62 protein-coding genes, 1 tRNA gene and 1 riboswitch (2 of these 64 only partly in view) are annotated in these 54621 nt (G+C 58.6%); of the genes, 51 read left to right on the top strand and 12 right to left on the bottom strand.

The window, feature by feature from the left end; translation table 11 throughout:
• From tuf (BTN45_RS08470) to rpoC, 11 genes are all read left to right on the top strand, one after another.
• Nucleotides 1–928: the 3' portion of an elongation factor Tu gene (gene tuf, locus BTN45_RS08470; protein WP_004442617.1), read on the top strand. Its footprint begins 248 nt before the window's first position; the window shows 928 of its 1176 coding nt (coding positions 249–1176); its start codon lies beyond the left edge, outside the window; it ends in the stop codon at nucleotides 926–928.
• A 141-nt stretch (nucleotides 929–1069) separates the two neighbouring features.
• On the top strand, nucleotides 1070–1963 hold the full coding sequence (locus BTN45_RS08465) for an NAD(P)-dependent oxidoreductase (RefSeq protein WP_112557247.1): 894 nt from the start codon (nucleotides 1070–1072) through the stop codon (nucleotides 1961–1963).
• 125 nt (nucleotides 1964–2088) lie between these two features.
• Nucleotides 2089–2164 (top strand) — tRNA-Trp (locus BTN45_RS08460).
• 183 nt (nucleotides 2165–2347) lie between these two features.
• A complete protein-coding gene (secE, locus tag BTN45_RS08455) occupies nucleotides 2348–2548 on the top strand; it encodes a preprotein translocase subunit SecE (RefSeq protein WP_004442643.1) in 201 nt (66 codons plus the stop codon).
• Between the two features lie 21 nt (nucleotides 2549–2569).
• A complete protein-coding gene (gene nusG, locus BTN45_RS08450; protein ID WP_003523721.1) occupies nucleotides 2570–3100 on the top strand; it encodes a transcription termination/antitermination protein NusG in 531 nt (176 codons plus the stop codon).
• 144 nt (nucleotides 3101–3244) lie between these two features.
• Nucleotides 3245–3676: a 50S ribosomal protein L11 gene (gene rplK, locus BTN45_RS08445; RefSeq protein ID WP_004442641.1), complete on the top strand. Its 432-nt coding sequence runs from the start codon at nucleotides 3245–3247 to the stop codon at nucleotides 3674–3676.
• Nucleotides 3677–3678: 2 nt separating this feature from the next.
• Nucleotides 3679–4374 carry a 50S ribosomal protein L1 gene (rplA, locus tag BTN45_RS08440; protein ID WP_003507704.1) on the top strand — a complete coding sequence of 232 codons (696 nt, stop codon included), beginning with the start codon at nucleotides 3679–3681 and terminating at the stop codon, nucleotides 4372–4374.
• Nucleotides 4375–4729: 355 nt separating this feature from the next.
• Nucleotides 4730–5248: a 50S ribosomal protein L10 gene (gene rplJ, locus BTN45_RS08435; protein WP_004442637.1), complete on the top strand. Its 519-nt coding sequence runs from the start codon at nucleotides 4730–4732 to the stop codon at nucleotides 5246–5248.
• A gap of 59 nt (nucleotides 5249–5307) precedes the next feature.
• Entirely contained in the window at nucleotides 5308–5685 is a 378-nt protein-coding gene (rplL, locus tag BTN45_RS08430; RefSeq protein WP_004442635.1) for a 50S ribosomal protein L7/L12, read from the top strand.
• 263 nt (nucleotides 5686–5948) lie between these two features.
• The gene (rpoB, locus tag BTN45_RS08425; RefSeq protein WP_022556539.1) at nucleotides 5949–10085 is read left to right on the top strand and encodes a DNA-directed RNA polymerase subunit beta; all 4137 of its coding nucleotides are present in this window, start codon (nucleotides 5949–5951) and stop codon (nucleotides 10083–10085) included.
• A gap of 180 nt (nucleotides 10086–10265) precedes the next feature.
• A complete protein-coding gene (gene rpoC / locus BTN45_RS08420) occupies nucleotides 10266–14474 on the top strand; it encodes a DNA-directed RNA polymerase subunit beta' (RefSeq protein ID WP_004442633.1) in 4209 nt (1402 codons plus the stop codon).
• Between the two features lie 138 nt (nucleotides 14475–14612).
• On the opposite strand, the gene BTN45_RS08415 is transcribed toward rpoC, so the two are convergent.
• The 3 genes from BTN45_RS08415 to BTN45_RS08405 all read right to left on the bottom strand — a co-directional run bounded on the left by BTN45_RS08415 (nucleotide 14613) and on the right by BTN45_RS08405 (nucleotide 16451).
• Nucleotides 14613–15698 carry a helix-turn-helix transcriptional regulator gene (locus tag BTN45_RS08415; protein ID WP_207587172.1) on the bottom strand — a complete coding sequence of 362 codons (1086 nt, stop codon included), beginning with the start codon at nucleotides 15696–15698 and terminating at the stop codon, nucleotides 14613–14615.
• 96 nt (nucleotides 15699–15794) lie between these two features.
• On the bottom strand, nucleotides 15795–16145 hold the full coding sequence (locus BTN45_RS08410; RefSeq protein WP_077987216.1) for a VOC family protein: 351 nt from the start codon (nucleotides 16143–16145) through the stop codon (nucleotides 15795–15797).
• A 12-nt stretch (nucleotides 16146–16157) separates the two neighbouring features.
• Nucleotides 16158–16451 (bottom strand): hypothetical protein, encoded by a 294-nt coding sequence (locus BTN45_RS08405; RefSeq protein ID WP_003523731.1) that lies wholly within the window; start codon nucleotides 16449–16451, stop codon nucleotides 16158–16160.
• 527 nt (nucleotides 16452–16978) lie between these two features.
• Between BTN45_RS08405 and rpsL the strand changes: the two genes are divergently transcribed.
• The 31 genes from rpsL (at nucleotide 16979) to rplQ (ending at nucleotide 36615) form a co-directional block, all read left to right on the top strand.
• Entirely contained in the window at nucleotides 16979–17350 is a 372-nt protein-coding gene (gene rpsL, locus BTN45_RS08400) for a 30S ribosomal protein S12 (RefSeq protein ID WP_003507760.1), read from the top strand.
• Nucleotides 17351–17426: 76 nt separating this feature from the next.
• Entirely contained in the window at nucleotides 17427–17897 is a 471-nt protein-coding gene (gene rpsG / locus BTN45_RS08395) for a 30S ribosomal protein S7 (RefSeq protein WP_004442621.1), read from the top strand.
• Nucleotides 17898–17931: 34 nt separating this feature from the next.
• Nucleotides 17932–20031 (top strand): elongation factor G, encoded by a 2100-nt coding sequence (gene fusA, locus BTN45_RS08390; protein ID WP_004442619.1) that lies wholly within the window; start codon nucleotides 17932–17934, stop codon nucleotides 20029–20031.
• A 65-nt stretch (nucleotides 20032–20096) separates the two neighbouring features.
• Entirely contained in the window at nucleotides 20097–21272 is a 1176-nt protein-coding gene (gene tuf / locus BTN45_RS08385; RefSeq protein ID WP_004442617.1) for an elongation factor Tu, read from the top strand.
• A 311-nt stretch (nucleotides 21273–21583) separates the two neighbouring features.
• Entirely contained in the window at nucleotides 21584–21892 is a 309-nt protein-coding gene (gene rpsJ, locus BTN45_RS08380; protein WP_003507767.1) for a 30S ribosomal protein S10, read from the top strand.
• A 168-nt stretch (nucleotides 21893–22060) separates the two neighbouring features.
• Complete coding sequence (gene rplC / locus BTN45_RS08375) at nucleotides 22061–22702, top strand: 50S ribosomal protein L3 (protein WP_004442604.1); 642 nt, start codon at nucleotides 22061–22063, stop codon at nucleotides 22700–22702.
• A 12-nt stretch (nucleotides 22703–22714) separates the two neighbouring features.
• The gene (gene rplD / locus BTN45_RS08370) at nucleotides 22715–23335 is read left to right on the top strand and encodes a 50S ribosomal protein L4 (protein WP_003495173.1); all 621 of its coding nucleotides are present in this window, start codon (nucleotides 22715–22717) and stop codon (nucleotides 23333–23335) included.
• Nucleotides 23332–23625, top strand: a complete 294-nt coding sequence (locus tag BTN45_RS08365; protein WP_003521003.1) for a 50S ribosomal protein L23 — start codon at nucleotides 23332–23334, stop codon at nucleotides 23623–23625. The genes rplD and BTN45_RS08365 overlap by 4 nt, the downstream gene beginning before the upstream one ends.
• Nucleotides 23626–23668: 43 nt before the next feature.
• Nucleotides 23669–24505: a 50S ribosomal protein L2 gene (rplB, locus tag BTN45_RS08360; protein ID WP_003521004.1), complete on the top strand. Its 837-nt coding sequence runs from the start codon at nucleotides 23669–23671 to the stop codon at nucleotides 24503–24505.
• Between the two features lie 15 nt (nucleotides 24506–24520).
• Complete coding sequence (rpsS, locus tag BTN45_RS08355) at nucleotides 24521–24799, top strand: 30S ribosomal protein S19 (RefSeq protein ID WP_003507772.1); 279 nt, start codon at nucleotides 24521–24523, stop codon at nucleotides 24797–24799.
• 2 nt (nucleotides 24800–24801) lie between these two features.
• Nucleotides 24802–25191 (top strand): 50S ribosomal protein L22, encoded by a 390-nt coding sequence (gene rplV / locus BTN45_RS08350; RefSeq protein WP_003521005.1) that lies wholly within the window; start codon nucleotides 24802–24804, stop codon nucleotides 25189–25191.
• The gene (gene rpsC, locus BTN45_RS08345) at nucleotides 25191–25922 is read left to right on the top strand and encodes a 30S ribosomal protein S3 (protein WP_004442600.1); all 732 of its coding nucleotides are present in this window, start codon (nucleotides 25191–25193) and stop codon (nucleotides 25920–25922) included. Before rplV ends, rpsC begins: the two co-directional genes overlap by 1 nt.
• A 38-nt stretch (nucleotides 25923–25960) precedes the next feature.
• The gene (rplP, locus tag BTN45_RS08340; RefSeq protein ID WP_003495190.1) at nucleotides 25961–26374 is read left to right on the top strand and encodes a 50S ribosomal protein L16; all 414 of its coding nucleotides are present in this window, start codon (nucleotides 25961–25963) and stop codon (nucleotides 26372–26374) included.
• 12 nt (nucleotides 26375–26386) lie between these two features.
• Entirely contained in the window at nucleotides 26387–26587 is a 201-nt protein-coding gene (rpmC, locus tag BTN45_RS08335; RefSeq protein ID WP_003495193.1) for a 50S ribosomal protein L29, read from the top strand.
• 11 nt (nucleotides 26588–26598) lie between these two features.
• A complete protein-coding gene (gene rpsQ / locus BTN45_RS08330) occupies nucleotides 26599–26835 on the top strand; it encodes a 30S ribosomal protein S17 (RefSeq protein ID WP_003495195.1) in 237 nt (78 codons plus the stop codon).
• A gap of 234 nt (nucleotides 26836–27069) precedes the next feature.
• The gene (gene rplN, locus BTN45_RS08325; RefSeq protein ID WP_003495199.1) at nucleotides 27070–27438 is read left to right on the top strand and encodes a 50S ribosomal protein L14; all 369 of its coding nucleotides are present in this window, start codon (nucleotides 27070–27072) and stop codon (nucleotides 27436–27438) included.
• A gap of 12 nt (nucleotides 27439–27450) precedes the next feature.
• Nucleotides 27451–27759 (top strand): 50S ribosomal protein L24, encoded by a 309-nt coding sequence (rplX, locus tag BTN45_RS08320; protein ID WP_003521006.1) that lies wholly within the window; start codon nucleotides 27451–27453, stop codon nucleotides 27757–27759.
• Nucleotides 27752–28306 carry a 50S ribosomal protein L5 gene (rplE, locus tag BTN45_RS08315; RefSeq protein WP_003495201.1) on the top strand — a complete coding sequence of 185 codons (555 nt, stop codon included), beginning with the start codon at nucleotides 27752–27754 and terminating at the stop codon, nucleotides 28304–28306. Before rplX ends, rplE begins: the two co-directional genes overlap by 8 nt.
• Nucleotides 28307–28339: 33 nt before the next feature.
• On the top strand, nucleotides 28340–28645 hold the full coding sequence (rpsN, locus tag BTN45_RS08310) for a 30S ribosomal protein S14 (RefSeq protein WP_004442591.1): 306 nt from the start codon (nucleotides 28340–28342) through the stop codon (nucleotides 28643–28645).
• A gap of 12 nt (nucleotides 28646–28657) precedes the next feature.
• The gene (gene rpsH, locus BTN45_RS08305) at nucleotides 28658–29056 is read left to right on the top strand and encodes a 30S ribosomal protein S8 (protein WP_004442588.1); all 399 of its coding nucleotides are present in this window, start codon (nucleotides 28658–28660) and stop codon (nucleotides 29054–29056) included.
• 43 nt (nucleotides 29057–29099) lie between these two features.
• Nucleotides 29100–29633, top strand: a complete 534-nt coding sequence (gene rplF, locus BTN45_RS08300; protein WP_003495204.1) for a 50S ribosomal protein L6 — start codon at nucleotides 29100–29102, stop codon at nucleotides 29631–29633.
• A 12-nt stretch (nucleotides 29634–29645) separates the two neighbouring features.
• Nucleotides 29646–30008, top strand: a complete 363-nt coding sequence (gene rplR, locus BTN45_RS08295; RefSeq protein WP_003507787.1) for a 50S ribosomal protein L18 — start codon at nucleotides 29646–29648, stop codon at nucleotides 30006–30008.
• A gap of 119 nt (nucleotides 30009–30127) precedes the next feature.
• Entirely contained in the window at nucleotides 30128–30697 is a 570-nt protein-coding gene (rpsE, locus tag BTN45_RS08290; RefSeq protein ID WP_004442585.1) for a 30S ribosomal protein S5, read from the top strand.
• Nucleotides 30698–30708: 11 nt separating this feature from the next.
• On the top strand, nucleotides 30709–30915 hold the full coding sequence (rpmD, locus tag BTN45_RS08285) for a 50S ribosomal protein L30 (RefSeq protein WP_003495212.1): 207 nt from the start codon (nucleotides 30709–30711) through the stop codon (nucleotides 30913–30915).
• Nucleotides 30916–30931: 16 nt separating this feature from the next.
• Nucleotides 30932–31411 carry a 50S ribosomal protein L15 gene (gene rplO, locus BTN45_RS08280; protein ID WP_003521009.1) on the top strand — a complete coding sequence of 160 codons (480 nt, stop codon included), beginning with the start codon at nucleotides 30932–30934 and terminating at the stop codon, nucleotides 31409–31411.
• A gap of 328 nt (nucleotides 31412–31739) precedes the next feature.
• Nucleotides 31740–33080 (top strand): preprotein translocase subunit SecY, encoded by a 1341-nt coding sequence (gene secY / locus BTN45_RS08275; protein ID WP_004442582.1) that lies wholly within the window; start codon nucleotides 31740–31742, stop codon nucleotides 33078–33080.
• Entirely contained in the window at nucleotides 33077–33667 is a 591-nt protein-coding gene (locus BTN45_RS08270; protein WP_003507790.1) for an adenylate kinase, read from the top strand. Before secY ends, BTN45_RS08270 begins: the two co-directional genes overlap by 4 nt.
• A 299-nt stretch (nucleotides 33668–33966) precedes the next feature.
• Complete coding sequence (rpsM, locus tag BTN45_RS08265; protein ID WP_003516122.1) at nucleotides 33967–34335, top strand: 30S ribosomal protein S13; 369 nt, start codon at nucleotides 33967–33969, stop codon at nucleotides 34333–34335.
• Nucleotides 34336–34473: 138 nt separating this feature from the next.
• Complete coding sequence (gene rpsK, locus BTN45_RS08260) at nucleotides 34474–34863, top strand: 30S ribosomal protein S11 (RefSeq protein ID WP_003495225.1); 390 nt, start codon at nucleotides 34474–34476, stop codon at nucleotides 34861–34863.
• A gap of 195 nt (nucleotides 34864–35058) precedes the next feature.
• Nucleotides 35059–36069, top strand: a complete 1011-nt coding sequence (locus BTN45_RS08255; RefSeq protein WP_003495228.1) for a DNA-directed RNA polymerase subunit alpha — start codon at nucleotides 35059–35061, stop codon at nucleotides 36067–36069.
• 120 nt (nucleotides 36070–36189) lie between these two features.
• Nucleotides 36190–36615 (top strand): 50S ribosomal protein L17, encoded by a 426-nt coding sequence (rplQ, locus tag BTN45_RS08250; protein ID WP_003521014.1) that lies wholly within the window; start codon nucleotides 36190–36192, stop codon nucleotides 36613–36615.
• A gap of 82 nt (nucleotides 36616–36697) precedes the next feature.
• On the opposite strand, the gene BTN45_RS08245 is transcribed toward rplQ, so the two are convergent.
• Genes BTN45_RS08245 through msrP form a run of 3 tightly spaced genes read right to left on the bottom strand, consistent with a single transcriptional unit; the run spans nucleotide 36698 to nucleotide 38624 of the window.
• On the bottom strand, nucleotides 36698–37018 hold the full coding sequence (locus BTN45_RS08245) for a hypothetical protein (protein WP_004442573.1): 321 nt from the start codon (nucleotides 37016–37018) through the stop codon (nucleotides 36698–36700).
• Nucleotides 37015–37680, bottom strand: coding sequence for a protein-methionine-sulfoxide reductase heme-binding subunit MsrQ (msrQ, locus tag BTN45_RS08240; RefSeq protein ID WP_004442570.1), 666 nt, complete (start codon nucleotides 37678–37680; stop codon nucleotides 37015–37017). The genes BTN45_RS08245 and msrQ overlap by 4 nt, the downstream gene beginning before the upstream one ends.
• Nucleotides 37681–37682: 2 nt before the next feature.
• Nucleotides 37683–38624: a protein-methionine-sulfoxide reductase catalytic subunit MsrP gene (msrP, locus tag BTN45_RS08235; RefSeq protein WP_184285726.1), complete on the bottom strand. Its 942-nt coding sequence runs from the start codon at nucleotides 38622–38624 to the stop codon at nucleotides 37683–37685.
• A 312-nt stretch (nucleotides 38625–38936) separates the two neighbouring features.
• Here msrP and ilvD point away from each other — a divergent pair, with 312 nt between their 5' ends.
• Both ilvD and BTN45_RS08225 read left to right on the top strand, forming a co-directional pair.
• Nucleotides 38937–40772, top strand: a complete 1836-nt coding sequence (ilvD, locus tag BTN45_RS08230) for a dihydroxy-acid dehydratase (RefSeq protein ID WP_006697627.1) — start codon at nucleotides 38937–38939, stop codon at nucleotides 40770–40772.
• 451 nt (nucleotides 40773–41223) lie between these two features.
• The gene (locus tag BTN45_RS08225) at nucleotides 41224–42225 is read left to right on the top strand and encodes a serine hydrolase (protein ID WP_207589689.1); all 1002 of its coding nucleotides are present in this window, start codon (nucleotides 41224–41226) and stop codon (nucleotides 42223–42225) included.
• 5 nt (nucleotides 42226–42230) lie between these two features.
• Here the strand turns inward: BTN45_RS08225 and BTN45_RS08220 are convergent, their stop codons facing one another.
• The gene (locus tag BTN45_RS08220; RefSeq protein ID WP_207587170.1) at nucleotides 42231–42581 is read right to left on the bottom strand and encodes a hypothetical protein; all 351 of its coding nucleotides are present in this window, start codon (nucleotides 42579–42581) and stop codon (nucleotides 42231–42233) included.
• A gap of 169 nt (nucleotides 42582–42750) precedes the next feature.
• Between BTN45_RS08220 and BTN45_RS08215 the strand changes: the two genes are divergently transcribed.
• Both BTN45_RS08215 and BTN45_RS08210 read left to right on the top strand, forming a co-directional pair.
• The gene (locus BTN45_RS08215; RefSeq protein WP_022556525.1) at nucleotides 42751–44157 is read left to right on the top strand and encodes a DegQ family serine endoprotease; all 1407 of its coding nucleotides are present in this window, start codon (nucleotides 42751–42753) and stop codon (nucleotides 44155–44157) included.
• Entirely contained in the window at nucleotides 44154–45470 is a 1317-nt protein-coding gene (locus tag BTN45_RS08210; RefSeq protein ID WP_207587168.1) for a replication-associated recombination protein A, read from the top strand. Before BTN45_RS08215 ends, BTN45_RS08210 begins: the two co-directional genes overlap by 4 nt.
• Nucleotides 45471–45549: 79 nt before the next feature.
• Here the strand turns inward: BTN45_RS08210 and BTN45_RS08205 are convergent, their stop codons facing one another.
• Entirely contained in the window at nucleotides 45550–45864 is a 315-nt protein-coding gene (locus tag BTN45_RS08205; RefSeq protein WP_004442557.1) for a DUF1883 domain-containing protein, read from the bottom strand.
• A 252-nt stretch (nucleotides 45865–46116) separates the two neighbouring features.
• Here BTN45_RS08205 and BTN45_RS08200 point away from each other — a divergent pair, with 252 nt between their 5' ends.
• From BTN45_RS08200 to BTN45_RS08180, 5 genes are all read left to right on the top strand, one after another.
• Complete coding sequence (locus BTN45_RS08200) at nucleotides 46117–47931, top strand: methyl-accepting chemotaxis protein (protein ID WP_042935739.1); 1815 nt, start codon at nucleotides 46117–46119, stop codon at nucleotides 47929–47931.
• A 174-nt stretch (nucleotides 47932–48105) separates the two neighbouring features.
• Nucleotides 48106–49374, top strand: a complete 1269-nt coding sequence (locus BTN45_RS08195) for an extensin family protein (protein ID WP_207587166.1) — start codon at nucleotides 48106–48108, stop codon at nucleotides 49372–49374.
• Between the two features lie 498 nt (nucleotides 49375–49872).
• Nucleotides 49873–50694, top strand: a complete 822-nt coding sequence (locus BTN45_RS08190; protein WP_037092974.1) for a sulfite exporter TauE/SafE family protein — start codon at nucleotides 49873–49875, stop codon at nucleotides 50692–50694.
• 105 nt (nucleotides 50695–50799) lie between these two features.
• A complete protein-coding gene (locus BTN45_RS08185) occupies nucleotides 50800–51726 on the top strand; it encodes an ABC transporter ATP-binding protein (protein WP_048902839.1) in 927 nt (308 codons plus the stop codon).
• A complete protein-coding gene (locus BTN45_RS08180; protein WP_004442548.1) occupies nucleotides 51723–52484 on the top strand; it encodes an ABC transporter permease in 762 nt (253 codons plus the stop codon). The genes BTN45_RS08185 and BTN45_RS08180 overlap by 4 nt, the downstream gene beginning before the upstream one ends.
• A 78-nt stretch (nucleotides 52485–52562) precedes the next feature.
• Here BTN45_RS08180 and ribB read toward each other — a convergent pair whose 3' ends face one another.
• The 4 genes from ribB to BTN45_RS08160 all read right to left on the bottom strand — a co-directional run.
• Nucleotides 52563–53204: a 3,4-dihydroxy-2-butanone-4-phosphate synthase gene (ribB, locus tag BTN45_RS08175; RefSeq protein ID WP_004442547.1), complete on the bottom strand. Its 642-nt coding sequence runs from the start codon at nucleotides 53202–53204 to the stop codon at nucleotides 52563–52565.
• A 120-nt stretch (nucleotides 53205–53324) separates the two neighbouring features.
• Nucleotides 53325–53474, bottom strand: a riboswitch (FMN riboswitch).
• 159 nt (nucleotides 53475–53633) lie between these two features.
• A complete protein-coding gene (locus tag BTN45_RS08170; RefSeq protein ID WP_137068792.1) occupies nucleotides 53634–54341 on the bottom strand; it encodes a TIGR02281 family clan AA aspartic protease in 708 nt (235 codons plus the stop codon).
• Nucleotides 54338–54529, bottom strand: a complete 192-nt coding sequence (locus BTN45_RS08165; protein ID WP_006697635.1) for a DUF1289 domain-containing protein — start codon at nucleotides 54527–54529, stop codon at nucleotides 54338–54340. Before BTN45_RS08165 ends, BTN45_RS08170 begins: the two co-directional genes overlap by 4 nt.
• Before the next feature lie 19 nt (nucleotides 54530–54548).
• Nucleotides 54549–54621, bottom strand: the 3' end of a protein-coding gene (locus BTN45_RS08160; protein ID WP_246751628.1) for an adenosylcobinamide-GDP ribazoletransferase. The gene runs 713 nt beyond the window's last position; the window shows 73 of its 786 coding nt (coding positions 714–786); the start codon falls outside the window, past its right edge; its stop codon occupies nucleotides 54549–54551.

Here is a 54621-nt window from a genome sequence, read left to right as displayed (position 1 = left end):
CGTGAAGAACATGATCACCGGTGCTGCCCAGATGGACGGCGCGATCCTGGTTTGCTCCGCCGCTGACGGCCCGATGCCGCAGACGCGCGAGCACATCCTGCTTGCCCGTCAGGTTGGCGTTCCGGCCATCGTCGTGTTCCTCAACAAGGTCGACCAGGTTGACGACGCCGAGCTTCTCGAGCTCGTCGAGCTTGAAGTTCGCGAACTTCTGTCGTCCTACGACTTCCCGGGCGACGATATTCCGATCATCAAGGGTTCGGCGCTTGCTGCTCTTGAAGATTCCGACAAGAAGATCGGTGAAGACGCGATCCGCGAGCTGATGGCTGCGGTTGACGCCTACATCCCGACGCCTGAGCGTCCGATCGACCAGCCGTTCCTGATGCCGATCGAAGACGTGTTCTCGATCTCGGGCCGTGGTACGGTTGTGACGGGTCGCGTTGAGCGCGGTATCGTCAAGGTTGGTGAAGAAGTCGAAATCGTCGGCATCCGTCCGACCTCGAAGACGACTGTTACCGGCGTTGAAATGTTCCGCAAGCTGCTCGACCAGGGCCAGGCTGGCGACAACATCGGTGCACTTGTTCGCGGTGTTAACCGTGACGGCGTCGAGCGTGGTCAGATCCTGTGCAAGCCGGGTTCGGTAAAGCCGCACAAGAAGTTCAAGGCAGAAGCCTACATCCTGACGAAGGAAGAAGGCGGCCGTCATACGCCGTTCTTCACGAACTATCGTCCGCAGTTCTACTTCCGCACGACGGACGTTACGGGCATCGTTACGCTTCCGGAAGGCACGGAAATGGTTATGCCTGGCGACAACGTCACGGTTGACGTCGAGCTGATCGTTCCGATCGCGATGGAAGAAAAGCTGCGCTTCGCTATCCGCGAAGGCGGCCGTACCGTCGGCGCCGGCATCGTTGCCTCGATCGTCGAGTAATCTTAAGGCCTGAAAAGGCTTGACGAAAACCCCGCTGGAGACAGCGGGGTTTTTTGTTTTGTGTCTCGCGCCTGGGGGATGGGAGCTTTCGTTCCTCGGTCCCGGCTGCTACTTTTTGCTGGGGAGATGATGAGGAGTATCATGAAGAAGCGCATTCTGTTTACCGGTGGTTCCGGCAAGGCCGGACGGCATGTGATCCCGTGGCTCATCGGCAAGGGATATGAGGTCCACAACATCGATCTCGTTCCGCTCGACAGGCCGGGCGTGACCAATCTCATCGTCGATATCACGGACAGCGGGCAGGTTTTTAATGCCCTTTCCATGCATCGGAACTTCGCGGAGCTCGAAAGCGGGAAGGGTGTTCTGCCCTTTGATGCGGTGATCCATTTTGCTGCGGTTCCACGCATTTTGATCAAGCCGGACAACGAGACGTTCCGTATCAACACCATGGGAACCTATAATGTCATCGAGGCCGCGATAAAGCTTGGCATCCGAAAGGTAGTGATAGCATCGAGCGAGACCACATACGGGGTCTGTTTCGCCGAGGGCGAGAAGGATTTTCACCACTTCCCGCTTGAAGAGGACTACGATGTCGATCCGATGGATTCCTACGGACTGTCGAAGGTGGTGAATGAAAGAACCGCGCGGGCCTTTGCCGAGCGAAGCGGATACGACATTTACGCGCTGCGAATCGGCAATGTCATCGAACCCCATGAGTATGAGAAGTTTCCCGATTTCTTTGCCCATCCGGAAACACGCAAACGCAACGCCTGGGGCTACATCGACGCACGTGATCTCGGCCAGATCTGCCATCTTTGCATCGAAAAGGATGGCCTCGGTTATCAGGTCTTCAATGCCGTTAATGATACAGCTACGGCAACGGTCCCCACGCGCGAGCTTGCCCGGACATATTTCCCTCAGGTGCAATTCCGCCGAGAGATCGGAGAGCATGAGGGATTGATCTCCAACCGCAAGATTCGCGAGATCCTTGGTTTCAAGGAAGAGCATGACTGGCGGAAATACGTCAAAACCTGACGGGTGCATGATTTTCGGGGGCAGAGTGGAAAAAACAAAAAACACACTTGCCATTCTTTTCCCTGCACCTTAAAGGAGCGCATACCGAATTGGCCAAGCGATTTCGCGGCCGGTTCAGGTGACTAAGGGGTATAGCTCAGTTGGTAGAGCGGCGGTCTCCAAAACCGCAGGTCGGGGGTTCGAGCCCCTCTGCCCCTGCCACTTTCCATTCGCAAGCGCGGTTTTCGCTGCATGGCAGATGGGGCCGGTTTACCGGCGAATTTCGCCGAATGTCGATTTCCTCTTGTTAAAAGTGGAATCGGTGTTTATGTAGGGTCAAAACAGACACGCGGTGCGTGGGGCTGATTAGTTCGGCTTTACGCGCCGTAATTGCGTGGGCAGTCAATGGCATCCAAAACCAATCCGTTTACGTTTCTGCAGCAGGTTCGCGCCGAAGCGTCAAAGATCACTTGGCCGTCGCGCCGCGAGACCATGATTTCGACGGCTATGGTGCTGGTGATGGTCATTTTCGCGGCTCTGTTCTTTTTTGCTGCTGACCAGCTCATTGGCTGGATTCTCAGCCTTGTGCTGAACGTCGGCCGGTAACGGATTGAACGGAGAGTAAAGATGGCAGCGCGCTGGTATATCGTTCACGCATATTCGAATTTCGAAAAGAAGGTCGCCGAGTCGATCGAGGAAAAGGCCCGTCAGAAGGGTCTGGACCATCTTTTCGAGAAAATCCTCGTGCCGACCGAAAAGGTGGTCGAGGTGCGCCGCGGCCGCAAGGTCGATAGCGAGCGCAAGTTCTTTCCGGGTTACGTGCTGGTGCGCGCCAACCTGACGGATGAGGCTTATCACCTCATCAAGAACACGCCGAAGGTCACCGGTTTCCTCGGTTCGGACAGCAAGCCTGTTCCGATTCCGGATTACGAAGCCGAGCGTATCCTTGGTCAGGTTCAGGAAGGTGTCGAGCGTCCGAAGTCTTCGGTTTCGTTCGAGATCGGCGAGCAGGTTCGCGTCTCCGACGGTCCTTTCGCGTCGTTCAACGGCGTGGTTCAGGACGTGGACGAAGAGCGTTCGCGCCTGAAGGTGGAAGTTTCGATTTTCGGCCGCGCAACGCCGGTCGAGCTGGAATACAATCAGGTCGAGAAGGTCTGATTGGCGGGGCGATGCCCCAAGCGCGTGGAAGGCTAACTGGCTCTTTAAGCCGGGGCAGGGCGCCGCACCACGCAACCGCAGCCGCCGGAGAAATCCGGCTTAAGAGAAGCCGGGCAACCGGTTTGAATTGAAAGGCAGAGAGATATGGCTAAGAAAGTTGCAGGCCAGCTCAAGTTGCAGGTAAAGGCTGGGTCGGCCAATCCGTCCCCGCCGATCGGTCCGGCACTTGGTCAGCGTGGCATTAACATCATGGAATTCTGCAAGGCGTTCAATGCCGCCACGCAGGAAATGGAAAAGGGTATGCCGATCCCGGTCGTCATCACCTATTACCAGGACAAGTCCTTCACCTTCGTCATGAAGCAGCCGCCGATGACGTACTGGCTGAAGAAGGAAGCAAAGATCACCTCCGGTTCCAAGACGCCTGGCAAGGGCGCCAAGGTCGGTTCCATCACCAAGGCTCAGGTCAAGTCGATCGCTGAAGCCAAGATGAAGGATCTGAACGCAGCCGACATCGAAGGCGCAATGGCAATGGTTGAGGGCTCTGCCCGCGCCATGGGCCTGGAAGTGGTAGGTTGATCATGGCCAAGGTAGCAAAGCGCATTCAGAAGATCCGCGAAGGCGTGGATCCGAACAAGCTCTACGTTCTCACCGACGCCATTTCGATGGTCAAGGAACGTGCAGTCGCCAAGTTCGACGAAACCGTTGAAGTTTCGATGAACCTCGGCGTTGACCCGCGCCATGCGGACCAGATGGTTCGTGGCGTTGTCAACCTGCCGAACGGCACCGGCCGTGACGTTCGCGTCGCCGTCTTCGCCCGTGGCGCCAAGGCTGATGAAGCCACGGCTGCCGGCGCTGACGTTGTTGGTGCGGAAGAACTGGTTGAAATCGTTCAGGGCGGCAAGATCGACTTCGATCGCTGCATCGCGACCCCGGACATGATGCCGCTCGTCGGCCGTCTCGGCAAGGTACTCGGCCCGCGTGGCATGATGCCGAACCCGAAGGTCGGAACCGTGACCATGGACGTTGCCGGTGCTGTCAAGGCATCCAAGGGCGGCGCTGTCGAATTCCGCGTCGAAAAGGCCGGTATCGTACACGCTGGCGTTGGCAAGGCTTCGTTCGACGCCAAGGCTCTTGAGGAAAACATCAAGGCTTTCGCCGATGCGGTCATCAAGGCAAAGCCGGCTGGCGCCAAGGGCAACTATGTCAAGCGCGTCGCCATCTCCTCGACCATGGGTCCGGGCGTCAAGATCGACCCTTCGTCGGTTACGGCTTAATCAATTCTCGCGCTTCCCGAGTGAAGTGTGAATAAAAGAATTTCCGGCTCCCAGGAGCCGGAGATTTCCGGGGAAACCCGGAACTCCTGTCCGAGATTGCGGGTGGCCATGTCCTTCGGGGCCGGGCCTTAATCATTTAGCCTGCATGAGACGGGTGAGGCTGGATTTGAGGCATCTGTCGATGCCTGACTGTCCGGTTCGAACCTGGTGTGCCTGTGCCTGAAGCCGTTTGCGGCGACAGAGCGGGGGACAGGATCCTCGAGTGTCGCTCGGGATCTTTGTAAAAAGGTCCCTTGGGGCAAAGGCAAACCCGACGGGTTCACAATCATGTGGCCCCGTCTACTGGAGACAGACAGTGGAAAGAGCGGAAAAACGCGAATTCGTCACGGAGCTGAACGAAGTCTTCAAGGCTTCCGGTTCGGTTGTCGTGGCCCACTATGCTGGTGTCACCGTTGCGCAGATGAACGACTTCCGTTCGAAGATGCGCGCTGCCGGAGGCACCGTCAAGGTCGCGAAGAACCGCCTGGCCAAGATCGCTCTTCAGGGTACGGAGTCGGAAGGGATGACCAATCTCTTCAAGGGACAGACGCTGATTGCGTACAGCACTGACCCGATGATCGCTCCGAAAGTCGTCATGGATTTCGCCAAGACCAACGACAAGGTCGTTGTTTTGGGCGGCGCCATGGGCGCAACCACGCTCAACGCCGAAGCAGTCAAGTCGCTCGCGACCCTGCCTTCGCTGGACGAGCTGCGCGCAAAGCTGCTGGGCCTTCTCAATGCCCCGGCAACTCGCGTCGCTACGGTTGTCGCCGCACCTGCAAGCCAGCTGGCTCGGGTGTTCTCGGCTTACGCCAAGAAGGACGAAGCCGCTTAAGGCGGTTTTTCGCTGTAAATATTCAAACTGGTTCGAACTGAACAAAAGGAACTATCAAAATGGCTGATCTCGCAAAGATCGTAGAAGACCTCTCCTCGCTGACCGTTCTGGAAGCTGCAGAACTGTCCAAGCTTCTCGAAGAAAAGTGGGGCGTTTCCGCTGCTGCTCCGGTAGCCGTTGCTGCTGCTGGCGGCGCTGCTGCTGCTGCTGCTCCGGAAGAAGAAAAGACCGAGTTCGACGTTATCCTGGTTGACGCTGGCGCCAACAAGATCAACGTCATCAAGGAAGTTCGCGGCATCACCGGCCTCGGCCTCAAGGAAGCCAAGGACCTCGTTGAAGGCGCTCCGAAGCCGGTCAAGGAAGCCGTTTCCAAGGCTGAAGCTGCTGATCTCAAGAAGAAGCTTGAAGACGCAGGCGCCAAGGTTGACGTTAAGTAATCTTGCGATTGCTGGCGGGAAGGGGCTTAATGCCCCTTCCCGTCGTCATCGTTTTTAAAACTCATTACCCAAAAGCCGCGTGAAAATGGCTTTTGGGTAATGGGTTCTTCAAGAGAATGGTTCCGAACCGGCTCATCAAGGCAATCCGGCCTGATCGATCCGGGATGTGGAACGAGATTGAGGATACCCATTGATTGACGGGATCGACTGGCCATCGGTTCCCGTCCGTTGCAGGCCCGGATGCAATTTTTAAAGGAGCGACGATGGCTCAGACCCTTTCGTTTAACGGTCGCAGGCGCGTACGCAAGTTTTTCGGCAAAATTCCAGAAGTAGCGGAAATGCCGAACCTCATTGAGGTTCAGAAGGCTTCGTACGACCAGTTTCTCATGGTTGACGAGCCCAAGGGTGGCCGTCCCGACGAGGGATTGAATGCCGTTTTCAAATCCGTATTCCCGATCACCGATTTTTCCGGCGCCTCCATGCTCGAATTCGTATCCTACGAATTCGAAGCGCCGAAGTTCGACGTCGAGGAATGCCGTCAGCGCGATCTGACTTATGCAGCGCCGCTCAAGGTGACGCTGCGCCTCATCGTGTTCGATATCGATGAAGATACGGGCGCGAAGTCCATCAAGGACATCAAGGAACAGTCCGTCTACATGGGCGACATGCCGCTCATGACCAATAACGGCACGTTCATCGTCAACGGCACCGAGCGCGTCATCGTTTCGCAGATGCACCGTTCGCCGGGCGTGTTCTTCGATCACGACAAGGGCAAGAGCCATTCTTCCGGCAAGCTGCTCTTCGCTGCCCGTGTCATTCCGTATCGCGGTTCCTGGCTCGACATCGAGTTCGACGCCAAGGATATCGTCTATGCGCGTATCGACCGTCGCCGCAAGATCCCCGTGACCTCGCTGCTGATGGCGCTTGGCATGGACGGCGAAGACATTCTGTCGACCTTCTACACCAAGGCTTCCTATGAGCGCGACGGCGACGGCTGGCGTATTCCGTTCCAGCCCGAAGCGCTGAAGAACGCCAAGGTCGTCACCGACATGATCGACGCCGATACCGGCGAAGTGGTCGTCGAGGCCGGCAAGAAGCTCACGCCGCGCCTTATCCGCCAGCTCTCCGAAAAGGGCCTCAAGGCGCTGAAGGCGACCGACGAAGACCTTTACGGCAACTATCTGGCCGAAGACATCGTCAACTACGAGACGGGTGAAATCTATCTCGAGGCCGGCGACGAAATCGACGAGAAGACCCTCGGTCTGATCCTGCAGTCCGGTTTTGACGAGATTCCGGTTCTCAACATCGACCACGTCAATGTTGGCGCCTATATCCGCAACACGCTGTCTGCCGACAAGAACGAGAACCGCCAGGAAGCCCTGTTCGACATCTACCGCGTCATGCGTCCGGGTGAGCCGCCGACCATGGATTCGGCGGAAGCGATGTTCAACTCGCTGTTCTTCGATGCAGAGCGTTACGATCTTTCGGCCGTTGGTCGCGTGAAGATGAACATGCGCCTCGACCTCGACGCGGAAGACACCGTGCGCACGCTGCGCAAGGAAGACATCCTCGCCGTCGTCAAGATGCTGGTCGAACTGCGCGACGGCAAGGGCGAAATCGACGACATCGACAACCTCGGCAACCGCCGTGTGCGTTCTGTCGGCGAGTTGATGGAAAACCAGTATCGTCTGGGCCTTCTGCGCATGGAACGTGCGATCAAGGAACGTATGTCCTCGATCGAAATCGATACCGTGATGCCGCAGGACCTGATCAATGCGAAGCCGGCAGCTGCTGCCGTTCGCGAATTCTTCGGTTCCTCGCAGCTGTCGCAGTTCATGGACCAGGTGAACCCGCTTTCGGAAATCACCCACAAGCGTCGTCTTTCGGCTCTTGGACCGGGTGGTCTGACCCGCGAGCGCGCCGGCTTCGAGGTCCGCGACGTTCACCCGACCCACTACGGCCGTATTTGCCCGATCGAGACGCCGGAAGGCCCGAACATCGGTCTGATCAACTCGCTTGCAACCTTCGCCCGTGTCAACAAGTACGGCTTCATCGAGAGCCCGTACCGCAAGATCACCGACGGCAAGGTCACGAACGACGTTATCTACCTCTCCGCCATGGAAGAGGCGAAGTATTACGTCGCGCAGGCCAACGCGCCGCTCAATGAAGACGGTTCTTTCTCGGAAGAGTTCGTCGTCTGCCGTCACTCGGGCGAAGTTATGCTCGCACCGCGTGACAACATCAACCTGATGGACGTTTCGCCGAAGCAGCTCGTTTCGGTCGCAGCGGCTCTCATTCCGTTCCTGGAAAACGACGACGCCAACCGCGCTCTCATGGGCTCGAACATGCAGCGTCAGGCCGTTCCGCTTCTGCGCGCAGAGGCGCCTTTCGTGGGCACCGGCATGGAACCGATCGTTGCGCGTGACTCCGGCGCTGCCATCGCGGCTCGCCGCGGCGGTGTCGTCGACCAGGTCGACGCGACGCGTATCGTTATCCGCGCTACGGAAGATCTCGATGCAGGCAAGTCCGGCGTTGACATCTACCGTCTGCAGAAGTTCCAGCGTTCGAACCAGAACACCTGCGTCAACCAGCGTCCGCTGGTGTCCGTCGGCGATATCATCTCAAAGGGTGACATCATCGCGGATGGTCCGTCGACCGACCTCGGTGACCTGGCTCTCGGCCGTAACGCGCTCGTCGCGTTCATGCCCTGGAACGGCTACAACTACGAAGACTCGATCCTGATGTCGGAGCGTATCGTTTCCGACGACGTGTTCACCTCCATCCACATCGAAGAGTTCGAAGTGATGGCGCGTGACACGAAGCTTGGTCCGGAAGAAATCACGCGCGATATTCCGAACGTTTCGGAAGAAGCGCTGAAGAACCTCGACGAAGCCGGTATCGTCTACATCGGTGCGGAAGTTCAGCCAGGTGACATCCTCGTTGGCAAGATCACGCCGAAGGGCGAAAGCCCGATGACGCCGGAAGAAAAGCTTCTGCGCGCCATCTTCGGTGAAAAGGCTTCCGACGTTCGCGACACCTCCATGCGCATGCCTCCGGGCACGTTCGGTACGGTCGTGGAAGTCCGCGTCTTCAACCGTCACGGTGTGGAGAAGGACGAGCGCGCGATGGCTATCGAGCGCGAAGAGATCGAGCGTCTGGCGAAGGACCGTGACGACGAGCAGGCGATCCTCGACCGTAACGTCTACGGCCGTCTGATCGACATGCTGCGTGGCCAGGTTTCGATTGCCGGTCCGAAGGGCTTCAAGAAGGGCGTCGAGCTCTCCAACGCCGTCGTCTCCGAATATCCCCGCTCGCAGTGGTGGATGTTCGCCGTCGAGGACGAAAAGGCCCAGGCTGAGATCGAAGCACTTCGCGGCCAGTACGACGAATCCAAGTCGCGCCTTGAGCAGCGCTTCATGGACAAGGTCGAAAAGGTCCAGCGCGGCGATGAAATGCCTCCGGGCGTCATGAAGATGGTCAAGGTCTTCGTTGCCGTTAAGCGCAAGATCCAGCCGGGCGACAAGATGGCCGGCCGTCACGGTAACAAGGGCGTCGTTTCGCGTATCGTTCCCGTCGAGGACATGCCGTTCCTCGAAGACGGCACGCATGTCGACATCTGCTTGAACCCGCTCGGCGTGCCGTCGCGCATGAACGTCGGCCAGATCCTCGAAACCCACCTCGCATGGGCATGCGCAGGCATGGGCAAGAAGATCGGCGAGATGCTCGAAGAGTATCGCAAGACGATGGACATCAGCGAGCTTCGCAGCGAGCTGACGGAAATCTATGCGTCTGAAGCCAATGACGAGGTTCAGCGTTTTGACGACGACTCGCTCGTCAAGCTCGCCGAAGAAGCCAAGCGCGGTGTTTCCATCGCGACTCCGGTTTTCGACGGTGCGCACGAGCCTGACGTTGCCGCGATGCTGAAGAAGGCAGGTCTGCATGAATCCGGTCAGTCCGTTCTTTACGACGGCCGTACCGGTGAGCCGTTCGACCGCAAGGTCACCGTCGGCTACATGTACATGATCAAGCTGAACCACCTTGTCGACGACAAGATCCACGCTCGTTCGATCGGTCCTTACTCGCTCGTTACCCAGCAGCCGCTGGGCGGCAAGGCGCAGTTCGGCGGTCAGCGCTTCGGGGAAATGGAAGTCTGGGCTCTGGAAGCATACGGCGCGGCTTACACGCTGCAGGAAATGCTGACCGTCAAGTCGGACGACGTGGCTGGCCGCACCAAGGTTTACGAAGCGATCGTCCGTGGCGACGACACCTTCGAAGCCGGTATCCCCGAGAGCTTCAACGTTCTCGTCAAGGAAATGCGGTCGCTCGGCCTGTCCGTCGAGCTGGAAAACTCGAAGATCGAGAACCAGCCCGAAGACCAGCTGCCTGACGCGGCGGAATAAACACGACAGAGGCGGGCGCCTGAGAGGGCGCCTGCCGGTTTCCCGAGCGGTCTTTGCGGTTCGGGATACTTTCGCCGCATTATGCGGTTAATCCGTATTTAAAGCTCTGGACGGCGACCCGGGAAGAAGCCGGTCCAGATGCAAACAGGGGCAGCAGCTAGCCTCTCAAGGAGACAAGGCATGAACCAAGAGGTCATGAATCTTTTCAATCCTCAGGTGCCTGCGCAGCATTTCGATTCCATCCGGATTTCGATCGCTTCGCCGGAAAAAATCCTGTCGTGGTCCTACGGCGAGATCAAGAAGCCGGAAACCATCAACTACCGTACGTTCAAGCCTGAGCGTGACGGTCTTTTCTGCGCTCGCATCTTCGGACCGATCAAGGACTACGAGTGCCTGTGCGGCAAGTACAAGCGCATGAAGTACAAGGGCATCATCTGCGAAAAGTGCGGCGTCGAAGTGACGCTGTCGCGCGTTCGCCGTGAGCGCATGGGCCATATCGAGCTCGCAGCGCCGGTTGCCCACATCTGGTTCCTGAAGTCGCTTCCTTCGCGTATCTCGACCCTGCTCGACATGACGCTGAAGGATGTTGAGCGCGTTCTCTATTTCGAGAACTACATTGTCACGGAACCCGGTCTCACCTCGCTCAAGCAGAACCAGCTTCTGTCTGAAGAAGAGTACATGATCGCCGTCGACGAGTTCGGCGAAGACCAGTTCACCGCCATGATCGGCGCTGAAGCCATCTATGAGATGCTGGCTTCGATGAACCTCGAAAAGATCGCCGGCGACCTGCGTGCCGAACTTGCTGAGACCACGTCGGATCTCAAGCAGAAGAAGCTGATGAAGCGCCTGAAGATCGTCGAGAACTTCATGGAATCGGGCAACCGTCCTGAATGGATGATCATGAAGGTCGTTCCGGTCATTCCGCCGGACCTGCGTCCGCTGGTTCCGCTGGATGGCGGCCGTTTTGCGACGTCCGACCTTAACGATCTCTATCGCCGCGTCATCAACCGTAACAACCGTCTGAAGCGCCTGATCGAGCTTCGTGCGCCTGGCATCATCATCCGCAACGAAAAGCGTATGTTGCAGGAATCCGTCGATGCGCTGTTCGACAACGGCCGTCGCGGTCGCGTCATCACGGGTGCCAACAAGCGCCCGCTGAAGTCGCTCTCCGACATGCTCAAGGGCAAGCAGGGCCGTTTCCGCCAGAACCTTCTCGGCAAGCGCGTCGACTATTCCGGCCGTTCGGTCATCGTGACCGGTCCGGAACTGAAGCTGCACCAGTGCGGCCTGCCGAAGAAGATGGCGCTCGAACTGTTCAAGCCGTTCATCTATGCCCGCCTCGACGCCAAGGGTTACTCCTCGACCGTCAAGCAGGCCAAGAAGCTGGTTGAAAAGGAAAAGCCTGAGGTTTGGGATATCCTCGACGAGGTCATCCGCGAGCATCCGGTTCTCTTGAACCGCGCACCGACGCTGCACCGTCTGGGTATCCAGGCTTTCGAACCCATGCTGGTCGAAGGCAAGGCCATCCAGCTGCACCCGCTCGTCTGCACGGCCTTCAACGCCGACTTCGACGGTGACCAGATGGCTGTTCACGTTCCGCTTTCGCTGGAAGCCCAGCTGGAAGCGCGCGTGCTGATGATGTCGACCAACAACATCCTGCATCCGGCAAACGGCCACCCGATCATCGTTCCTTCGCAGGACATGGTTCTCGGCCTGTATTACCTGTCGATCATGAACCAGAACGAGCCGGGCGAAGGCATGGCCTTCTCCGACATCGGTGAACTGCATCACGCACTTGAAAACAAGGTCGTGACGCTGCATGCCAAGATCCGTGGTCGCTTCAAGACCGTGGATGCCGATGGCAAGCCGGTTTCGAAGATCCATGAGACGACCCCCGGCCGTATGCTGATTGGCGAACTTCTGCCGAAGAACGTCAACGTGCCTTTCGACGTCTGCAACCAGGAAATGACCAAGAAGAACATCTCCAAGATGATCGACACGGTCTACCGTCATTGCGGCCAGAAAGACACGGTCATCTTCTGTGACCGCATCATGCAGCTCGGCTTTGCCCATGCCTGCCGCGCCGGCATTTCGTTCGGCAAGGACGACATGGTCATTCCTGACAGCAAGGTGAAGATCGTTGGCGACACCGAAGCTCTCGTGAAGGAATACGAACAGCAGTATAATGATGGTCTCATCACCCAGGGCGAAAAGTACAACAAGGTTGTCGACGCCTGGGGCAAGGCAACCGAAAAGGTCGCCGAAGAGATGATGGCACGCATCAAGGCTGTCGAGTTCGACCCGGAAACGGGCCGCCAGAAGCCGATGAACTCCATCTACATGATGTCTCACTCGGGTGCTCGTGGTTCTCCGAACCAGATGCGTCAGCTGGGCGGCATGCGCGGCCTGATGGCGAAGCCATCGGGTGAAATCATCGAGACGCCGATCATCTCGAACTTCAAGGAAGGCCTGACCGTTAACGAGTACTTCAACTCGACCCACGGTGCCCGTAAGGGTCTCGCAGACACCGCCCTGAAGACCGCGAACTCGGGTTACCTGACCCGTCGTCTCGTCGACGTCGCGCAGGATTGCATCGTCAACTCCAGGGATTGCGGCACCGACAAGGGCCTCACCATGACTGCCATCGTTGATGCCGGTCAGGTGGTTGCTTCGCTCGGCGCGCGTATCCTCGGTCGTACGGCTCTCGATGACATCGACAACCCGGTCACCGGCGAGAACATCGTCAAGGCTGGCACGCTGATCGACGAAGCCGACGTGGCTGCCATCGAGAAGGCTGGCATCCAGTCCGTTCGCATCCGCTCGGCGCTCACCTGCGAAGTGCAGGTTGGTGTCTGCGGCGTCTGCTACGGTCGTGACCTTGCACGCGGTACGCCTGTCAACATGGGCGAAGCCGTTGGCGTTATCGCCGCTCAGTCGATCGGTGAACCTGGCACGCAGCTCACCATGCGTACGTTCCACCTTGGTGGCACGGCAAACGTGGTCGACCAGTCGTTCCTCGAAGCGTCTTATGAAGGCACGATCCAGATCAAGAACCGCAACATCCTGCGGAACTCCGAAGGCGTTCTCATCGCCATGGGCCGTAACATGTCCGTTACGATCCTTGATGAGCGCGGCGCGGAACGTTCCACACAGCGTGTGGCTTACGGTTCGAAGATCTTCGTTGATGATGGCGACAAGGTAAAGCGTGGCCAGCGTCTTGCAGAGTGGGACCCCTACACCCGTCCGATGATGACGGAAGTGGAAGGTACCGTTCACTTCGAAGACCTCGTCGACGGTCTATCCGTTCTGGAAGCAACCGACGAATCCACCGGCATCACCAAGCGTCAGGTCATTGACTGGCGCTCGACGCCGCGCGGTTCGGATCTCAAGCCTGCGATCGTCATCAAGGACGCGTCCGGCGCTGTTGCGAAGCTTGCCCGTGGTGGCGAAGCCCGCTTCCAGCTCTCGGTCGACGCCATCCTGTCGGTCGAGCCGGGTGCGAAGGTCTCCCAGGGTGACGTGCTTGCACGTTCGCCGCTGGAAAGCGCCAAGACGAAGGACATCACCGGTGGTCTGCCGCGCGTTGCGGAACTGTTCGAAGCCCGTCGTCCGAAGGATCACGCCATCATCGCAGAGATCGATGGTACGATCCGCCTCGGCCGCGACTACAAGAACAAGCGCCGCGTGATGATCGAGCCTGCGGAAGACGGCGTCGAGCCGGTCGAATACCTGATCCCGAAGGGCAAGCCCTTCCACCTTCAGGAAGGCGACTATATCGAAAAGGGTGAATACATCCTCGACGGTAACCCGGCGCCGCACGACATTCTGGCGATCAAGGGCGTGGAAGCTCTGGCTTCCTACCTCGTGAACGAAATCCAGGAAGTCTACCGTCTGCAGGGCGTTGTGATCAACGACAAGCACATCGAGGTGATCGTTCGCCAGATGCTGCAGAAGGTTGAAATCACCGATGCTGGCGATAGCCAGTACATCGTGGGTGACAACGTTGATCGCATCGAACTCGATGACAACAATGACCGCCTGATCGAAGAAGGCAAGAAGCCTGCCTATGGCGAGCCGGTTCTGCTCGGCATCACCAAGGCTTCGCTGCAGACGCCGTCCTTCATCTCGGCCGCATCCTTCCAGGAGACCACCAAGGTTCTCACGGAAGCTGCGATTGCCGGCAAGACGGACACGCTGCAGGGCCTCAAGGAAAACGTCATTGTCGGCCGTCTCATCCCGGCCGGTACCGGCGGCACCATGACGCAGATCCGCCGCATCGCCACCTCGCGCGACGACCTCATTCTCGAGGAACGCCGCAAGGGTACCGGTGCAGGTTCTGCAAACCAGATGCTGCAGGACATGACGGACCAGGCTCCGGCTGCCGAGTAAGGTCAGACAGGGCAGGGGCTTTGCGGAGCCCCCCAAAGTTCGAAGCAAAACGCCCGGAGCAATCCGGGCGTTTTTGTTTTTATGGACAGAGGCCGGGCGCCTCCACCGCCGCCCGGCATTCCTGCATATGCAGCAGGGTTAGTCCTGTTTCCGGATGTTATAGCGGGTCAGGACAGAGAGGCGCCGAACAAGATCGGTCTGGCCTGCGCTGCCGGTCTTGGCATAGATCGACTTTGCGTTGCTGCGCACCGTTTCATGGGAAATCTGCAATTGCTTCGCCACTGCCGGTAGCGAAAGTCCTTTCATGATTTCCAAAGCCACGCGTGCCTCGCCTCTTGTGAGGTCGTATAACCCCTTCAATAACGCGCTTGCGTCGGCAATGGTGCCGGTGGGCTGCGATATGAGCACGATGGCGTTGCCTTTCGGAGATAAGTCGAGCGCCTTCTTGCGCAGCGGTATGACGTGAAGAATGCAGGGTCTATCTTCACCGGCGGGGAGAGGGAAGGAACCGGCATCGTGCCCGGCCAGCGCTTTGTATAGGAGCCGGTTCACCCTCTCGTCAGCAATGGCAATACTGTCGCGCGTGGGGGCGGCGAAACATTTCTGCAATGACAGGAAGAGATCGTTGGCCGAGAGAATGAGGCCGTTTGCCTGCAGCACGGCTGCCGGAGCGCCAATGGCATTGAGGCCGAAGGTCATCGCGTCGGCTTTCTGCCGTTGCAGCCGCGTTGCGAGCGCAAGGCTACGGGCGATATGTGGCCTCAGTCCGGCGAGCGCAGCCATCGTATCAGGCCGGATTATGCCAGCTTCCAGCCTGTGTTCAAACAGCACTGTCATCTCCGGATGGCCGGGCGACGCGACCTGTGTCGTCGCACCATAGCCCAGGCCGCGGGGCCTGAGGAACTCACGGACGATCGGCAGTTCGGCCCATTCATCAGGGGTGAAGACGTCGAAATCCTGCACGAAGGCGAACCGGCCTTCACGGGCAGTACGCGTAAGGCGATCATTGCGGTGATTCCAGCCTCCCGCCATGTAGTCCTTCATCAGTTCTTGAAAGTTGGGCGTGTGCAGCCAGGCCTGGTCTTCCCCCTTGCCCCAGGTGATGGCGCCGCCCCAGAAACCGAGGCGGCCGCCGGCATTTGCCAGAACCTGCGACCAGCGGTCGTGAAAAAGCGCCGCTTCATAAATGTCATCGATAATGTCAGACGATGATAAAGTATCCAACCCGACCCCGAAATTTTGCGTCGGAACTATTCTAAGCCTATGTTTGCGCGGCATTCAATCTTTTAAGAATCAATACTATTATTCAGACTACATATTCTATAAGTGACTTAATATATTGACAAGCTTTCCAAAAGGGTCGCGTACGAACAGGCGACGTACGCCCCAGGACTCGACGGTGGGGCCGTATTCTATCGGCAGTCCGGCTGCGACGATCCGGTCGCGGACCTCGTCGAAATTGTCGACTTCTATGGAGAAGTCCGGCACATCTGTGCCGGAACCGCCTTCGCGCGCAAAGCTTAGCTGCGCCGGCGCCTTGAGCGGGCTGGCATGGGTGACGATCCAGCCGTGATCCATGGCGACCGGCATGCCGAGGATATCGCCATAAAAGACCTGCGCCAGCGCGGGGTCGGAGGTAGCGATGTTGGCGACGACACGTCTGACCGCCATGGCCAAGGCTCTTCAGGCGAAGCGGATGATGGCGACTTCGCCTTCGAGCGCGCCCTGATAGGCCGAGGCGTGCGGCTCTTCATCGGGAATTTCGGTCAGCATGCCGATCTGGTCGAGATCGGCTTCGATGAAGCCTTCCTCGGAAAGCGCATTCAGCGTTTCGCGAACGGCTGTGTCGTCATCCGGCGCCCTGAGGATGACGTGAATGTCGATACCCTCGGAGTTGTCGGTTTCGTAAGCCTTGCCGATGACGATGAAGACCATCGGCTCGTCGCGTCCGTTGTCGTTGTCGGGGAGGGTGCTCATGACGCGGTTCCTTGATCTTTCGTTGCTGTCATCAGGGCAGGGGGAATCGGTTCCGCCCGCGGCGCGGCCATGTCCGGCCAGCCTGAGGGAATCAATAGACGGATTTTATGAAAAGCCAAAGGCCGGAGGTTAAAATCGCTGCCGTTGATGCCGACTTATGGTATAGGGAGGGGGAAATGGCGTTGCGGTGGCGTTCGTGGCCCCGAGCGCGCGCGCAAAATGCGGATTCACCCTTGACGAAAGCTGGCTAAAACAGTAGTACGCCCGCCATCGGAGCCTCTGTGGGTGCTGGCCGTTCGGTAAGCTTTTTCCCGAACATCATCTCAAACGGGTCTCCATTGCACGTAGAAGACACGAATGTTGCACGCAAGACGCCTCATCCGGTGTCCTCTGCTCTTGGTGGTCCATCCGTGAAACCGGATCGGGCCACGTTTTGCGCATGAGGATATATGCGTGCATCGTCGCCGGCAACGGCATAGCCGCCACCCGTGAGGGTGGCTAAAGTAGTTTTTGCAAGGGATGGTTATATGCCTACCGTAAACCAGCTGATCCGCAAGCCTCGCCAGGCACAGGTAAAGCGCAACAAGGTTCCTGCCCTGCAGGAAAACCCGCAGAAGCGTGGTGTTTGCACCCGCGTTTACACGACGACCCCGAAGAAGCCGAACTCGGCTCTGCGTAAGGTTGCCAAGATCCGCCTCACCAACGGCTTCGAAGTCATCGGCTACATTCCTGGCGAAGGTCACAACCTTCAGGAACACTCTGTCGTCATGATCCGCGGCGGCCGCGTGAAGGACTTGCCGGGCGTTCGTTACCACATCATCCGCGGTGTTCTCGATACCCAGGGCGTCAAGAACCGCAAGCAGCGCCGTTCGAAGTACGGTGCGAAGCGTCCGAAGTAATTTCGGCAACAACAATTCGGCGCTGCGCGAGGTTCTCCGCGTGGTATAGCGTCAATAACATTGAGAGACAAAAAGTATGTCCCGTCGCCATAGTGCAGAAAAGCGTGAGATCAACCCGGATCCGAAGTTCGGTGATCTGGTCGTCACCAAGTTCATGAACGCCATCATGCTTCACGGCAAGAAGTCGGTAGCAGAAAGCATCGTTTACGGCGCGTTCGACGTCGTTCAGGGCAAGACGAAGCAGGAGCCGCTCGCCGTGTTCCATTCGGCCCTCGACAATGTTGCGCCGCATGTTGAAGTGCGTTCGCGCCGCGTTGGTGGTGCGACATACCAGGTTCCGGTTGATGTTCGTCCCGAGCGTCGCCAGGCCCTCGCAATCCGCTGGTTGATCACCGCTGCGCGCAAGCGCAACGAAACGACCATGATCGATCGCCTCTCCGGCGAACTCATGGACGCTGCGAACAACCGCGGCTCCGCCGTCAAGAAGCGTGAAGACACGCACAAGATGGCCGACGCTAACCGCGCATTCTCGCATTACCGCTGGTAATCTTAACCGATCGCATATCGAAAGGCAGTCCATTATGGCTCGCGAATATAAAATCGAAGACTACCGCAATTTCGGTATCATGGCGCATATCGACGCCGGCAAGACGACCACCACCGAGCGTATTCTCTATTACACCGGTAAGTCGCACAAGATCGGCGAAGTTCACGATGGCGCAGCCACGATGGACTGGATGGAGCAGGAGCAGGAGCGTGGTATCACCATCACGTCCGCTGCGACCACGACCTTCTGGAAGGGCCGTGACGGCAAGACCCGCCGCTTCAACATCATCGACACCCCCGGCCACGTTGACTTCACCATCGAAGTCGAGCGTTCGCTGCGCGTTCTCGACGGCGCCATCGCGCTGCTCGACGCCAACGCCGGTGTTGAGCCGCAGACGGAAACCGTCTGGCGTCAGGCTGAGAAGTATCATGTTCCGCGCATGATCTTCTGCAACAAGATGGACAAGACCGGTGCTGACTTCTACCGCTCGGTAGAAATGATCAAGACCCGTCTCGGCGCCACTGCCGTTGTCATGCAGCTGCCGATCGGCGCTGAGACCGAGTTCAAGGGCGTTATCGACCTGATCGAGATGAATGCTCTCGTATGGCGCGACGAGTCGCTCGGCGCCCAGTGGGACGTCGTCGAGATCCCCGAGGACATGAAGGCCAAGGCTGAAGAATATCGTGAAAAGCTGATCGAGACGGTTGTCGAGATCGACGAAGAAGCGATGGAAGCCTACCTCGAAGGCAACTACCCGGACAACGACAAGATTCGTGAACTCGTTCGCCGCGGCACCATCGACGTGAAGTTCCACCCGATGTTCTGTGGTACTGCGTTCAAGAACAAGGGCGTTCAGCCGCTCCTCGACGCCGTTGTCGACTATCTGCCTTCGCCGCTGGACATTCCGGCGATCAAGGGCATCGACGCCAAGACGGAAGCCGAAATCGAGCGTCACGCTGACGATTCCGAGCCGCTTTCCATGCTCGCGTTCAAGATCATGAACGACCCCTTCGTTGGTTCGCTCACTTTCGCACGCATCTACTCGGGCAAGCTCGAAAAGGGCACGTCTGTCATGAACACGGTCAAGGACAAGCGCGAGCGCGTCGGCCGTATGCTGCAGATGCACTCCAACAGCCGTGAAGACATCGAAGAAGCCTATGCAGGCGACATCGTTGCTCTGGCTGGCCTCAAGGAAACCACCACTGGCGATACGCTCTGCGATCCGCTGAAGCCGGTTATCCTCGAGCGCATGGAATTCCCCGAGCCGGTCATCCAGATCGCGATCGAGCCGAAGACCAAGGGCGACCAGGAAAAGATGGGCCTCGCGCTCAACCGTCTGGCTGCAGAAGATCCGTCCTTCCGTGTCAAGACCGACGACGAATCCGGCCAGACCATCATTGCCGGCATGGGCGAACTTCACCTCGACATCATCGTTGACCGTATGCGTCGCGAGTTCAAGGTTGAAGCAACCGTCGGTGCTCCGCAGGTTGCCTACCGCGAAACGATCACGCGTCAGCACGAAGAAGACTACACGCACAAGAAGCAGTCCGGTGGTACCGGTCAGTTCGCTCGCGTGAAGATCATCTTCGAACCGAACCCCGAAGGCGAAGACTTCAAGTTCGAGTCGAAGATCGTCGGTGGTGCTGTTCCGAAGGAATACATCCCGGGCGTTCAGAAGGGTATCGAAAGCGTTCTGTCTTCCGGTCCGCTGGCTGGCTTCCCGATGCTCGGCGTTAAGGCGACGCTGGTCGACGGTGCATTCCACGATGTTGACTCGTCGGTTCTCGCCTTCGAAATCGCATCGCGTGCCTGCTTCCGTGAAGCAGCCAAGAAGGCTGGTGCACAGCTTCTCGAGCCGATGATGAAGGTCGAAGTCGTAACGCCGGAAGACTATGTCGGCGACGTTATCGGCGACCTGAACTCCCGTCGTGGTCAGATCCAGGGCCAGGAAAGCCGTGGTATCGCCGTCGTCATCAACGCGCATGTTCCGCTCGCGAACATGTTCAAGTACGTCGATAACCTGCGCTCCATGTCGCAGGGTCGCGCTCAGTACTCGATGACGTTCGATCACTATTCGCCGGTTCCGTCGAACGTGGCGCAGGAAATCCAGGCAAAGTACTCCGGTCAGAAGTGATCGGGGTACGCCCCACCGAATTTTGAAGATTATTCCCGTCACGGGACAAGAATGGAGAGCCACTAATGGCAAAGAGCAAGTTTGAGCGGACGAAGCCGCACGTCAACATTGGCACGATCGGTCACGTTGACCATGGCAAGACGTCGCTGACGGCAGCAATCACGAAGTTCTTCGGCGAGTTCAAGGCGTATGACCAGATCGACGCGGCTCCTGAAGAGAAGGCTCGTGGTATCACGATCTCGACGGCACACGTTGAGTACGAGACGGCCAACCGTCACTACGCTCACGTTGACTGCCCCGGCCACGCCGACTACGTGAAGAACATGATCACCGGTGCTGCCCAGATGGACGGCGCGATCCTGGTTTGCTCCGCCGCTGACGGCCCGATGCCGCAGACGCGCGAGCACATCCTGCTTGCCCGTCAGGTTGGCGTTCCGGCCATCGTCGTGTTCCTCAACAAGGTCGACCAGGTTGACGACGCCGAGCTTCTCGAGCTCGTCGAGCTTGAAGTTCGCGAACTTCTGTCGTCCTACGACTTCCCGGGCGACGATATTCCGATCATCAAGGGTTCGGCGCTTGCTGCTCTTGAAGATTCCGACAAGAAGATCGGTGAAGACGCGATCCGCGAGCTGATGGCTGCGGTTGACGCCTACATCCCGACGCCTGAGCGTCCGATCGACCAGCCGTTCCTGATGCCGATCGAAGACGTGTTCTCGATCTCGGGCCGTGGTACGGTTGTGACGGGTCGCGTTGAGCGCGGTATCGTCAAGGTTGGTGAAGAAGTCGAAATCGTCGGCATCCGTCCGACCTCGAAGACGACTGTTACCGGCGTTGAAATGTTCCGCAAGCTGCTCGACCAGGGCCAGGCTGGCGACAACATCGGTGCACTTGTTCGCGGTGTTAACCGTGACGGCGTCGAGCGTGGTCAGATCCTGTGCAAGCCGGGTTCGGTAAAGCCGCACAAGAAGTTCAAGGCAGAAGCCTACATCCTGACGAAGGAAGAAGGCGGCCGTCATACGCCGTTCTTCACGAACTATCGTCCGCAGTTCTACTTCCGCACGACGGACGTTACGGGCATCGTTACGCTTCCGGAAGGCACGGAAATGGTTATGCCTGGCGACAACGTCACGGTTGACGTCGAGCTGATCGTTCCGATCGCGATGGAAGAAAAGCTGCGCTTCGCTATCCGCGAAGGCGGCCGTACCGTCGGCGCCGGCATCGTTGCCTCGATCGTCGAGTAATCTCGACCGTTGAAATTCAGGCTGGCGGCGGTGTGAACAGCACCGCCGCCGGACTTTTGGTAAAAAGCCTGGCGGCGTTGCATTTTTAGTGCTTGAAAAATTCGGTGAAAGCGCGTAAACGCGCACTCACATTCACCGCTGGATTCGCAAGCGATTGCGGAACGCGGTGTTTTTAGCAATACAGACTACTGAAATGATTGGGGTGCGACGCGCATTCCTCTCGATTTTTGAAAATCTGCGGCGCCACGATCAATAGAAGTTCATGTGTTTCCGCGTGCGGAAACGAATAACAAAGAACAAGGACAAGACGAATGAACGGCCAGAATATCCGTATCCGCCTCAAGGCGTTCGATCACCGGATCCTCGATGCCTCTACCCGTGAAATCGTGTCGACCGCAAAGCGCACCGGCGCCAGCGTTCGCGGCCCGGTTCCGCTCCCCACCCGCATCGAAAAGTTTACTGTCAACCGCTCTCCCCACGTTGACAAGAAGAGCCGTGAACAGTTCGAAATGCGGACGCACAAGCGTCTTCTCGATATCGTTGACCCGACCCCGCAGACTGTCGATGCCCTTATGAAGCTCGACCTCGCTGCTGGCGTTGACGTGGAAATCAAGCTCTAAGACCCGGCCCGAACCATTCAGGGTAAGGGCTGAAATAACAAGGAAGGTACGTGGAGCAATCCAACGACTTCCAAACCGGAGACCGGAAACATCGTGAGATGTCGAAGGGCACTCCTTAACAAAGGCCAGAGAGGGTTTTCCCTTCAAGGCTCGCAAGAGGATGAACCAATGCGTTCAGGTGTGATTGCACAGAAAGTGGGTATGACACGCGTCTATAACGACGCAGGTGAACATATCCCTGTAACAGTATTGCGACTGGATAACGTACAAGTCGTTGCCCAGCGCACGGAAGACAAGAATGGCTACACCGCAGTTCAGCTCGGTGCCGGCCAGTCCAAGGTCAAGAACACGACGAAGGCGCTTCGCGGTCACTTTGCCGCTGCCAATGTCGAACCGAAGGCAAAGCTCGTCGAGTTCCGGGTTTCCCCCGAGAACCTGATCGACATCGGTGCAACACTGACCGCAAATCATTTTCAGACCGGCCAGCTGGTCGATGTCACCGGAACCACGATCGGTAAGGGTTTCGCCGGTGCTATGAAGCGTCACAACTTCGGTGGTGGCCGCGCTTCGCACGGTAACTCGATCTCGCACCGTGCACACGGTTCGACTGGTTCCAATCAGGATCCGGGTCGCGTCTGGAAGGGCAAGCGCATGGCTGGTCATATGGGCCAGACCCGCGTTACGACCCAGAACCTCGAAGTCGTTTCGACTGATGAAGACCGTGGCCTCATCCTCGTGAAGGGTGCAGTTCCCGGCTCGAAGGGTTCCTGGATCATCGTCCGCGACGCCGTCAAGTCGGCTGCGAAGTAAGGGAGCCTTATCATGGAATTGAACGTCAAGACCCTCGAGGGAAAAGACGCCGGCAAGGTTTCTCTGTCGGATGAGATCTTCGGCCTCGACCCCCGCCAGGACATTCTGGCCCGCATGGTTCGCTGGCAGCTTGCAAAGAAGCAGCAGGGAACCCACAAGTCCAAGAACCGGTCGGAAGTTTCCCGCACCGGCGCGAAGATGTACAAGCAGAAGGGTACGGGCCGCGCTCGTCACCATTCGGCTCGCGCACCGCAGTTCCGCGGCGGCGGCAAGGCCCACGGCCCGGTTGTTCGCAGCCACGCCCATGACCTTCCCAAGAAGGTTCGTGCGCTCGCCCTGCGTCATGCCCTGTCTGCAAAGCTGAAGGCTGAAGAACTGATCATCGTCGATCAGCTCGTCGCGTCCGAAGCAAAGACCAAGGCTCTGCTGGGCAGCTTCGCTTCGCTTGGCCTGACCAACGCTCTCGTTATCGGCGGCGCCGAACTTGATGGCAACTTCAAGCTCGCTGCTCAGAACATCCCGAACGTGGACGTTCTGCCGGTACAGGGCATCAATGTTTACGACATCCTGCGCCGTGGCAAGCTGGTGCTTTCCAAGGCTGCTGTAGAGGCTCTGGAGGAGCGGTTCAAATGACGGATCTTCGCCACTACGATGTGATCGTATCTCCTTCGATCACGGAAAAGTCGACGCTGGTATCCGAACAGAACCAGGTCGTATTCAACGTCGCCAAGAATGCTTCCAAGCCTGAAATCAAGGCTGCCGTGGAAGCTCTCTTCGGCGTCAAAGTCACGGCTGTGAACACGCTTATCCGCAAGGGTAAGACCCGTCGTTTCCGTGGGTTCGCCGGTAAGCTGAAGGACGTCAAGAAAGCCGTCGTCACGCTCGCCGAAGGTCAATCCATCGACGTGTCCACCGGACTCTAAAGGTTAGGCCCAAGCGGGCAAAGACCCAAAAGGGAACAATAAAATGGCATTGAAAAGTTTCAATCCGACCACGCCGAGCCAGCGCCAGCTGGTTATCGTGGACCGCGCTTCGCTCTACAAGGGCAAGCCGGTAAAGGCTCTCACCCAGGGCCTCAGCTCCAAGGGTGGCCGTAACAACCAGGGCCGGATCACCGTCCGTTTCCAGGGTGGCGGTCACAAGCGGACCTACCGTCTGGTTGACTTCAAGCGTCGCAAGTTCGACGTTGAAGGCACCGTTGAACGTCTGGAATACGACCCCAACCGCACCGCGTTCATCGCGCTGGTTACGTATACCGACGGCGAACAGGCTTACATTCTCGCGCCACAGCGTCTCGCTGCTGGTGACAAGGTGATCGCCTCCGACAAGGCAGTGGACGTGAAGCCCGGCAACACCATGCCGCTTCAGTACATTCCGGTCGGTTCGATCATCCACAACGTCGAGATGAAGCCGGGCAAGGGCGGTCAGATCGCTCGCTCCGCCGGTACGTATGTCCAGCTCGTCGGCCGCGATGCCGGCATGGCCATCCTGCGTCTCAACTCGGGCGAACAGCGTCTGGTGCACGGCTCCTGCCTCGCATCGATCGGCGCTGTTTCGAACTCTGACCACGCCAACATCAACGACGGCAAGGCCGGTCGTTCCCGTTGGCGCGGCAAGCGTCCGCACGTTCGCGGCGTCGTCATGAACCCGGTCGACCACCCGCACGGCGGTGGTGAAGGTCGCACGTCGGGTGGTCGCCACCCGGTTACTCCGTGGGGCAAGCCCACGAAGGGCAAGCGCACCCGTTCGAACAAGTCGACCGACAAGTTCATCATGCGCTCGCGCCATCAGCGTAAGAAGTAAGAGAGGTAGTCACTAATGGCTCGTTCAGTATGGAAAGGTCCGTTTGTTGACGGCTATCTTCTCACCAAGGCTGAGAAGGTGCGCGAGAGCGGACGTAACGAAGTAATCAAGATCTGGAGCCGTCGCTCCACGATCCTGCCGCAGTTCGTTGGTCTGACCTTCGGCGTCTACAACGGCAGCAAGCATGTGCCCGTCTCGGTTAATGAAGACATGGTCGGACACAAGTTCGGTGAATTCTCTCCGACCCGTACCTATTACGGTCACGGCGCGGACAAGAAGGCAAAGAGGAAGTAATCATGGCGAAGGCTAAGACCGAACGCCGGCTGAAGGACAACGAGGCTCAGGCCGTTGCCCGTACGCTCCGCGTCAGCCCCCAGAAACTGAACCTGGTTGCCGCTCTTATCCGTGGCAAGAAGGTTGATCGCGCTCTCGCCGAGCTCGAATTCTCCCGCAAGCGCATTGCAGGCACCGTCAAGAAGACGCTGGAATCTGCAATTGCCAATGCGGAAAACAACCATGACCTCGACGTCGACGCTCTCGTTGTCGCCGAGGCCTATGTTGGCAAGTCCATCACCATGAAGCGTTTCCACGCTCGTGGCCGTGGTCGTGCTTCCCGCATTGAAAAGCCGTTCGCTCACCTCACGATCGTTGTTCGTGAAGTCGAGGAAAAAGGGGAGGCCGCATAATGGGTCAGAAAATCAATCCGATCGGCTTCCGCCTCGGCATCAACCGTACCTGGGATAGCCGCTGGTACGCTGACACCGCAGAATACGGCAAGCTGCTGCATGAAGACCTGAAGATCCGGGCTTACCTGATCAAGGAACTCAAGCAGGCCGGTATCGCAAAGGTCGTCATCGAGCGTCCGCACAAGAAGTGCCGCGTCACGATCCACTCGGCTCGTCCGGGTCTGATCATCGGCAAGAAGGGTGCAGACATCGAGAAGCTTCGCAAGAAGCTTTCCGAGATGACCAACTCCGAAACGCACCTCAACATCGTTGAAGTGCGCAAGCCGGAAATTGACGCGACGCTGGTTGCCCAGTCGATCGCTCAGCAGCTCGAGCGCCGCGTGGCTTTCCGCCGTGCGATGAAGCGTGCTGTTCAGTCCGCAATGCGTCTTGGCGCCGAAGGCATCAAGATCACCTGCGGCGGCCGTCTTGGCGGTGCTGAAATCGCTCGTACCGAATGGTACCGCGAAGGTCGCGTTCCGTTGCACACGCTGCGTGCGGACATCGACTACGGCACGGCTGAAGCTGAAACCGCATTCGGCATCTGCGGCATCAAGGTCTGGATCTTCAAGGGCGAAATCCTTGAGCACGATCCGATGGCTTCTGAGCGTCGCGGTCTCGAAGGCGACGCACAGGGCCCTGCAAGCCGTGAGCGTGGCGATCGTGGCGATCGTCGTCGCGAAAACGCTTGATTGACGCTGGCGAAAGATAAGCTCGGAGAAGTAAGAAAATGTTGCAGCCAAAGCGTACTAAGTACCGTAAGCAGTTCAAGGGACGCATCAAGGGCGTCGCCAAGGGCGGCTTTGACCTGGCATTCGGTGAATTCGGCTTGAAGTCGCAGGAACCGAACCGCGTGAATGCACGCGAGATCGAAGCGGCCCGCCGCGCGATCACGCGTTACATGAAGCGCGCAGGTCGCGTGTGGATCCGCGTATTCCCCGACGTTCCGGTTACGGCCAAGCCGACCGAAGTTCGTATGGGTAAGGGCAAGGGTTCGGTCGATTACTGGGCATGCAAGGTCAAGCCCGGTCGTATGATGTTCGAGATCGACGGTGTGTCCGAGGAGATCGCCCGTGAGGCGCTTCGTCTCGGCGCTGCCAAGCTCTCGGTCAAGACGCGCTTCGTACAGCGCATCGCAGAGTAAGGAGCAAGGCACATGAAAGCCGATGAAGTTCGCGGCCTCAGCGCCGACCAGCTCAAGGACAAGCTCGCCGATCTGAAGAAGGAGCAGTTCAACCTGCGCTTCCAGAAGGCAACTGGTCAGCTGGAGAAGTCCTCGCGCATCAACGAAGTCCGCAAGGATATCGCCCGCGTTAAAACCATTGCCCGCCAGAAGGCGGCAGAAGCCAAGGCCTAAGGAAGAATAATATGCCGAAACGCATTCTGCAGGGCGTCGTTGTGTCCGACAAGAACGAGAAGACTGTCGTAGTTCGTGTTGAGCGTCGATTCGCTCACCCGCTGCTTCAGAAGACCGTTCGTCGTTCGAAGAAGTACAAGGCACACGACGAAAACAATCAGTATAAGGTCGGCGATGTCGTTTCCATCGAGGAATGCGCACCGATCTCCAAGGACAAGCGCTGGACGGTCGTTTCCGCCCAGGCTTAATTTCATCAGAATCGCGCCAGGTGTCTTGCACTTGGCGCGAATTCCTGTATGAAGCAGCGCAAGGACGCTCGTGACCCGGGCGTCTTTTGCTTTGATGCGCACGGAAGGTCCTTCGGGAAACCACCCTGTCACGATTTTTCCGCGCAAAAAAAGAGATATTCATAAGCTGGAGCAGGGGGCTCGCTCGGGAGAGTTTGCCCAACCGTTCCGGTAACAACAAGAAGGCGACCTGACATGATTCAGATGCAAACAAACCTCGACGTGGCGGATAATTCCGGCGCACGTCGTGTCATGTGCATCAAGGTGCTGGGCGGCTCGAAGCGCAAATATGCTTCTGTTGGCGACATTATTGTCGTTTCCATCAAGGAAGCTATTCCGCGCGGCCGCGTCAAGAAGGGCGACGTGATGAAGGCGGTTGTCGTGCGCACCGCCAAGGACATCCGCCGCGCTGACGGCAGCGTCATCCGTTTCGATAACAACGCAGCCGTTCTTATCGACAACAAGAAAGAGCCCATCGGCACCCGTATCTTCGGACCGGTTCCGCGCGAACTTCGCGCCAAGAACCACATGAAGATCATCTCGCTGGCTCCGGAAGTACTGTAAGGAGCGTATGCGATGCAGAAAATTCGTAAAGGCGACAAGGTTGTCGTATTGACCGGTAAGGACAAGGGCCGTACCGGCGAAGTAATCCAGGTTTTGCCGAAGGAAGACCGGGCCGTTGTGCGTGGCGTAAACATGGTGAAGCGTCACCAGCGCCAGACCCAGGCCCAGGAAGCCGGCATCATCAACAAGGAAGCATCCTTGCACATCTCCAACATCGCCATCGTCGACAAGGATGGCAAGCCGACCCGCGTTGGCTTCTCGGTTGTGGATGGCAAGAAGGTCCGCGTGGCCAAGCGTTCGGGAGAAGTGATCGATGGCTGATAAGTACGAGCCGCGTCTCAAGACGGAATACGTTTCCCGTATCCGTGGCGCCATGCAGGAGAAGTTCTCCTACGCAAACGTCATGATGATCCCGAAGCTTGAAAAGATCGTGATCAACATGGGCGTTGGCGAAGCGACTGCCGACTCCAAGAAGCCCACGATCGCTGCCGGTGACCTGGCTGCGATTGCCGGCCAGAAGCCGGTCGTTACCCGCGCTCGCAACTCGATCGCTGGTTTCAAGGTTCGCGAAGGCATGCCGATCGGTGCGAAGGTTACCCTTCGTGGCGCCCGCATGTACGAATTCCTTGATCGTCTGGTCAACATCGCGCTGCCGCGCGTTCGCGACTTCCGGGGCCTGAACCCGAAGAGCTTTGACGGCCGTGGCAACTTCGCCATGGGCATCAAGGAACACATTGTGTTCCCTGAGATCAACTACGATAAGGTTGATCAGATGTGGGGCATGGACATCATCGTTTGCACGACGGCGACGTCGGACGACGAAGCTCGGGCTCTGCTGACAGAGTTCAACTTCCCGTTCCGTCACTAACCGTAACGACGAGCGTAGAAAAGGAACTCCGATATGGCGAAAACAAGCGCAGTTGAAAAGAACAAGCGCCGCCGCAAGTCGGTCGCCCAGCAGGCCAGCAAGCGCGCGGCCCTCAAGGCGATCGTGATGAACCAGTCCCTTCCGATCGAAGAGCGGTTCAAGGCCACCCTGAAGCTCGCTTCGCTGCCGCGTGACGGCTCGAAGACGCGTATCCGCAACCGCTGCGAAGTAACGGGCCGTCCGCGCGCGTTCTATCGCAAGCTCAAGATGTCGCGTATCGCGCTTCGTGAGCTGGGCAATTCCGGCAAGGTGCCGGGCATTGTCAAGTCGAGCTGGTAAGGAGACGGGCACATGACCATGACTGATCCTTTGGGTGATATGCTCACCCGCATCCGCAATGGTGCTGCTCGCCGTAAGTCTTCGGTAAGCACGCCTGCTTCCAGCCTCCGCGCACGCGTTCTCGACGTGCTGCAGTCTGAAGGCTACATTCGCGGTTATTCCAAGGTCGATTTCGAAAACGGCAAGTCCGAATTCACCATCGAGCTGAAGTACTACGAAGGCGCGTCCGTGATCCGTGAGATCGGCCGCGTTTCCAAGCCGGGCCGCCGGGTTTATGTCTCGGTAAAGTCCATTCCGCAGGTCGCGAACGGCCTCGGCATCACCATCCTTTCGACCCCGAAGGGCGTGATGGCCGATCACCAGGCTCGCGAACAGAACGTTGGTGGCGAGGTTCTTTGCTCGGTCTTCTAAGACCCGAGCAAGGATCTCCATAACGAACAGACAGGATTGAATAATGTCTCGTATCGGTAAAAAGCCCGTTCCGGTTCCCGCAGGTGTGACGGCCAATGTCGACGGCCAGAAGGTTACTGCTAAGGGCCCGAAGGGTGAACTGTTTTTCGTCGCTAACGACGACATTCAGCTGAAGCTCGAAGATAACGGCGTTTCCGTAACGCCGGCTAACGGCACCAAGGAAGCTCGTTCGAAGTGGGGCATGTCCCGCACGATGATCGAGAACATCTTCAAGGGTGTTAAGGACGGCTATGAGCGCAAGCTCGAAATCAACGGCGTTGGTTACCGTGCCGCCATGCAGGGCAAGAACCTGCAGCTGGCTCTCGGTTTCAGCCACGACGTTGTTTACGAGCCTCCGGTCGGCATCACCATTGCCGTTCCGAAGCCGACGGAAATCATCGTTTCCGGCATCAACAAGCAGCAGGTTGGCCAGGTTGCCGCGGAAATCCGCGAATACCGCGGTCCCGAGCCCTACAAGGGCAAGGGCGTAAAGTACGCTGAAGAGCGTATTGTACGCAAAGAAGGCAAGAAGAAGTAAGGATCACGCGAAATGGCTAGCAGGAAAGAAGCACTTGCACGTCGCGCGAGCCGTGTGCGCCGCCAGATCAAGGCGGTTGCCAACGGCCGCCCGCGCCTGTCGGTTCATCGCTCGTCGAAGAACATCTACGCCCAGATCATCGATGACGTTGCTGGCAAGACGCTTGCGTCTGCCTCCACGCTCGAAGCCGATCTGCGCGGCTCGCTCAAGACTGGCGCCGACGTTGCAGCAGCAGCTGTTGTCGGCAAGCTGGTTGCCGAGCGCGGCGTCAAGGCTGGCGTCAAGGATGTTGTATTCGACCGTGGCGCGTTCATCTATCACGGCCGTATCAAGGCTCTGGCAGATGCAGCCCGCGAAAGCGGCCTGAACTTCTGATTTTTTTCCGCCCGGACATCGATCCGGGCGGAATTTCACCGGACCATGCGGATCTCGTCTTCGGGGCCGCTGGTCTTTTCGTTTGCCGTTCCACCCGTAAAAGAAAAAGGACAAGGACAATGGCACAGGATAAAAGAGGTTCCCGCGAAGAGCGTCAGAACCGCGAAGAGCGCGATAGCGAATTCGTCGACAAGCTGGTCGCGATCAACCGCGTTGCAAAGGTTGTTAAGGGTGGCCGTCGTTTCGGTTTCGCCGCTCTCGTCGTCGTTGGCGACCAGAAGGGTCGCGTTGGTTTCGGTCACGGCAAGGCTCGTGAAGTTCCGGAAGCGATCCGCAAGGCGACTGAAAGCGCAAAGCGCGATCTGATCTTCGTTCCGCTGCGCGATGGCCGCACGCTGCATCACGACGTCAATGGCCGTCACGGCGCAGGCAAGGTTCTGCTGCGTTCGGCCAAGGCCGGTACCGGTATCATCGCCGGTGGTCCGATGCGCGCCGTTTTCGAAACGCTCGGCGTTCATGACGTTGTTGCCAAGTCGACCGGTTCTTCGAACCCGTACAACATGGTTCGCGCGACGTTCGACGCTCTGAAGCATCAGGTTCATCCGAAGGACATCGCAGCACAGCGCGGTCTGAAGTATGCGACCCTTCAGGCTCGTCGTGCCGCTTCCGGCAACGCTTCTGAAGAATAAGGAGCTGGATCATGGCCAAGAAAACTACTGAAGCCAAGAAGACTGTTACGGTCGAACAGATCGGCAGCCCTATTCGCCGCCCGGCAATCCAGCGTCAGACGCTGGTGGGTCTGGGTCTCAACAAGATGCATCGTCAGCGTACCCTGGAAGACACTCCGGCGGTTCGCGGCATGATCCGTGCGGTCCAGCATCTCGTTCGCGTCGTTGACGAGAAGTGAGACGGAGTAACCTATCATGAAACTCAATGAAATCAGAGACAACGAAGGCGCCTCCAAGGATCGTATCCGCGTAGGTCGCGGTATCGGTTCCGGCAAGGGCAAGACCGGTGGTCGCGGTGTGAAGGGTCAGAAGGCTCGTTCGGGCGTCGCCATCAACGGCTTCGAAGGCGGTCAGATGCCCATCTACCGTCGTCTGCCGAAGCGCGGTTTCAACAACATCTTCGCTTCCGAATATGTTGTCGTATCGCTCGGCCGCATTCAGACCGCCATCGACGCCAAGAAGCTTGACGCTTCCGCAACGATCGATGCTGCTGCTCTCAAGGCTGCCGGCGTTATCCGCCGCGCCAAGGACGGCGTTCGTATTCTCGCCGACGGCGAGCTGAAGGCTAAGGTCGCTTTCGAAGTTGCCGGTGCTTCCAAGCCCGCAATCGAAAAGATCGAAAAGGCTGGCGGCTCGATCAAGCTTCTCGCAGTTGCAGCAGAAGCCGCCGAGTAATATATAGACTTCAGGCGCCCGGGGCTTGTCGCTCCGGGCGTTTGCGCTCCCTGGCCACTGTTGCTTTCGATCTAAATCGATTTATAGAGCATCAGGGAAATCTCTTCGCGGTGTGCTTCCTCGGCCCCGCTTGCGGCAGAAAGTGCTGCAGGGAGAGCCTCACAGTTCTTGAACTTCCATAGGGGAGGGGATAGGACATAAAAAACAGGGTGAGGCATGATGGCGGCGCAGAGCCGCGTTTGTCCGAAGCCCGGTTTTGACCAGTATCTTTTAGACCTTTCCGCATCGGCCGGTTGCGCTGGCTGGCAAGGGTCATTCGGAGAAATTTATGGCTTCAGCAGCGGAACAACTGGCTTCGAACCTGAATTTTTCGACCTTCGCTAAGGCGGAGGATCTGAAAAAGCGTCTCTGGTTTACTCTTGCCGCACTTCTCGTCTACCGTCTCGGCACCCATATTCCGCTTCCGGGCCTGAACCCTGAAGCCTATGCGCAGGCCTTCCGTGGCCAGGCCAACGGTATTCTCGGTCTTTTCAACATGTTTGCGGGTGGCGCTGTCGAGCGCATGGCGATTTTCGCCCTCGGCATCATGCCTTACATCTCCGCTTCGATCATCGTGCAGCTCATGACCTCGGTCGTGCCTTCGCTCGAAGCGTTGAAGAAGGAAGGCGAAGCCGGCCGCAAGATCATCAACCAGTACACCCGTTACGGCACGGTGCTGCTCGGCACGCTGCAGGCCTATGGCATTGCGGTCGGCCTCGAAAGCGGTAACGGCCTTGTCGTTGATCCGGGCTGGTTCTTCCGCATTTCCACCGTCATCACGCTGCTCGGCGGCACGATGTTCCTGATGTGGCTCGGCGAACAGATCACCTCGCGCGGTATCGGCAACGGTATTTCGCTGATCATCTTCGCGGGCATTGCCGCCGGTCTGCCCAAGGCCCTGGCCGGCACGCTGGAACTCGGCCGCACCGGTGCGCTTTCGACCCCGCTCATCCTGACGGTCGTCGTCGTTGCAATCGGCGTCATTGCCCTCATCGTCTTCGTGGAGCGTGCGCAGCGCCGTCTGTTGATCCAATATCCGAAGCGACAGGTCGGGAACCGCATGTTCCAGGGCGATACCTCGCACCTGCCGCTGAAGCTTAACACGGCCGGCGTCATTCCTGCGATCTTCGCATCGTCGCTGCTGCTTCTGCCGGCAACGGCTGCAGGCTTTGCGGGTAACACCAACCTGCCGACCTGGGCGACCTCGATCATCGCCTCGCTGCAACACGGCCAGCCGCTGTTCATGGCGCTTTATGGCCTGCTGATTGCTTTCTTCGCCTTCTTTTACACGGCGATCGTATTCAATCCGAAGGATACGGCTGACAATCTCAAGAAGCATGGCGGCTTCATTCCGGGCATCCGTCCGGGCGAGCGCACTGCGGAGTACATTGATTACGTTCTGACCCGCATCACTGTGGTCGGCGCGATTTATCTGGTCTTCGTCTGTATCCTTCCTGAGACACTTATCGCACGTACGGGCATTCCATTAGCCCTTGGTGGTACTTCGCTTTTGATCGTTGTCAGTGTAACTCTGGATACGGTTGCGCAGATTCAGGGTCACCTGATCGCCCAGCAGTATGAAGGTCTGATCAAGAAGTCGAAGTTGCGTGGAGGAAAGAGGGGACGATGAGACTGATATTTTTGGGTCCGCCGGGTGCGGGCAAGGGAACCCAGGCCAAGCGGCTTACTGACAAGTACGGGATCCCCCAGCTTTCAACCGGTGACATGCTGCGCGCTGCGGTCAGCGCGGGCACCGAAATCGGCAAGCGCGCCAAGGCCGTCATGGACGCCGGCGGGCTGGTATCCGACGATATCGTCAATCAGATCGTTTCCGAACGTATCGAAGCTCCTGACTGTGCCAAGGGCTTTATTCTCGACGGTTATCCGCGCACCGTTCCGCAGGCGAAGGCGCTTGCCGACAACATGCGCAAGAAGAACCTGGTGCTCGACGCCGTCATCGAACTCAAGGTGGACGAAGAGGCTTTGATTCGCCGAATCGAAAATCGCGTGGCTGAAACCATTGCCGCCGGCGGCACTGTTCGCTCTGACGATAATCCGGAAGCTTTCCGCAAGCGCCTGACGGAATATCGCGAAAAGACTGCGCCGCTGTCAGCTTATTACAGCGAACAGGGCGAACTGGTGACGCTGGATGGCATGGCAGATGTCGATGCCGTCACCGAGGCCATCGAGCGCGTTCTCGAGAAAGCCTCTGCCTGACCGAAGGAATGAATGGGCGAGGACTACGTTCTTGCCCATCTTCCTTTTCGAAAGGCGGCTGATCCCTTGGATCGCAAAAGAATCTTGGCGGAGCCGGTTGCTTTTTTGCGCTGATTCCGTTAAACACCGCGCCAACTCGCGACATCCCAAGCGACTGGCGCGGATTTCCCTTAGGGAAGGGAGATCCGGGTTCGGTCGTTTTGACTTGTCACGGACATCAATTTGAACTGGCGGTCTTGTCGGCCGCTCGAATGGAATCACCACTTGCCGGATGGCAACTGGAACCAAGGAGAAAAGACGTGGCACGTATCGCTGGCGTCAACATCCCGACTGCGAAGCGCGTTGTTATTGCGCTGACCTACATTCACGGGATTGGTCCGAAATTCGCGCAGGAAATCATGGACAAGGTCGGTCTTCCGGCTGACAAGCGCGTTCATCAGCTGACGGATGCTGAAGTTCTTCAGATCCGCGAAGCCATCGACCGCGACTACCAGGTCGAAGGCGACCTGCGTCGCGAAACGTCGATGAACATCAAGCGTCTGATGGACCTCGGTTGCTACCGCGGCCTGCGTCACCGTCGTGGCCTTCCGGTCCGCGGTCAGCGCACGCACACCAACGCCCGCACCCGCAAGGGTCCGGCGAAGGCTATCGCTGGTAAGAAGAAGTAATTTTCCGGTTCTCCGGAAAGGGGAGGCTGGTGCAGTCCGCGCCAGCCTTTCTGAGTTTGGCGAAAAGCTCGGTTACGGGCTGATTGCCGGTGTAGCCGCTGGTGTTACGGCGGTGAAGAGATCAATGAAAGGTATAAAATGGCCAAGGAAGCCGCACGCGTCCGTCGTCGCGAACGCAAAAATATCACGTCTGGCGTCGCGCACGTCAATTCGACCTTCAACAACACGATGATCACCATCACCGACGCACAGGGCAATGCTATTGCCTGGTCGTCCGCTGGTGCCAAGGGCTTCAAGGGTTCGCGTAAGTCGACCCCGTTTGCTGCCCAGATCGCTGCTGAAGATTGCGCGAAGAAGGCTCAGGAACACGGCATGAAGTCGCTTGAAGTTGAAGTTTGCGGTCCGGGTTCCGGCCGTGAATCGGCACTTCGCGCCCTGCAGGCTGCCGGTTTCATGATCACTTCCATTCGCGACGTGACGCCGATCCCGCACAACGGTTGCCGTCCGCGCAAGAAGCGCCGCGTCTGACGCGACCGTGGTTCGGAAATTCCGCCTTACCTCAGGTCTGGCGGAATTTTCGTGTATCTGGCGTGTGCGCGTCGATTTCGATCGGCGGACTTGCGCTCAAGAACCCACCGATGAACCGCTGAAATTGGTTCCTCTCGGTGTTTTCATGCTCGGTCCGTCACGATTGGATGGTGGCGGCGAACGGAAGGTTTAAAGATGATTCAGAAGAACTGGCAGGAACTTATCAAGCCGAACAAGGTCGAGTTCACCTCGTCCAGCCGCACCAAGGCAACGCTCGTTGCCGAGCCGCTGGAGCGTGGTTTCGGTCTTACCCTCGGCAACGCGCTGCGTCGCGTTCTGTTGTCTTCTCTGCGCGGCGCCGCTGTTACGGCCGTGCAGATCGACGGTGTCCTGCACGAATTCTCCTCCATCCCCGGCGTTCGGGAAGATGTGACGGATATCGTGCTCAACATCAAGGAAATCGCCATCAAGATGGATGGCGACGATTCCAAGCGCATGGTCGTGCGCAAGCAGGGCCCGGGTGCCGTGACCGCTGGTGACATCCAGACGGTTGGTGACATCGAGATCCTGAACCCCGACCACGTGATCTGCACGCTCGACGATGGTGCTGAAATCCGCATGGAATTCACCGTCAACAACGGCAAGGGTTACGTACCGGCTGAGCGCAACCGCGCGGAAGATGCCCCGATTGGCCTCATTCCGGTGGACAGCCTCTATTCTCCGGTCAAGAAAGTGTCCTACAAGGTTGAAAACACCCGTGAAGGCCAGGTTCTCGACTATGACAAGCTGATCATGACGATCGAGACCAACGGTTCGGTTTCCGGCGAAGACGCCGTTGCCTTCGCCGCTCGCATTCTTCAGGACCAGCTGGGCGTCTTCGTCAATTTCGACGAGCCGCAGAAGGAAGCAGAAGAAGAATCGGTTACGGAACTCGCGTTCAACCCGGCGCTTCTCAAGAAGGTCGACGAGCTCGAGCTGTCGGTTCGTTCGGCAAACTGCCTGAAGAACGACAACATCGTTTACATCGGCGACCTGATCCAGAAGACCGAAGCCGAAATGCTCCGCACGCCGAACTTTGGTCGCAAGTCGCTGAACGAAATCAAGGAAGTTCTCGCTTCCATGGGTCTCCACCTCGGCATGGAAGTGCCGGCATGGCCGCCTGAGAACATCGAAGATCTCGCAAAGCGTTACGAAGACCAGTACTAACAATCAAAAAGGCAGACCCCTTAAAGACTGCCTTTCCCCGTCAAACAGCAGATAAGTCATCTGCATGTGCCAGGAAACGGCAGGCCTTAGAGAAGGAACCTGCGTAGAAGGAGAATAGCAATGCGCCACGGTAATTCAGGCCGCAAGCTCAATAGAACCGCCAGCCACCGCAAGGCAATGTTTGCCAACATGGCTGCTTCGCTCATCACCCATGAGCAGATCGTCACCACGCTTCCGAAGGCGAAGGAAATTCGCCCGATCGTTGAGAAGCTCGTCACCCTCGGCAAGCGCGGCGACCTGCACGCTCGTCGTCAGGCGATCTCGCAGATCAAGGATCAGGACGCTGTTCGTAAGCTGTTCGACGCGATCGCAGCACGTTACGCAAACCGGAACGGCGGCTACCTGCGTATCATGAAGGCCGGCTTCCGCCAGGGCGACAATGCCGCTCTCGCCGTCATCGAATTCGTCGAGCGCGACGTTGACGCCAAGGGCGCAGCCGACAAGGCTCGCGTTGCCGCTGAAGCTGCTGCTGCCGAAGCTGCATAAGGTTTGACGCCGTTCAGGCGTCATGAGTTAAAAAGCCGGGCGAGTGATCGCCCGGCTTTTTTGTTTGTGTTGTTTTCTGTGTTTAAGGCTGGCGATCGGGCGAATATTGGCTGATTTGACGAATAAGATCGGCAAGTGGCGCCATCAGGGCGACACGGTCCGAAGCATGATGGGCCAGCCAAAGCTTTTGCAGGTCTTCTTCATTGATCTCGCCATTCTCAATGTGTTCGAGAAGCTTTGATAGTGCGTTCCGATGACCGCTGTTCATCGTCCGGGCAATATCAGTGGGGGCGAGAGCCATCCCCATTGCCATGATGCTGAAAATCTCTGAAACAGCCGCTTGACTGGAGCCGGCAATTTTAGGGCGTTGCGAGGTTTTCGGGTTTTGGTCCGTCGGTTTCATGTTTTTGACGGGCGTTGCTGTGCATTGCCAACGGCGCGTCTTCCCCGCTTCCGCGCCATGATCGTCGGCCGCACCAGCCGATAGCCGAGCAATACCACCATCATGCTGATATAAAACACCGGCTCCAGCGTGATCGATTTTCGCGCCAGCACGAAATGCAGGACGCCGACGATGAGGACGAGATAGACGAGTTTATGCAGCGTGTTCCAGCGGCTGCCGAGTTTGCGGATCGACCAGCGGTTGGAAGTGAGCGCCAGGGGCAGGAGCATGACGAGCCCCGCCATGCCGAACATGATATAGGGCCGTTTCAGGATATCACCGGCGATGGAACTGAAGACGAGGCCACGGTCCAGCACCAGATAGACGGTAAAGTGCGCCAATACGTAATAAAAGGCAATCAGGCCCAGCGCCCGACGATAGGCGATGAGGTTGATGTTGAAGAGATCGCGTAGCGGCGTCACCAGCAGGCCTAGACAGAGGAAGCGAAGCGCCCAGATGCCAAGGAGGTGTTCGAAATCCTTGACCGGGTTGAAGCCGAGGCCTCCGGTTGCGGCGAGGTAGAAATACCAGACGCCGGGAGCAAGGCCGATGACATACAGCGACCAGATGGCCGCCGGTTGGTAACGCTTCGGCAGAGAGGGTAAGGTGAAGGCGAAAGCCATGGTCAATAATTCGCCTTCAGGTCCATGCCGGCGTAGAGGCTCGCTACTTCATCGTAGCCATTGAACATCAGGGTAGGGCGGTTCTGGGTGCCAAAGAAGCCGCCTTCGCCGATGCGCTGCTCCGTCGCCTGGCTCCAGCGGGGATGGTCCACATGTGGATTGACGTTGGAATAGAAGCCGTATTCGCGGGCGTTGGAATTTTTCCAGGTCGTTTCCGGTTGTTTCTCGACAAGCGAAATGCGGACGATGGATTTGATGCCCTTGAAGCCGTACTTCCACGGCACGACAAGCCGGATCGGTGCGCCGTTCTGGTTCGGCAACGTCTCGCCATAAAGGCCGACGGCAAGGATGGTCAGGGGATGGCGGGCTTCATCGAGGCGCAAACCTTCGACATAGGGCCATGACAGGGGCTGGAACAGGCCGCTCTGTCCGGGCATTTCCTCTGGCCGCACCACGGTCTCGAAGGAAACATATTTCGCGCTGCCCAGCGGTTCGACCTTGCCGAGCAGGCTTGCAAGTGGGAAGCCGATCCATGGAATGACCATCGACCAGCCTTCGACGCAGCGCATGCGGTAGGTGCGTTCCTCAAGCTGATATTTCATCAGCTCTTCGATGCCGAATTCCTGTGGCTTGGAAACGAGGCCATCCACTTTCACGGTCCAGGGTGTGGGTTTGAACTTGCCGGAATTTTCCTTGGGGTCGGATTTGCCGACGCCGAATTCGTAGAAGTTGTTGTAGCTGGTGACGGCATCAAGCGGCGTGAGTTTTTCATCCAGCTTGTAAGCGCCGGGTTTCGCCGCGAGCGGAGCGGCAACCGCCTCACGGCCCGCAAGCCCTATTGCCGCAAGGCCCGCCGCTGTGCCGAGGAAGCCGCGTCTGGAAAGGTAGATGTTTTTCGGCGTGATTTCGCTTGCCGAAATATGGGGCGGACGATAGGCGGGCATTGGAACCTCCACAAAAGCCGGGTGCATCGGCGATAAATCGATTATGATAGCCAATACGGCCGCTGCACAGATATGTTTCAATCTGCTGCGGAAAAACAGCGCCGGGCAGACGGAAATCGCGCATTTGTGATAGGCCGTCGTCCGCTCGCCCGCGTTAAGGGAAAGGCGTACCGTACCGAACCGTACTGTTTTGCCCTAAGGTGACAGTGACAGCGCTTGCGGTTTGCGTTAGAAACACCGCAAAATAGGGCAGAGGCAGCTTCCACCGCGTTGCGGGCAGGCGCGCTTCGCCCCGAGATTGAGGAAAACACCATGCCAGCCTATCGCTCAAGAACGACAACCCACGGCCGCAACATGGCGGGCGCGCGCGGCCTTTGGCGCGCCACCGGCATGAAGGACAGCGATTTCGGCAAGCCGATCATCGCTGTCGTCAATTCCTTCACGCAGTTTGTGCCCGGCCACGTCCACCTCAAGGATCTCGGCCAGCTGGTTGCCCGTGAAATCGAGGCGGCCGGCGGTGTTGCCAAGGAATTCAACACCATCGCGGTCGATGACGGCATCGCCATGGGCCATGACGGCATGCTTTATTCGCTGCCCTCGCGCGAGATCATTGCTGACTCGGTCGAATATATGGTCAATGCCCATTGCGCCGATGCCATGGTATGCATTTCCAACTGCGACAAGATCACCCCCGGAATGTTGAATGCTGCCATGCGCCTCAACATCCCCGCCGTCTTCGTGTCCGGTGGTCCGATGGAAGCGGGCAAGGTTGTCCTGCATGGCAAAACCGTCGCGCTCGATCTGGTCGACGCCATGGTGGCTGCCGCCGATGACAAGATTTCTGACGAGGACGTCAAGGTTATCGAGCGATCGGCCTGCCCGACCTGCGGTTCCTGTTCCGGCATGTTCACCGCCAATTCAATGAACTGTCTGACCGAGGCGTTGGGCCTGTCTCTGCCCGGTAACGGCTCGACGCTTGCCACCCATTCGGATCGCAAGCGACTTTTCGTCGAGGCCGGTCATCTGATCGTCGATCTGGCCCGCCGTTATTACGAGCAGGAAGACGAAACCGTTCTGCCGCGGACCATCGCCAACAAGGCGGCGTTTGAAAACGCCATGTCGCTGGATATCGCCATGGGCGGCTCCACCAATACGGTGCTGCATATCCTCGCTGCCGCGCACGAGGGCGGGGTGGATTTCACCATGGAAGACATCGACCGTCTTTCCCGCAAGGTTCCGTGCCTTTCGAAGGTCGCGCCCGCCAAGCAGGACGTTCACATGGAAGATGTGCACCGCGCTGGCGGCATCATGCGCATTCTCGGCGAGTTGGAGCGCGGCGGTCTGATCAACCGCGATACCTATACGGTGCATGAAGCGACGCTGGGTGACGCCATCGACCGTTGGGACATCACCCGCACCAACAGCGAGACGGTGCGTGAATTCTTCAAGGCGGCCCCCGGCGGCGTGCCGACGCAGGTTGCCTTCAGCCAGTCCTCGCGCTGGGACGATCTGGATACCGACAGCGACAATGGCGTCATTCGCTCGGTCGAGAAACCATTCTCCAAGGATGGTGGTCTTGCCGTGCTTTACGGCAACATCGCGCTCGACGGCTGTATCGTGAAGACGGCAGGTGTTGATGAGTCCATCCTGAAATTCAACGGCCCGGCGGTCGTTTACGAAAGCCAGGACGCGGCGGTTAAGGGCATTCTCGGCAACGAGGTCAAGGCGGGCGACGTCGTCGTCATCCGTTATGAAGGTCCTAAGGGCGGCCCGGGCATGCAGGAAATGCTCTATCCGACCAGCTACCTGAAATCCAAGGGCCTCGGCAAAGCCTGCGCGCTGATCACCGACGGTCGCTTCTCTGGTGGCACGTCAGGCCTTTCCATCGGCCACGCCTCGCCGGAAGCGGCACAGGGCGGCGCCATCGGCCTCGTGCGTCAGGGTGACCTGATCGAGATCGACATTCCGAACCGCACGATCAACCTGAAGGTTTCCGACGCGGAACTGGCCTCGCGCCGGGCCGAGCAGGAAGAGAAGGGCTGGAAGCCGGAAGCACCGCGCAAGCGCAATGTCACGACGGCGCTGAAGGCCTATGCGGCCTTTGCGTCGAGCGCAGACAAGGGTGCTGTGCGGATATTGCCGGAGTAATCCTGTCGCAGAGTGGGTTGGAAGGTTACGCCTGATGCGTCGCTTTCTTCCCGGAGTGCTCGAAGAGCAATACAAGCACGCTTCGTCACCCCGGACGGATCCGGGGTCCGGCGCGATCAAGTCCTCGATCGCAAGAGACTCTTCTCACGGCGCAGACGCGCCGTGCCTGATGCCGGATCAAGTCCGGCAGGACGGAGGAGAAAGCTCTCCACCTCCATTTAAATTGAGCCGCTCTCTGAGCGGCTTTTTGCTGTCTGAATTTGGAGTGAATTCGGCTCACAAACAGATTCAATTACTTCGCGGGATGATTCCTGTTGTCCCTTCAACGTTTTGTTTTTCCACCGTAAATGCGGAGATGACTGCAGATTTTTTCTGGCGTGGCAGTCACATTGGAGTGATGTTCGTCCAGCGACCCCTTTTCCAGAAAGCAGCGATGCCTAACTTCATCACCATGAAAAGACGAACCGCACTCGCCCTCATGGCATCGCTACCCTTCGCCTCACTTGCCCGTGCCCAGAGCGCCGGGAACAACGTCCGTTTCGATCCGTTGCTGCGGGAGGCGGATGCGTTTTCCAGCCTCAAGACCGTCATCGTCAGCATCGATGGCGGGGAGATCGCTAGCCGCGCCTATCATGGTGCCGGTTTGAACGGCTCCACCAATATCAAATCGGCCTCAAAATCGATCATCTCCGCGTTGGTCGGCATGGCGATCGACCGCAAGATTCTCCAAGGTGCGGACCAGCCGATCGCGACCATTCTGCGCGGTGAATTTCCGCAAAATCCTGATCCCCGGCTGGAGCGGATCACCGTCGGTAACCTCCTGTCAATGCAATCCGGTCTGGAGCGCATGTCCGGGCCGAATTACGGCCGTTGGGTCGCCAGCCGCAACTGGGTGCGGATGGCCTTGGGGTCGGGTTTCGCCGGAGAGCCGGGTGGCGGCATGCTTTATTCCACGGCGTCGACACATCTGCTGTCGGCGATATTGACGAAGGCATCCGGCCGTTCGACGCTTTCTCTCGCCCGAGACTGGTTTCGGCCCCTGGAAGGGTTTTCCATCGGCGGCTGGGAGCGCGATCCGCAGGGCATCTATCTCGGCGGCAACCAGATGGCGATGACCGCGCGGTCGCTGCTGGTCTTCGGTGAGCTTTACCGCAGAGGCGGCGTGACACCCGGTGGTGAGCGGTTGATTTCGCAGGACTGGATCGAGCAATCATGGCGACAACGCACCAATTCGGTCTTCAACGGCGACGGTTACGGTTATTGCTGGTTCATCAGGGAGATGGCGGGCGAGACGGTCTATTATGCCTGGGGTTATGGCGGGCAGATGCTGTACATCGTGCCGGCAAAACGACTGTCCGTCGTGATGACCTCCCGTGAAGACGCGCCATCGGCCCGAACCGGTTATCGCGACCAGCTGCATGGCCTCATGGAGAACGTCATCCGCGCGGTGTGATCGGGTCAGAGCGGCCGGTTGATGCTCTGAAACGCCTCTCCGAGACGTTTCATGCGCTCCTCATAGGCGCCGGTGAGGCAGGCAACGTCGGCTGCGCATTCCTGGCGCTTCTTCAGCCACTGGCTCTGCTCGTCGCGCAACGTGTCGCGGGCGCCCATGGCCATCAGCTGGGTTAGGATATCGAAGGTGGTGGCCATCTTCACGTCCTGATCGTTCAGGGCGCGGTTGTCGCAGATGGCCTTTTCATCCGCTGCGAGATCGGATTTCGTACAGTCGAAACTTGCAGCACCGGCCGGTGAGAGGAGCGAGGAAGCAAAAAGGATGCCGCAGGCGAGGAGGGGCTTTTTCAAATGCATGGCTCGTCTCTGTTGAGGACTGCTGGTGCGGATGAAACCAAAATACGCCTTTGCTGGTTCCATCAGCGGAAGCCGCCGTGCCTGAAACCCACGGTCATCATCTTGCCGCTCTTTGCTTTACAGGCTTTGACGTTATAACTCCATCATACTGATGACGATGAGGAATCACATGCGAAGCGTGTTGAAGTATCTGTCCACCGGCTTTCTCGCCGCGCTCATTCTCCTGCCAGCGGGTGCCCGGGCGCAGGACAACAGGACCGTGCCGTCCAGCCACACGGAAATGCAGCTTTCCTTCGCGCCGCTGGTCAAGCGCACCGCCGGCGCGGTGGTGAATGTCTATGCCGAACGCATCGTGCAGCGGCGGTTGTCGCCCTTCGCCGGTGATCCCTTCTTCGAACAGTTTTTCGGGCAGCAAATGCCGAACCGCACGGAAAAGCAGTCGTCGCTCGGTTCAGGCGTCATCGTCACAGCCGGCGGTCTCGTGGTGACCAACAATCATGTCATTGACGGTGCTGACGACATCAAGGTGGCGCTTGCGGATGGGCGCGAATTTTCCTCCAAGGTTCTCATGAAAGATGACCGGGTCGATCTTGCCGTGCTACAGATCGATGCCAAGGAGCAGTTCCCGGTGCTGCCGCTCGGCAATTCGGACAAGATCGAAGTCGGCGATCTGGTGCTGGCGATCGGTAACCCCTTCGGCGTCGGTCAAACGGTGACGAGCGGCATCGTCTCGGGCCTTGCCCGCAACCAGGTGACGCAGGGCGATTTCGGCTTCTTCATCCAGACCGACGCCTCCATCAACCCGGGCAACTCCGGCGGCGCGCTGATGAATATGGCTGGCGAGCTGATCGGCATCAACACTGCCATCTTCTCCAAGGGCGGCGGCTCGAACGGCATCGGTTTCGCTATTCCGGCCAATCTGGTCCGGGTTTTTGTGGCTGCTGCTGAACGGGGCGATGCGAACTTCCAGCGGCCCTATATTGGCGCGACCTTCGATCCCGTCACTTCCGATGTCGCCGAGGCGCTTGGCCTGCATCGCGCCCGGGGCGCGCTGGTCGTCAGCGTTGTCAAAGGCAGCCCCGCGGAAAAGGCCGGCATAGAGCCGGGCCAGGTGGTCACTGCGGTCAACGGATTGGAGGTGGAGCATCCCGATGCGCTCGGTTACCGCCTGACCACGGCTGGCATAGGCAAATCTGCTGAACTGACCGTCATGGACAAGGGCAAGGAAAAGAAGCTGACGATTGCACTTGATATTGCGCCCGAAACCGCTCCCCGCGACGAACGGCTGATCGAAGGCCGCAATCCCTTCGCCGGCGCGACCGTCGCCAATCTTTCGCCGAAGCTTGCTGACGAATTGCGCATGCCCTCGCAGGTCACGGGTGTCGTCATCACCGATGTGAAGCGTGGCTCGCCGGCCTATCGTGTCGGTTTCCTGCCGAAAGATGTGATTCTTTCATTGAACGGCGCAGATATCGGCTCCACGGCCGCTGTCGAAAAGGCGCTGGATGACAATCCCGGTTTCTGGCGGGTGGAAATCCTGCGTGACGGGCAGCGTATCCGGCAGTTCCTCCGATGAGCGACGATCTCTTCGCCCCGCAAGTGCCGGTGGAGGTCGCCAACCGGCGGCCTCTCGCCGATCGCCTGCGCCCGAAGACGCTGGCGGAAGTAAGCGGGCAGCCGCATCTGACGGGCGAGGAGGGCGTTCTGCGCCGCATGATCGATAGCGGCTCGCTGGGGTCGATGATCTTCTGGGGGCCGCCCGGCACCGGCAAGACGACGGTCGCCCGCCTGCTTTCCGGCGAGGCGGGGCTGGCTTTCGAACAGATATCAGCGATCTTTTCCGGCGTCGCCGATCTCAAGAAGGTTTTCGAAGCGGCGCGTGCAAGGCGCATGAACGGTCGCCAGACCCTGCTTTTCGTCGACGAAATTCACCGTTTCAACCGTGCGCAACAGGACAGTTTTCTGCCTGTCATGGAGGACGGCACCATAATTCTGGTGGGTGCGACCACCGAAAATCCCTCTTTCGAACTGAATGCCGCTCTGTTGTCGCGGGCCCGTGTCCTGACATTTCGATCGCATGACGAGGACAGTCTCAGCGAGCTTCTGAAGCGCGCGGAGGAGGCGGAGCAGAAGCCCCTGCCACTGACGGAGGATGCACGCGCAAGCCTGGTCCGCATGGCCGATGGCGACGGTCGCGCGGTGTTGACGCTTGCCGAAGAAGTCTGGCGCGCGGCGCGGAAAGATGAAACCTTCGACACGGAAGGGCTCACGCGCATCGTGCAGCGCCGTGCGCCCGTCTACGACAAGAGCCAGGACGGCCACTACAATCTCATTTCCGCGCTGCATAAGTCGGTGCGTGGATCGGACCCGGATGCCGCACTTTATTATCTCGCCCGCATGTTTGATGCCGGCGAGGACCCGCTCTATATCGGCCGGCGGCTGGTGCGCATGGCGGTGGAAGATATCGGCCTTGCAGATCCGCAGGCGCTCGCCGTCTGCAATGCTGCCAAGGATGCCTATGATTATCTTGGTTCACCGGAGGGTGAACTTGCGCTGGCGCAGGCCTGCGTCTACCTCGCCACCGCTCCGAAATCGAATGCCGTCTATACGGCCTTCAAGGCTGCGATGCGCGCCGCGAAGGAAAAAGGCTCGCTTGTTCCGCCCAAACACATCCTGAATGCACCGACCAAGCTGATGAAGGGCGAGGGATATGGTGACGGCTACCGTTACGATCATGACGAGCCGGACGCTTTTTCGGGTCAGGATTACTTCCCGGAAAAAATGGGGCGGACCACCTTTTACGATCCACCGGACAGAGGTTTCGAACGCGAAATCCGCAAACGTCTCGACTGGTGGGCGAAACTGCGTCGCGAGCGGGAATCGCGTTAGCCCTCATCTTCACAAAATGATTCAGGCGCTTGCCAAAAAGAGTCGCGAAACTGCGCTATCGCATTGTTTTTCAAATAAGTCAGGATGCCTTGCGCTGAGGCGCGGCCTGCGGCTGCGCCGGCAGCATCTTGACCGATGATTCCGCCAGGCCGTTATGCCCGTCGGCATCGATCACCAGATGCCAGTGCATCGTTTCGGGGATGGCGATCCGGATTGGCGACTTTTTCGCGACGCCGCCAAGATACTTGAAATCGAGCAATTCGGTGAAGCGCTGGAAATTCGCGCCCGTCATCAACCGGACATTGTTGATGGCCGAGAGAGATACTTCAATGATCGTGCCCGCCCGCAATTCCTTCAGGTCATAATGCGTGTAGCGGAAATTCGGCCGTGCCATCGCGCGCCTCCAAGTACCGGTATTGTGGCAAAAGAGGATAGGGAGGCAGGGTTAACGCTGCCTTTAAATTCGAGAGGTTTTCATCGAATTACTGGCTGTCCCGCCGGCGGCCAATGGCGATGGTGAGTATTTCAGGTCGTGTTCGACGCCCATGAAGATAATACCAACGTATAATGGGCGTATTTAATCATAATAAATTTTTTCCCCTTAGCATCGGCTGGTCGAAGTGCACTCATCGGCGTTGGGGGGAATATGAAAAACGTCACTATATCTATGCGCCTATATGCGCTCGTCGCATTGTTTCTGGCAATCCTGACCGCAGCGCTGACATTCAGCCTGTTCGAAACCTTTGGCGAGATGGAACGCGAGCGCAAAGCCGGGCTTGCGGCGATGAACGAAACGGCCGTCGCTATTCTCGATCAATATTATCGCCTGGAACAAAGCGGCAGCTTGACGCGGGAGGCGGCACAGCAGCAGGCCAAGGTCACAATCGCGGCCATGCGGTATGGCAACGGCAGCGGTTATTTCTGGATCAACGATATGCACCCCAAAATGGTGATGCATCCGATCAAGCCGGAAATGAACGGAACCGATCTTACCGCCAACAAGGACCCGAACGGCAAGGCGCTGTTCGTTGAGTTCGTGAATACGGTCAAGGCGGGCGGTCAGGGTTTTGTCGATTATTACTGGCCGAAACCGGGTGCCCCGGAGCCGGTGGAGAAATTCTCCCATGTCGCCGGTTTCGCACCCTGGGGCTGGATCGTGGGTACGGGCGTTTATGTCGACGACCTCGAAGCGGTGTTCTGGAGCGACGCGTATTTCAACATCGGCCTGTGCATCTTGTCCGGCCTTGTCGTCATTGCCGTGGCCGCCGCCGTCGTGCGTGGCGTCACTCGACCGATCGATCTCATCAGGCAGAGCATGAAGCAGATCGCCGATGGCGACGGCACCGCCGAAATCCGCTTCGCCGATCGCCGGAACGAAATCGGCGCGATTGCCAAGACATTGCTGGTGCTGCGTGACAGCGTCAATGAGCGCAGCGCCCTGCAGGCGCGTGAGGCCGACCAGCAGCGGGCGCTGGAGGAAGCGCGTCGCGGCAACGAGATGGTCCTTCGTTCCGCATCCGAGCGGCAGGCCCACGCCATGGAGCGTCTGGGAGAGGCGCTCGAGGCGCTTGCCAATGGGGATCTGACTGTTGCGCTGACAGATATCGGCGACGACTACGAAAAGCTGCGCACGGACTTCAATCGGGCCGTGGGTGCGCTCCATGGCGCCATCGAAGCGATTTCCCGGACCGGTCATGTCGTCAATGACAGTGCTGCAGATATCAGCGGCGCGACCGGCAATCTCTCGCGCCGGACCGAACAGCAGGCGGCGGCGCTGGAGGAAACGGCCGCAGCGCTTGACGAGATTACCGCCACGGTGCGCACCGCATCCGAACGGGCCAATGAGGCGCGGCAGATGGTGCAGGACACGAAAAGCAGCGCCGGCCGCTCAGGCGAGATCGTGCGCAACGCGGTCGATGCCATGGGCCGCATCGAAGAATCGTCAAAGCGGATCGGACAGATCATTTCCGTCATCGACGAGATCGCCTTCCAGACCAACCTGCTGGCGCTGAATGCCGGCGTGGAAGCGGCGCGGGCCGGCGAGGCCGGACGTGGTTTCGCCGTGGTGGCGCAGGAGGTGCGCGAACTGGCGCAACGCTCCGCCAATGCCGCCAAGGAGATCAAGACCCTTATCAATCGCTCGGCGGAGGAGGTCGGCGGCGGCGTCGCACTCGTCCGCTCCACGGGCGATGCACTGGAAGAAATCGTGGCGCTCGTAAACCGGGTCGAAGGTCACGTGAATTCCATCGCCACTGCGGCGCGGGAGCAGGCCACCGGCCTCCAGGAGATCAACACCTCCGTTAATCACATGGACCAGATGACACAGCAAAACGCGGCCATGGTGGAAGAAACGACCGCCGCCAGCCAGACGCTCGCCGAGGAAAGCCGCCAGTTGCGCTCGCTTCTGTCGCGCTTCGAACTTGGACATGATGCCGAGCGCGAGGTTTCGCGGGCGGCCTGACTTCAGGCGTCTCGATCTGATGAAGGGCGCGGTTCCGGCTGCGCCCTTTGTTTTGGGCTATCAAAACCAGCCATTCGTTATTTCCCGCAACCAATAAGGTTTCGTTTACCTCATTTCTTTAAAATTTGACCTGTATTGCCGCGGATAGCGGCCGCTGAAGGTACAGGTTCTCGTATGGCGTATGTTTCCCTTCCGCGTCGTCTTGTGACGTTGCTGATGATTTCCACGGTCATGGTGTCGTGTTCGGCGGAGGGCCTCGTGCCACCGGCGGAGGTGGACGGCACCACACGCGTGAGCGCAATCCGTTCGTCGCGGCAACAGGGCTACAGCGCGCCGGCAGGTGCCTTCCATCAGGTTGAGCGGGCCGGACAGAGCAACGATTATCCCACGGCCATATCGCAGCCGATGCCGGAGCCTTATGCTTCGCAGGATCCGCTGCTGCAAACGCGCCAGGCAGGGCAGGGTTATTCCACCCTCGACGCACAGCATCAGGCACGCATGGCGGCTGGCGGTCATGGCAATCTGCCGGTGCAGGCGACGCAAAGCCAGGAGATGCCCCCGCAGCAAATGGCCAGCAGCCAGATTGCCGAGGGCGAAGGCGGCGTGAACATGGATTCCATGCTCGGCGTGGAGCCGGTGCGGGGACTGGCGGAGGAGCAGGATGCCGAAATCGCCGAGGGGGCTTCGGCCCAGCCGGTGGTGGACGGCATCGGCTCCGACAATCCGGTTGCGGTTTCTCCGGCGCGGCGCCAGTCCGGGCTCATTCCGCCGCCGCCACCCGGATCGTCCTCCCGCCGCCAGCCGGTGGAAGAGGTGGCTATGCTCATGCCGAATGATCCGACCTTTCGCGGCGGACTTCAGAGCGACCGGTCCATGCCGCCCGGCATCATGCCGTCTTCGGAGGTTGCCTGCCGCGCCGAGCTTCGCCGTCTGGGTGTCGCTTTTCGCGACGTCGCCCGTATTGCCGATGGGCCGACCTGCGGCATCGATTACCCGATCGAACTCAGCGGTCTCGCCAGCGGCGTCGCAGTTCGTCCGGCGGTGAAGCTGAATTGCCAGGTTACGCTTGCCTTTGCGAAATGGGTGAAGTTCGAACTCGTACCGTCCTCGCGTTTCCGCTATCTCTCCGGCGTCGGCCGCATAACGCCGATGGGGGGTTACTCCTGCCGCAAGATGAATTCCCGTTCCAGCAATCCGTGGTCGGAACATGCGCGGGGCAACGCCATCGATATCGGCACCATCACGCTGAAGAACGGCAAGGAAATCGATGTCCGCAAGAAGAGTTTCTTCGCTTTCCGCGAAAAGGCACTGCTGAAGGCCGTCAGATCGGATAGCTGCAAATATTTCTCCACCGTTCTCGGGCCGGGCAGTGATCCCAACCACTGGAACCATTTTCACTTCGACCTGCGTACCCGCAAGTCAGGTTACAGGCATTGCGATTAAGTCGCGCCGTTGGAGGTTGGCGGCTGAGTTTGAAAGCGTCTCCTCCGTCATGCTCGGGCCTGTCCCGAGCATCTGCAACGCCGCTATTGGCGATACGTCGGCAGATCCTTGGCACAAGGCCGAGGATGACGTCGAACACTGAGTGTGGCTTGTCATAGGGCTGCCGCCGATGACATAGGCGAAGGATTTTTGGATATGGTCGGAATGACGAAGCTTGAGGATGTTTCGCTGCCGCTAGCTCGATAATCGCCCGCCACATTCCCACAAAAAAAGACCGGCCCGAAGGCCGGTTGAAGAAGACAGCCTTATCGGGGGGATATCGGCGTCTTTGCAAGGGCATGAAATGGGAAGCGATCCCACAGAACGGTCCATCCGGCGCGGATTTGCGGCAAAAGACGTCGCGCCGTACTGACCTGCGGCCAACATGGCTTGCCGCCCTTTTCTGATACGCTATGAGCGTCACATGTTTGTGACAACGGCCTTCGGGAGCCTGCCTTCATGCCCCCAGTTTCAGAGATAATGATCTTCGCTGCGGCACTTGCTGCTGCGGGTGTAGTTGCAGGCCTTCTGGCCGGCCTGTTCGGTATCGGCGGCGGCGCGGTGCTGGTGCCGGTTTTTTACCAGGTCTTCGGACTACTGGATGTGCCTGAGGCGGTGCGCATGCATCTTTCGCTCGGAACGTCTCTCGCCATTATCGTGCCGACGTCCATCCGCTCGTTCCTGACGCATCGCCAGAAGGGCGCCGTCGATATCGAGCTTCTGAAAGGCTGGGTCGTCGCCGTGCCGCTTGGCACCGTTCTCGCCTCTATCGTTGCAGCCTATGCCTCGAGTGTGGCGCTGCGCCTGATCTTTGCCTTCATCGCGCTCGCGCTTGCCTTCCGGATGATCTTCAACCGGGCGAGCTGGCATCTCGGTTCCGATCTGCCGCCAAACCCGGCCCGTTTTCTGGTGGGCACCGGCATCGGGCTGTTTTCCGGGCTGATGGGCGTGGGCGGCGGGGTGATGAACAACACCTTCATGACGCTTTACGGACGCAGCATTCATCAGGCGGTTGCCACCTCTTCCGGTGTCGGCGTGTTGATTTCGCTGCCGGGGCTTGCGGGTTACATCTGGGCCGGTTGGGGCGATGCGGGGCTGCCGCCATTTTCCACCGGCTTCATCAACTGGATCGCCGTGGTGCTCCTGATCCCCATTACTCTTGTCGTCGCACCCTATGGTGCACGGCTGGCGCATGCGCTCAGCAAGAAGCAGCTGGAGCGGGCCTTCGGCGTGTTTCTGGTTTTCGTCGCAGCGCAGTTTTTCTATAGCGTCTACGGCTGATTTTCCGCTCCCGCCGAACGCAGTGTTCAGTCCGCCGGGCTGGCATTTGCAACCTCTGCGGTCTATATGGCGTTCATCTTACTCGGTTTTTCGAAAGAATTCGCCATGAATGCCATTGTTTCGATACGGAATCTGACCAAATCCTACGCAAATGGCTTCCAGGCGCTCAAAGGTGTCAGCCTCGATATCCGGGAGGGGGAGATACTCGCCCTTCTCGGCCCCAATGGCGCCGGCAAGACGACACTGATCTCGATCATCTGCGGTCTCGTCAATCCGGGTGACGGTTCGGTGCTGGTTGGTGGGCACGATGTGGTGAAGGATTTTCGCCAGACCCGCGCCCTCATCGGCCTCGTGCCGCAGGAACTGACGACCGACCAGTTCGAGACGGTTTGGAACACCGTCAGCTTTTCGCGCGGCCTGCACGGACAGAAGAAGAATCCGGAGCTGATCGAACGCATCCTCAAATCCCTGTCGCTCTGGAACAAGAAGGACAACATGCTGCGGGAGCTTTCCGGGGGTATGAAGCGGCGTGTGCTGATTGCCAAGGCGCTGGCGCACGAGCCGAAGGTCCTGTTTCTCGATGAGCCGACAGCGGGCGTGGATGTGACCCTGCGCCGCGACATGTGGAATGTGGTCTCCGAACTGCGCGCCAAGGGCGTCACCATCATTCTCACCACGCATTACATTGAGGAGGCGGAAGAAATCGCCGACCGGGTGGGTGTCATCAATGGTGGCGAATTGCTGCTGGTGGAAGAAAAGACGGCATTGATGAAGAAACTCGGCCGCAAGCAGCTTTTTCTTGAGCTTTCCCAGCCGGTGGAGACTTTGCCGCAAAGTCTCGCGCCCTTCGGCCTCACGCTTTCCGAAGATGGCTGCACCATTACCTATGAAATCGAGGATAATGGCGAGCAGGGCCGCATTGCCGATGTCCTGAGCGCGCTTTTCGCCGCCAACATCCATTTCAAGGATATTTCCACGCGGCAGAGTTCGCTCGAAGATATCTTCGTTTCGCTGGTGGGAGGCCAAAAATGAATTTCGAAGCCATCAAGTCCATCTACCTGTTCGAAATGGCGCGCACCCGCCGCACCCTGCTGCAAAGCGTGGTCTCTCCGGTCATTTCCACCTCGCTCTATTTTATCGTGTTCGGCACAGCGATCGGTTCGCGGATTCAGGAGGTTGGTGGGGTTTCCTATGGCGCTTTCATAACGCCCGGCCTCATCATGCTGACGCTTCTGACGCAGTGCATCGGCAACGGCTCCTTCGGCATCTACTTCCCGAAATTCACCGGCACCATCTATGAAATCCTCTCCGCACCGGTGGCGATGACGGAAATCCTTGTCGGCTATGTCGGAGCGGCGGCGACAAAGGGGCTGATGATCGGTACGATCATCCTGATAACCGCGTCGTTCTTCGTGGATATAAGCATCGCCCATCCGTTCATGATGATCCTGTTTTTTGTGCTGACGGCTGTGAGTTTCAGCCTGTTCGGCTTCATCATCGGCATCTGGGCAACGAATTTCGAGCAGTTGAACCTCATTCCCATGCTGGTGGTGCCGCCGCTGACCTTCCTCGGCGGCAGCTTCTATTCCATCGACATGCTGCCGCCCTTCTGGCAGACGGTCAGCCACTTCAATCCGGTGCTTTATCTCATCAGCGGCTTCCGCTGGAGTTTCTACGAGATCGCTGACGTCAATCCCGTCATCAGCCTGGCGATGATCACGCTGTTTCTGGCGCTATGCCTCGGCGTTGTCGGCTGGATGTTCAAGACAGGGTATCGGCTGCGCAACTGATCAGAAACGTTTTCCCGAAAATTCGACGCCCGGTCTGCGCCGGGCGTTCTCGTATTCAAAGCACAACGCGAGCGCAGGTCAGGCGACCTGCTTCTGCGCCACTTCCTCGACAACCTCACCCTCGAGATAGGAAACGAGGTCCTTGATCGTCACGACCAGCAGGCCGTGCCGCTCGGCGAAGACTTCGAGCTGGGGCAGGCGGGCCATGGTGCCGTCGTCATTGGCGATTTCGCATATCGTGCCGGAGGGGAACTTCCCGGCGAGACGGCAGAGATCAACGGCGGCTTCGGTATGGCCCGTGCGTCCGAGGACGCCCTGCGGGTTGGCGCGCAGCGGGAAGATATGGCCCGGGCGAGCGAAATCCTCGGGGCGCGAGCCTTCCGATACCAGCGCGCGCACGGTCTTTGCGCGGTCGGCGGCGGAAATGCCCGTCGTGGTGCCGGGAATGTAATCCACCGACACGGTGAAGGCCGTCTTGAGGGATTCGGTATTGCGCGACACCATCAGCGGAATGTCTAGCGCGTCGAGGCGCTCTCCGGGCATGGCCACGCAGATCAGCCCGCGTGCATGGTTCATCATGAAGGCGATCTGCTGGGGAGTGATGCTGTCGGAGGCGGCGATGATATCGCCTTCGTTTTCGCGGTCTTCGTCGTCAACCACAATCACCATCTCGCCGCGGGAAATGGCGTTAATGGCGTCTTCAATTCTGGCAACTGTCATTCTATTTCAAGCCTTTCAAGGGTTATGCCGTTTTGCGGCATTTTCGCGCTTCGAGAAGCGCCAAATATCCCTTGGGCGAACAATGCAATACGAAGCCCGCTAACGCGCAGGCGTCCCATGCCTTGTCCTCTTCCATCCGGACTATACCGTCGGCTCCGGCCTCTCACCGGATCTGCTGACCTTCCGGCTTTGGAAACCGGAAGCGCTCGCGGGCTCCGGGAAAGTCCCGATACCGCCGGTGGGGAATTGCGCCCCGCCCTGAGAACAGCAACAACTTAAATTATCAAATGCGAGGGAATCAAGGGGCAATGGCCCGCCGCAGCCCTTGTGCGTGAAAAGAATATCCCGATTGCAGACGCTACGAGGAATTTCCTTTCCGGTACCAAGACGTGAGAAAACTCCCCGAAATGAATCTCGAGGGGGCAGTGCTCACCGATCCCGCAACCGCAATTCGTCGGTCTGCATCTGCAGCGAACCAAGCGTCGACAAAAAGCTCATGCCAAGCAGGCTCTGGCCCAATTGGCCATCCTGGGCGATGAGGGCGGGGATGTTGCGTCGCACGATCGGGCCAATGCTGATTTCCGACAGCGTGACGGGGGCTGCCGCCGTGCGGCCATTGGCGGTCATTACCGGTACGGTATAGCGAAGATCTGTGGTGTCGATGCCGATTGCGGTCGCATCCGCATTTGCGAGCACCACGGAGCTGGCGCCTGTATCGACCAGCATGTGGATCGTCCTGCCCTCAATCCCGACATTCGCTTCGAAGTGGCCGCTCATGGATTTGTGCAGCACGATTTCCTGCTCGCCTGCCGATGTTGTCACCACGACGGCGCGGCCGGGCATCAGACCGCCGAGCAGCCGGTCGCCGAAGGATTGCAGGTCGTAGCGATAGAGATAGAGCGAGACGAGGCCGAGGATGATGACGAGCCAGACGGCGAGCTGCCGGATGACGGTGCCGAAGTTGCCGCGTCTTCCCGCCAGAATGCCGGCCGACAGCAGCCCTGCGATGGGCAGAAGATAAAGGACCTGGGCAAACTGATCATTATCGATACCGAGCGTTCGGCCACCATTGTGATTAACGACGAGCAGGCCAAGGCCGACGGCCAGCAGAAGGAGAACGATGGTCAGTCTGTTCATGCGGTATGTGTCTCCTTGGCGGACTCGGACAGATTTGCCAATCTTTGCGGCAGCGCGCGCATGATCAAGCGGCGCGTCTCGTCGCTATAACCCGTCCAGCCGCCGATTTCATCCAGCGTGCGGCCGCAGCCGATGCAGAGAGTGTGGGTCGTGTCGAGGCGACAGATCTGGACGCAGGGTGTTTCCATGGTGATCTATATCAGGCCCTCATGCCGCAAGGGCAAGTGCGACGAGAATCACGATCTCCGTGATCTGCTGGCAAGCCCCAATGGTATCCCCG

Origin of the sequence: Rhizobium sp. ZX09, from assembly GCF_017357485.1 — a bacterium.
In the GTDB taxonomy this organism is placed as follows: domain Bacteria; phylum Pseudomonadota; class Alphaproteobacteria; order Rhizobiales; family Rhizobiaceae; genus Agrobacterium; species Agrobacterium pusense.
This window is presented reverse-complemented; position numbering and strand designations above follow the sequence as displayed.

What these genes read in the sequence shown, in the direction of transcription:
- BTN45_RS08270 (WP_003507790.1), top strand. Translation starts at nt 33,077, where the DNA reads ATGAGACTGATATTTTTGGGTCCGCCGGGTGCGGGCAAGGGAACCCAG.
- BTN45_RS08465 (WP_112557247.1), top strand. Translation starts at nt 1,070, where the DNA reads ATGAAGAAGCGCATTCTGTTTACCGGTGGTTCCGGCAAGGCCGGACGG.
- BTN45_RS08410 (WP_077987216.1), bottom strand. Translation starts at nt 16,145, where the DNA reads ATGGCGGTCAGACGTGTCGTCGCCAACATCGCTACCTCCGACCCCGCG.
- msrQ (WP_004442570.1), bottom strand. Translation starts at nt 37,680, where the DNA reads ATGGCTTTCGCCTTCACCTTACCCTCTCTGCCGAAGCGTTACCAACCG.
- rplB (WP_003521004.1), top strand. Translation starts at nt 23,669, where the DNA reads ATGGCATTGAAAAGTTTCAATCCGACCACGCCGAGCCAGCGCCAGCTG.
- rplX (WP_003521006.1), top strand. Translation starts at nt 27,451, where the DNA reads ATGCAGAAAATTCGTAAAGGCGACAAGGTTGTCGTATTGACCGGTAAG.
- tuf (WP_004442617.1), top strand. Translation starts at nt 20,097, where the DNA reads ATGGCAAAGAGCAAGTTTGAGCGGACGAAGCCGCACGTCAACATTGGC.
- ribB (WP_004442547.1), bottom strand. Translation starts at nt 53,204, where the DNA reads ATGACAGTTGCCAGAATTGAAGACGCCATTAACGCCATTTCCCGCGGC.
- BTN45_RS08220 (WP_207587170.1), bottom strand. Translation starts at nt 42,581, where the DNA reads ATGCATTTGAAAAAGCCCCTCCTCGCCTGCGGCATCCTTTTTGCTTCC.
- BTN45_RS08190 (WP_037092974.1), top strand. Translation starts at nt 49,873, where the DNA reads ATGCCCCCAGTTTCAGAGATAATGATCTTCGCTGCGGCACTTGCTGCT.
- rplC (WP_004442604.1), top strand. Translation starts at nt 22,061, where the DNA reads ATGCGTTCAGGTGTGATTGCACAGAAAGTGGGTATGACACGCGTCTAT.
- BTN45_RS08405 (WP_003523731.1), bottom strand. Translation starts at nt 16,451, where the DNA reads ATGAGCACCCTCCCCGACAACGACAACGGACGCGACGAGCCGATGGTC.
- rpsC (WP_004442600.1), top strand. Translation starts at nt 25,191, where the DNA reads ATGGGTCAGAAAATCAATCCGATCGGCTTCCGCCTCGGCATCAACCGT.
- rpsJ (WP_003507767.1), top strand. Translation starts at nt 21,584, where the DNA reads ATGAACGGCCAGAATATCCGTATCCGCCTCAAGGCGTTCGATCACCGG.
- BTN45_RS08215 (WP_022556525.1), top strand. Translation starts at nt 42,751, where the DNA reads ATGCGAAGCGTGTTGAAGTATCTGTCCACCGGCTTTCTCGCCGCGCTC.
- rplQ (WP_003521014.1), top strand. Translation starts at nt 36,190, where the DNA reads ATGCGCCACGGTAATTCAGGCCGCAAGCTCAATAGAACCGCCAGCCAC.
- msrP (WP_184285726.1), bottom strand. Translation starts at nt 38,624, where the DNA reads ATGCCCGCCTATCGTCCGCCCCATATTTCGGCAAGCGAAATCACGCCG.
- BTN45_RS08210 (WP_207587168.1), top strand. Translation starts at nt 44,154, where the DNA reads ATGAGCGACGATCTCTTCGCCCCGCAAGTGCCGGTGGAGGTCGCCAAC.
- rpsG (WP_004442621.1), top strand. Translation starts at nt 17,427, where the DNA reads ATGTCCCGTCGCCATAGTGCAGAAAAGCGTGAGATCAACCCGGATCCG.
- rpsN (WP_004442591.1), top strand. Translation starts at nt 28,340, where the DNA reads ATGGCGAAAACAAGCGCAGTTGAAAAGAACAAGCGCCGCCGCAAGTCG.
- BTN45_RS08365 (WP_003521003.1), top strand. Translation starts at nt 23,332, where the DNA reads ATGACGGATCTTCGCCACTACGATGTGATCGTATCTCCTTCGATCACG.
- nusG (WP_003523721.1), top strand. Translation starts at nt 2,570, where the DNA reads ATGGCAGCGCGCTGGTATATCGTTCACGCATATTCGAATTTCGAAAAG.
- rpoC (WP_004442633.1), top strand. Translation starts at nt 10,266, where the DNA reads ATGAACCAAGAGGTCATGAATCTTTTCAATCCTCAGGTGCCTGCGCAG.
- rpsE (WP_004442585.1), top strand. Translation starts at nt 30,128, where the DNA reads ATGGCACAGGATAAAAGAGGTTCCCGCGAAGAGCGTCAGAACCGCGAA.
- BTN45_RS08185 (WP_048902839.1), top strand. Translation starts at nt 50,800, where the DNA reads ATGAATGCCATTGTTTCGATACGGAATCTGACCAAATCCTACGCAAAT.
- BTN45_RS08165 (WP_006697635.1), bottom strand. Translation starts at nt 54,529, where the DNA reads ATGGAAACACCCTGCGTCCAGATCTGTCGCCTCGACACGACCCACACT.
- fusA (WP_004442619.1), top strand. Translation starts at nt 17,932, where the DNA reads ATGGCTCGCGAATATAAAATCGAAGACTACCGCAATTTCGGTATCATG.
- rplA (WP_003507704.1), top strand. Translation starts at nt 3,679, where the DNA reads ATGGCCAAGGTAGCAAAGCGCATTCAGAAGATCCGCGAAGGCGTGGAT.
- BTN45_RS08170 (WP_137068792.1), bottom strand. Translation starts at nt 54,341, where the DNA reads ATGAACAGACTGACCATCGTTCTCCTTCTGCTGGCCGTCGGCCTTGGC.
- BTN45_RS08255 (WP_003495228.1), top strand. Translation starts at nt 35,059, where the DNA reads ATGATTCAGAAGAACTGGCAGGAACTTATCAAGCCGAACAAGGTCGAG.
- secY (WP_004442582.1), top strand. Translation starts at nt 31,740, where the DNA reads ATGGCTTCAGCAGCGGAACAACTGGCTTCGAACCTGAATTTTTCGACC.
- rplO (WP_003521009.1), top strand. Translation starts at nt 30,932, where the DNA reads ATGAAACTCAATGAAATCAGAGACAACGAAGGCGCCTCCAAGGATCGT.
- BTN45_RS08195 (WP_207587166.1), top strand. Translation starts at nt 48,106, where the DNA reads ATGGCGTATGTTTCCCTTCCGCGTCGTCTTGTGACGTTGCTGATGATT.
- rplD (WP_003495173.1), top strand. Translation starts at nt 22,715, where the DNA reads ATGGAATTGAACGTCAAGACCCTCGAGGGAAAAGACGCCGGCAAGGTT.
- BTN45_RS08180 (WP_004442548.1), top strand. Translation starts at nt 51,723, where the DNA reads ATGAATTTCGAAGCCATCAAGTCCATCTACCTGTTCGAAATGGCGCGC.
- rpmD (WP_003495212.1), top strand. Translation starts at nt 30,709, where the DNA reads ATGGCCAAGAAAACTACTGAAGCCAAGAAGACTGTTACGGTCGAACAG.
- rpmC (WP_003495193.1), top strand. Translation starts at nt 26,387, where the DNA reads ATGAAAGCCGATGAAGTTCGCGGCCTCAGCGCCGACCAGCTCAAGGAC.
- BTN45_RS08225 (WP_207589689.1), top strand. Translation starts at nt 41,224, where the DNA reads ATGAAAAGACGAACCGCACTCGCCCTCATGGCATCGCTACCCTTCGCC.
- rpsL (WP_003507760.1), top strand. Translation starts at nt 16,979, where the DNA reads ATGCCTACCGTAAACCAGCTGATCCGCAAGCCTCGCCAGGCACAGGTA.
- ilvD (WP_006697627.1), top strand. Translation starts at nt 38,937, where the DNA reads ATGCCAGCCTATCGCTCAAGAACGACAACCCACGGCCGCAACATGGCG.
- rplP (WP_003495190.1), top strand. Translation starts at nt 25,961, where the DNA reads ATGTTGCAGCCAAAGCGTACTAAGTACCGTAAGCAGTTCAAGGGACGC.
- BTN45_RS08245 (WP_004442573.1), bottom strand. Translation starts at nt 37,018, where the DNA reads ATGAAACCGACGGACCAAAACCCGAAAACCTCGCAACGCCCTAAAATT.
- rplN (WP_003495199.1), top strand. Translation starts at nt 27,070, where the DNA reads ATGATTCAGATGCAAACAAACCTCGACGTGGCGGATAATTCCGGCGCA.
- BTN45_RS08200 (WP_042935739.1), top strand. Translation starts at nt 46,117, where the DNA reads ATGAAAAACGTCACTATATCTATGCGCCTATATGCGCTCGTCGCATTG.
- rplE (WP_003495201.1), top strand. Translation starts at nt 27,752, where the DNA reads ATGGCTGATAAGTACGAGCCGCGTCTCAAGACGGAATACGTTTCCCGT.
- rplV (WP_003521005.1), top strand. Translation starts at nt 24,802, where the DNA reads ATGGCGAAGGCTAAGACCGAACGCCGGCTGAAGGACAACGAGGCTCAG.
- rpsS (WP_003507772.1), top strand. Translation starts at nt 24,521, where the DNA reads ATGGCTCGTTCAGTATGGAAAGGTCCGTTTGTTGACGGCTATCTTCTC.
- rpsK (WP_003495225.1), top strand. Translation starts at nt 34,474, where the DNA reads ATGGCCAAGGAAGCCGCACGCGTCCGTCGTCGCGAACGCAAAAATATC.
- rplL (WP_004442635.1), top strand. Translation starts at nt 5,308, where the DNA reads ATGGCTGATCTCGCAAAGATCGTAGAAGACCTCTCCTCGCTGACCGTT.
- rpoB (WP_022556539.1), top strand. Translation starts at nt 5,949, where the DNA reads ATGGCTCAGACCCTTTCGTTTAACGGTCGCAGGCGCGTACGCAAGTTT.
- rplF (WP_003495204.1), top strand. Translation starts at nt 29,100, where the DNA reads ATGTCTCGTATCGGTAAAAAGCCCGTTCCGGTTCCCGCAGGTGTGACG.
- secE (WP_004442643.1), top strand. Translation starts at nt 2,348, where the DNA reads ATGGCATCCAAAACCAATCCGTTTACGTTTCTGCAGCAGGTTCGCGCC.
- rplR (WP_003507787.1), top strand. Translation starts at nt 29,646, where the DNA reads ATGGCTAGCAGGAAAGAAGCACTTGCACGTCGCGCGAGCCGTGTGCGC.
- rplK (WP_004442641.1), top strand. Translation starts at nt 3,245, where the DNA reads ATGGCTAAGAAAGTTGCAGGCCAGCTCAAGTTGCAGGTAAAGGCTGGG.
- rpsQ (WP_003495195.1), top strand. Translation starts at nt 26,599, where the DNA reads ATGCCGAAACGCATTCTGCAGGGCGTCGTTGTGTCCGACAAGAACGAG.
- rpsH (WP_004442588.1), top strand. Translation starts at nt 28,658, where the DNA reads ATGACCATGACTGATCCTTTGGGTGATATGCTCACCCGCATCCGCAAT.
- BTN45_RS08205 (WP_004442557.1), bottom strand. Translation starts at nt 45,864, where the DNA reads ATGGCACGGCCGAATTTCCGCTACACGCATTATGACCTGAAGGAATTG.